This window comes from Terrilactibacillus laevilacticus (genome assembly GCF_006517395.1).
Lineage (GTDB): Bacteria > Bacillota > Bacilli > Bacillales > Sporolactobacillaceae > Terrilactibacillus > Terrilactibacillus laevilacticus.
This window is the reverse complement of record NZ_VDCY01000013.1, coordinates 1-57,671: the sequence shown is the minus strand read 5'-3', so window position 1 is coordinate 57,671 and position 57,671 is coordinate 1. Positions and strand designations below refer to the sequence as shown.

Genomic DNA, 57,671 nt, shown 5'->3' with positions numbered 1-57,671 from the left:
TGATACGTATAAAGCCGTCTCAAACGCTAGGAAAAAAGGTATTGAAGTCATTGGTGTATTTTTGGGAAGTGAGGATTCACAAGATAAAGAAATAGACACGATGAAAAAAATCTACGGTCGAGACTGTTTAATCATTCCTACAATAAAAGATATTCCTTTATACTTAACACCACTATTGAAAAAACTCCTTTTTCAAATAATATAAAAAAACATACGCTGCAACTCTAGATGATATTGCAGCGTATGTTTATTTCTATCCCGCCTGAACGGCTAGTAAAGACCCCCACCTCAAAGTTTTGGGTATTCAAGAAGATAGGGTCAACTGCCCATAAAGGTCCGATTGGTTCAGGCCTACCTTCAGTGGGGGATAACGCAGGCTAAAAACGCGACGGCCAGTCGCAACGCCTGCACTAGCACATCCTGTGCGTCAAAAAACCCATGATGGAAGTTTAACTTTGTTTTATTATTGATCAAATGTATGGCATGATTAAATTTCGGCCGTTTGCTTTTGACGGGTAATGATCCACTTGGTCACATACGTTTGTACGATTAAAAATGCACCGCCAACGATCCAATATAACGGTAAAGCGGCAGGTGAATTGAATGAAAACATAACAATCATAAGTGGTGACATAAAACCCATCATCTTCATTGTTTGTCCTTGTTCCGGTTGAACAGTCATCATTGTTTGTTGAACTCTAAATTGAACGTAATAAATGAGCCCAGCAAGGATGGTCAAAACTAGACTGGGCCCACCTAAACTAAACCAGAGAAACGTATGTGAAGCAATAGCATGTGAACCACGAATGGCAAAATAGAAAGCAGATAAAATTGGCATTTGAATAAGAATAGGCAAACATCCTATTGATAAAGGATTAATGCCATGCTTCTTATACAGGGCCATCATGTCTTGTTGTAATTCTCTCTGTTCTTTAGCGTCTTTTGATTGTTTTATTTTTGCCTGAATTTCTTGCATTTCTGGCTTAACGCGTTCCATCTTTTCACGCATTTCATTTTGGTTGATCATTTGTTTAATCATTAAGGGGGCAAGAACGAGACGAATGATCAATGTTAAAACGATAATAGCGATGCCATAGCTTCCCGAAAATAAAGTTGCTGTGAGATGAATTAAAGATGCAAAGGGTTCAACAATATAGTGGTGAAACCCTGTTCCTACATTCATTTGGCATCCCGACAGTAATAAAATCATGCTTAACAACCCGACAAATATTATTATTTTTTTCATTAGGTCCTCCTCTAATTTTAAATAATTATGATATGAGGAGACCGCAATGGTCGGTTGAATCGTCATTTGGCCTTTCTTTTCGGCGTATGTGTTTAGCTACCCAATGTATAAAGACATTGATCGGCATCACTTGATCTTGAACCGATTTTTTGACTAAATAATTCGTATAAATCCAACGTTCTTTTTTGACAGAATCTGAATTATAGTAATGACTGAGGAAGACGCTTGTAAAATTAATGGATAAAACAATAAACAAGGTTATTGTCGCGATATATATCGTTGAATCATTTAACATGTTTAAAATGATATCCATTCTATTTGCCTCCTCTTCCTCAATTTTAAGTTATAAACAATTATAACACAGTTTTATATAAACTAGTGAAAAAGGGACAAGGCATGATGCCTTGTCCCTTTTTAAAGCGTAAAGGAATTACTTTCCTAAACCAGTTTCTTTTATAACTTTGTCGAGAGCTTCTAAAGCAGCTTCTGCATCAGAACCTTCTGCACTGATTGTAATTTCAGCACCTTGAGTGACGCCGAGAGCCATAACTCCCATAATTGATTTTAAGTTTGCTTTTTTACCATTATAAGCAAGTTCAATATTTGATTCGAATTTGCTCGCTTCACTGACTAAGACAGTAGCTGGGCGTGCGTGAATTCCTGTTTCATCAATTACTGAATATGTTTTTTCCATTTTACTAACTCTCCATTCTCTTTTTGATTTATAAAGTTAATCCAGTACCCATTATAACCTAAATGAATGGGGAATGTGAATAAACCGAACTAAACTTTAAATATTGATTCAATCTTATTTTACATAAAACTTTGACCAATGACTACATTTTATTTCATTGTTATTATTTTTGCCTCATTTCCCTCTATTGAGCCTTTTTTAATTTGGATGATTTGTAAAAAATAGGTATGACATTTAAGCAGTATTTTGGAGAGATATATAAATCAGCATTGATCTCCTTGTTTGTCGGTCCCTTCTTCACTAATGTAATATACGATCCTTTCCAAAAAATAAGCTACCTTTCACCTGCTCGTGACAGGAAAATGGCAGCCTTAAGCTTTCTGGTCTTATGTGAATTTGGACCAGTTTATCATTTGTGAAAATATCTATCCAGTTTAAAAGATTAACCCCGACCTGCTTGGAAAGATGGGTAAAGCGTCATTCCGCCATCAGCAAATAAAGTAATACCTGTTACGTAGCTGGCTTCTTTTGATGCGAGCCAAGCAGCAACATTGGAAATCTCTTCCGGCTCTCCTATCTTACCCATCGGAATCATAGATTCGACATCGGCTTTTACTTTTGGATCTTTGAATTTTTCTGCGTTGATCGGTGTATCAATGGCGCCAGGACCAATGGCATTAACACGAATTCCTTTTGGCGCATACTCCATTGCAAGGGTTTGGGTTAATAATTTAACACCGCCTTTACTTGAAGCATAATGAACAAATAAAGGCCATGGAATTTGTTGGTGTACACTACTCATATTAATGATGGTTCCTTTAATATCATGTTCAACCATATATTTAAGGGCTTCACGGCAACCAAGGAATACACCCGTTAAATTCACATTTATAACCTTGTTCCAATTATCAAGACTCATTTCATGTGATGGTGATGGCATTTCCATACCAGCATTATTGACCATGACATCTATTGTTCCGAATGTATCGACAGCGGCTTTTATAAGTGCAATAACATCTTCTTCTTTGCTGACATCAGCTCGAAATGGAATAGCTTCTCCACCCGCTTGTTTTATTTCATCAACAATTTGATGAGCTTCTTCTTCACCACTTCGGTATGTAACCACGACTTTCATTTTTTCTTGTCCATATCGGGTGGCAATGGCGCGACCAATTCCTTTTGAAGCGCCTGTTACGACAGCTACTTTTCCCTCTAAATCTTTATACATTATTTTATTCACTCCTTAATATAATCAATGTTTAACCTTGTGATCGTGCATATCCAATAAATACCCCGCCTGCAACAACGAGTAAACATCCAATGCAAACAAATATGATTTGTCTAGTTGTTTTTTTCTCACCTAATAAGAAGATTCCTCCCAGTGTGGAAAAGATAATTCCCATTTGAGACAAAGAGAAGCTCGTAGCAACGCCTACACGAGGTGTCGCTATAAGCAAACCAAGATTACCTATTCCCCACATGATACCTGTTAATACGTTTCGTAGTGTATATTTGTTAAATTGATTATGTCGTATGGTTAATAATAATGCTCCTATCACCATCCCCATCGATTGAGGCAAAATGGCTTCCCAACCACCGATGTTGAAATATCTTAGAATAACAATATAAACAACATAACCAATGGTTGAAATAATTAAAGTTGTAATACCTTTAATAAGATTGTTTTGCGCATTATCTTCATCCTTTTCACCAAATGATGTTAGAAATACTCCAACAATAATTAAAATGATCGCTGTAATTCCTAATATTAGCTTTGTCGTCGTAGACCATTCATGAAATAAAAAAACACCGAACAAGGTTGTTCCCACAAGTTGCATTCCTGTGGACATAGGCATTGTTTTTGATACACCTAAAGACTTAAACGCGATAAATTGATTCATTTGTCCTAATGACCAAAATAAGCCTGAAATAAAACCGATGAGCAGAATATGGAAGGATGTATTGGGATGAACAACAAAGAAGGCGATAATTGAAAAAATCAAAGCGCCAAATGTTGTACCTAAAACTTGATTTTGTGCCTTTCCTCCAAGTTTTGATGATACTATTGGTAAGAATCCCCACATAACGGCTGGGATGAGCGCAACTAAAATGTCTAACAACGTGAATCACCTCAAATAAAAATTAATACAGATAAATTCGAATTAAACGATTACCCCCTTTACCTAAAGGTTAGATCTGTATAAGATTAAGTTACCCTAAGATGCTAGATATAAACGTACGGATTTAATAAAGTGAGATTCAATCAGAGAAAATCTTCCCTCATTTTAGGATGCACTTTTTAACACAAAAAAACCTTCATTAGGGTAAACTAACGAAGGTTTTTTGTTTTAAATATTTTGTTTTTACTAAGATAAGTCTTTATCCCGCTTTATTTTCTATTCTGAGTTTATCTGCCACCATAGCGATGAACTCTGAGTTTGTCGGTTTAGCTTTGGACATGGAGACAGTGTAACCGAATAAAGATGATATTGATTCGATATTGCCTCTACTCCAAGCGACTTCTATGGCATGACGGATCGCTCTTTCCACCCTGCTTGACGTTGTTTTGAATTTTTTGGCAATATCCGGATAAAGAACTTTTGTGATTGATCCTAGTAATTCAATATCATTGTATACCATAGAAATGGCTTCTCTTAAATACATATAACCTTTAATATGTGCTGGAACACCAATTTCATGGATGATATTTGTAATACTTGCGTCTAAATTTTGCGCCCTATGTCTTGGTGAAGATGTGACAAAAGAACTTGACGATTGACCTGTTGAATGCGATACATTTTTTCCTGCAACAAGGCGAATATTATTGACAAGGTTCTCCATATCAAAAGGTTTTAAAATGAAATAAGAAGCCCCTAAATCAACTGCTTTTTTCGTGACATCCTCTTGACCAAACGCTGTTAGCATAATGACATTAGGTTTAGGTAAATCATTATTTAATCGAATTTGTTCAAGTACGCCGAGACCATCTAGGTGTGGCATAATTATATCTAAAACAAGAACATCAGGGGATGCTTCACGAATTTTTTGCAGACATTCTTGACCATTAAAGGCTGTAGCTACCACTTCCATATCATCTTGTGCCCTTAGATATTCTTGAATCATTTTTATAAGTTCTTGATTATCGTCAGTCAAACAAACCTTTATTTTCTTCAAATTTCGTTCCTCCTCATATCTTTTCTTCCCACTATATGTTTTCGACACGAAAAAATGTATCCCTTTTTTATCTTTTTTTAATTATCTATACTATTTTTGTGTATTCTCTGTTTTTCAACTTATTTCTTTCAAGTTTTACAATATTCTACACCATAAACTTGTCGAATGTCGAAAAATATTTGGAGGAATTAAAGTTTATATATAGAATGCTGAAGAAAAAAGATAAAATATCAAAAGCCCTGAGATCAACTCACGGCTTTTGATGTTTGATGATGATGTTGTGCTGTAAATTTAATTCCGGCTTCTCGTAACATCCACTCGATATGAACTCCGTATCCCGAAGTTGGATCATTTACAAAAACATGTGTGACAGCTCCAATAATCTTATTATTTTGAATAATTGGGCTACCACTCATTCCTTGAATAATTCCACCCGTTTTTGATAATAATCTGGGATCGGTAATCTTAATAACTAACCCTTTAATAGCAGGAAGTTTTTGCGGAACTGAACTAACAATCTTTATATCAAATGCTTCAACCTTGTTTCCCTTTAGGACAGTAAGAATTTTTGCTGGACCTTCTTTAACTTCATTAGGTAGCGCAAGTGGCAAGCCCTGATCCATTATATGATTGGTTAATCGTTTGTTTAATGTCCCATAGACACCAAATGGTGTATTTTTTGATATATTTCCAATATTTCTTGGTTCATCCGAAAATGATGCGATTTTTTCACCTGGATTCCCATTTTGGCCTTTATCAATAGCATTAACAGTTGATTTAACAATTTGGCCTTTGTCAACAATAATAGGTTGTCTCGTATCCACATCGGAAATAATATGACCTAAGGCCCCGTATTTACCAGATGTCGGTTCATAGAAGGTTAAGGTTCCAATACCAGAGGCAGAATCACGTATATACAAACCTAACCGATATCGATGATCCATTTTATCTTGAACAGGCTTTAATGTTTTAACTAAATGCTTATTTTGTCTAATAACACTTAAGCTTAATTTTTGCTCCCTGTCTAAATTTGAAATAGTATTCTGTACATCAGTTATATTTTTCATTTTTTTCCCATTTATTTTTGTAATAACATCTCCTACACGAATATCAGCTTTTTCTCCAGGCGATTTTTCACCTTTTACACTATCCACTAGGTGATATCCAACTACTAGGACACCTAATGTATTTAATTTTACCCCAATCGATTCTCCACCAGGTATTAGACGTATTTGTGATATATCTTTCGATTTCTCGTTTTCCTGTGCATTAACAATTTCATTATTTTTCTGTGAGAAGTCACCAACCATCGGTAAAACATTCGATTGTTTCTTAATCCTGACCTGATTGGTAGTTGAAACAGTATCTATAGTCATTTGATTATCATGTTTAATCAATTCTTGATCATTAGAATAAAACCATCCAAGGCCAAACATGAAGCCAAGGAGAATAAAACCAGCGATTCGCATAATCCATGTCGACTTGTTCATGATTTCTCTCCTCGCTCCTAACCCACACTTAATTTTTTTCGTTGTGACATTTATTAAGGTTGCCTGAGAAGAGAAGAATTATTACTGATCATTTTTAGCAAAACTTCCCGTGACTAGAGGTTCTTCATCTGGCTTGCGAGAGATAAAAGTTCCTCTGCATGCTGTTTTGTCAACTCTGTCATCTCGACTCCAGAAATCATTCTGCCAATTTCACGGACTTTTTGTTCTTGATCTAATGAATGAACTTGCGTTTTTGTTCTCTTGTTATGAGAAATATCCTTTGAAATATAAAGATGATGATCGGCCATAGCTGCAACTTGTGGTAAGTGGGTGATACAGAACACTTGGGAGGCTTTTGAAAGCTGATATATTTTTTCAGCCATGGCTTGGGCAACGCGGCCACTTACTCCCGTATCCACTTCGTCAAAAATTATAGAAGTGACTCCCATGACCTCTTTAAAATTAGATTTAATGGCAAGCATAACACGGGATAACTCCCCACCTGAAGCGACTTTAGCTAAAGGCTTCAGCGGTTCTCCAGGGTTGGTTGTAATGAGAAACGTGACTTTATCTATACCATCTTTTTGAAAATCAGAAAAATTTTCTAAACGTAACGGCTGTTCAATTAAGACCTCAAAAGTCGCATTTTCCATGTAAAGATCTTTTAGTTCTCGATTAATGGCTTTATTTAACTGATTAGCCGATCGTTTACGGTATTTATTTAATACGTGTCCTTTATCATTTAATTGAAGAAGATGGTCATTAAAATCCTTGGTTAACTCATCCATTTTGTGGTCATGATTAGAAAGATCTTCCCATTCTTGTTTAATTCGGGTATAATAAGCTAAAATTTCGTGAATACTTTGTCCATATTTTCGCTTTAATAAATGAATTTCATTCAGTCTCGCTTCAATTTGATTTAATCGTTCTGGTTGATATTCCATTTGATCAAAATAATCTCTGAGTGATGACGCATTTTCTTCCAAAAGATAATAACTATTTGATACAGCCTCATAAAATCGGTGAAGATCCTGATCGAGTGATTGAATTGTTTCAAGTTGATTCATCGTCTGTCTTAGAGAGTCTAGTGCTTTTTGTTCTCCATTTAATGATTCGTAACTAATTTGAAGAGCTTGAAAAACCTTTTCATAATTCACCAATTTTCTTTTTTCTTCAATTAAGGCTTCCTCTTCACCAATTTGAAGCTTTGCATCATTAATCTCATTGATTTGATATGTTAATAAGTCTAAACGCTGAGCTAATTTTTGTTCATCTTGATTGAATTTCATCATTTCTTTATATATCTCTGAAACATGTTGGTATAGCATTTGATAATCAGATTTAACTTTAGCTAATTTGGATCCACCAAATTGGTCTAACAAAGCCATATGGCGGTCTTGATTTAATAATGATTGATGCTCGTGCTGTCCATGGATATCGATTAATTTATGTCCGATGTCTTTTAAGTTCGAAAGGGTCACAAGTTTTCCATTTACACGACAAATACTTTTACCTTGATTTGATATTTGTCTATTTAAAATAAGCATATGATCATTTGGATCAATACCAAGTTGCTCTAATGTAGATAAAACAACATGATCGGCATCGATTTCGAATAGAGCCTCAATTTCAGCTTTTTTTGTCCCATGACGCACATACTCTGAAGAACCTCTTCCACCAGCTAATAAACCAATTGCGTCAATAATGATCGATTTACCGGCTCCTGTTTCACCCGTAAAAACCGTTAAGCCTTCTTCAAAGGATATGACCAATTTCTCAATGATTGCAAAATTTTCTATATGTAATTCTAATAACATAATGCCCTCCGTTAAATCGAACCTTTGTTCTTATTTTATAATGAATGGACAAAATCGTCAATGTTTTTTCTTTTAAAAACGAACATACGTTTATTTATATATAAAAAAACTTTTCCTATAAAAGGAAAAGTCGTTTAATTAGATATTATTTTTTTAGTTCTTCATGGGCTTGAGTGACGACTTGGTTTATGATCTCTTCCATATTTTCCATTTCCATGAACTGATTAGGGTTCCAAACGAAATGAGATAAAAATTCAATATTGCCATCTCCACCTGTAATAGGTGAGAAACTTACCTGTTCAACACGATATCCTAATGATTCACTAAAAGATAAAATCTCTTTCAAGACAGACTTATGAACTCTGGAATCTCTTACGATCCCTTTCTTTCCTATCTCTTCTTTACCTGCTTCGAATTGTGGCTTTATTAAGACGACAACGTCACTATTTTCTTTTAAAATTGTCGAAAGAGTCGGTAATATTTTCGTCAACGAGATAAATGATACATCGATGGTTGCAAACTCTGGTATACCTTCATCAAAGTCATCCCGAGTGCAATAACGAAAATTTGTCCTTTCCATGACTATAACCCGTTTATCTTGCCTTAGCTTCCAGGCTAGTTGATTATACCCAACATCTAGAGCATACACTTGCTTTGCTCCGTTTTGCAGTGCACAATCCGTAAATCCTCCTGTCGATGCCCCAATATCCAACATGATTTTATCTTTCACTGAAATAGGGAAGATTTTTAACGCTTTTTCTAATTTAAGTCCACCTCGACCGACATATGGAAGGATATTCCCCTTAATATGAAGCTCCGTTTCGCTATCTATTTTACTTCCTGGTTTATCGATTCGTTGATTTTCTGAATAGATCATACCTGCCATGACAGCGCGTTGAGCTTTTTCTCTTGAGTCAAATAATCCTTTTTTTACTAATAAAACATCTACACGTTCTTTCATCGTTACTCCTTTATCCCGCCTTAATGGCTAGTAAAGATCCCTTCCTCAAGATTCTAAGTATTCAAAGAAGATAGATGTGGGATCAACTGCCGTGAAGGTCCGATTGGTTCTGGCTTACCATCAGCGGGGGATGACGCAGGCTTAAAAACGCGACGTCCTGTCGCAACCCCTGACTAGCACATCCTGTGCGTCGAAAAACCCCCACTGATGGAAGTTTCACTTATTAAGCCCTTTGCCTGTGTGTCGGCGAGTGATGTTTTGATAAAAGATGTTTTGCACGCAAATAGATATGTTCTGGTGTCAATCCAATCTCATGTAATAGTTCTTTAACACTACCATGTTCAATAAAACGATCTGGAATTCCCATTCGGTCAACTAAATGACCGTGATTTCCCTGATCATGTAAGTACTCAAGTATACTGCTACCAAAACCACCTTCTAAGGCACATTCTTCTACCGTTAATATAGGCATATTCTTTTCAGATAATTCCTTTAACATATCTCGGTCTAAAGGTTTAATCGACCGAGCATTAATCACCTTAGCGTGGATACCTTCTAATTTTAATTGTTTTGCGGCATCTAATGCATCATGTAGTAGAGGACCGAAGGAAAGAATGGCAAGATCAGTTCCATCTTTAATAACTTCCCATGATCCTATAGGAATCTCTTCTAACGTTTGATCCATTGGAACACCATAACCATTGCCACGTGGATACCGAATCGCTATCGGACCATCATGATACTGCATTGCTGTATATACCATATTTTGACATTCATTCTCATCTTTTCCCATCATAATGACGATGTTTGGTATGCTACGAAGAAAGTTCACATCAAAAACGCCTTGATGTGTTTCACCATCAGCGCCGACTAACCCCGCTCGGTCTACAGCGATTACAACATTTAGATTTTGTCTGCATATATCATGAACAATCTGATCATAGGCACGTTGCATGAATGTCGAATATATCGAAAGTACGGGTTTCATTCCTTGTGTTGCAAGTCCGGCGGCAACAGTTGCTGCATGTTGTTCAGCAATTCCTACATCAAACAAGCGATCTGGAAATTCTTTTGCAAAAGGAACGAGTTTGGATCCAACAACCATCGCTGGAGAGACAACGACAATACGATCATCTTTTCTCGCCAATTTTTGAAGAGTATCACAAACGACGCCACTGTAGGATGGTGCAGACCCTACGGGTTTAATAAAATCACCAGATTCAATTTTATATGGGCCAGTACCGTGCCAAGTGCCAATCAAATCTGACTCTGCAGGTTTATAGCCCTTCCCTTTTTGAGTAAGCACATGAATTAATACAGGACCTTTTCGTTTTTTTGCATAAGACATATTTTCCATTAAAGCATTCATATTATGACCATCAACTGGACCAAGATACGTAATACCCAATTCTTCAAAAAAGAGCCCAGATACGAGTAGATACTTTAATCGATCTTTCATTCGTTCGGCGATCGTTGCAATACGATTGCCGAATGTAGGGATTTTCTTCATTAAATATTCAATATCTTCTTTCGCCCTACGGTACTTTCCTGCTGTTCGTATACGACCAAGCATATTATGAAGAGCTCCTACATTAGGTGCTATCGACATTTCATTATCATTCAGGATGATGATCATATCTTTTTTCTCATGACCAATATGATTTAATGCCTCAAGAGCCATTCCACCCGTTAATGCGCCGTCTCCTATAATAGGAATAATAAAATCATTCTCTTTTTTCAAATCTCTGGCTATGGCCATTCCCATCGCCGCAGATAATGACGTTGAACTATGGCCTGTTTCCCAAACATCATGTTCGCTTTCATTTCTTTTTGGAAATCCACTTAAGCCTTTATATTGCCTTAACGTGTCAAACTGTGAGGCACGACCCGTTAAAATCTTATGTACATAAGATTGATGACCAACATCCCAAATCAATTTATCTTTTGGACTGCTGAAAACTTTGTGTAATGAAAGAGTGAGCTCAACCACACCTAAGTTGGGAGCTAAATGCCCACCTGTAACTGATAATTGTTCTATTAAAAATTGTCGTATTTCTTGAGCAAGCTGCTCTAATTCTGGTATCGTCATATCTTTTAGAAATATAGGATCTTTAATCGACGTTAAATCCATCGAACTCACTCACCTTATTTGGCCTTTTCGCCCTTATTCTTAAGACCATTTTTGTTTTTACGTTTATGTTTCAAGATGGGAATATGTAGACGTTCTTCAATTATATAACATAATATACCCACACGAAAAACAATCTTTGTAGCATGGCTAATCGCATATGTTTTAGCTAAGGCTTTTCCAAAAACAGTAATTCCTGCAACAGCACTTGTGAATAAAACTGATATGGCATTTTGCAGACCACTTCCATCTTCATGTGAAATAAAATGGGATGCCATTTCAATGACAACAATAGCAGAAGCTGTCCCACTTACTATACCCGAAATATCACCAATAACATCATTACAAAATGTTGACACTCGGTCAGCATTTCTTGCGATATAAACAGCATGTTTAGCACCATGTACACGTTCAGATGCCATAGCATGTAAAGGGATTTCATTTGCAGCTGTAGAAGCGACACCTACAATATCAAAAATAATACCAATTAGGACAATACCTAAAACAATAAGTGTACCAACTATAGCATTAACATCACTCAGTAGAATGTTAGATACAATTGTAAAAATAGCCGCTAACACCAGGGTGATAACGGCAATACTTGATGAAAATTTCAACGACTTTTTTATATCAACTTTCATATTTATCCCCTAATTACAAGTGTTCATGTTCAAATAGGTGACTATTATGAAGTAAGCAGATCAAAATGGAAGAGGTCAAAAACAATGCTTCTTATAGTGTAAACGAAAGCTCTTTCTAAATGATAACCGCTTAAAATAAATAGACGACTCTTGAACAAGTCGAATTCCATAACATATTAATATTGGATGGTCATTTAAAAAGTAAACGTTACGGCTTAGGTCCAGTAGGTTTTCCCGTAAGGTTACTCGAGCGTTGCCGTTCAAGCCGTTCCCATTTAAAACCTTACTAACGTTGTCACCAATCGTTAAACTGGATCACCACTTAGTCCGCACTATAATCCTTCTTAAATGTGATTACAACAGTCTAGGAGTTTTCCTCAAACACGCTGAAAGCCATATCCTATCCTCTTTTGCAGAGTCGATTTCATATAACACAGTAGTCAAACTGTCGGCCAAACAAATGTTAAACTACCTAGCTGTTATAATCCCCTCGGCCCCCACTCAAGGCAGGCTACGCTACTATGGACCCACTCAATCATTTGAGGTGAGGGTCATTAGCAGGTTTTCCACATATAAACTATGCGTCTCCACGAACGCAGGGTCATCGCCCACATGCCGTTGCGGATCGCCCTACGTTCTTTACTCCCAGAAACGACCCAAGGCTGGGCGCCCTAAGCCGAAACCAGGAACTTCATCGATGTGCCCTTTGGCGGATTTTTAGCCCCGCCCTCAGATATAGTCGCATGACTAGAATACTGCACCACCCATTTATACAGATATGATTATAACATATCTAAACCTTTGGCTCAATGAATAACGCGATATAGGAACAATTTAGAATTATGTAAAATTTCTATAGAATCCGTACTTCTATCGCTGTATGCTCTACTGGTAATAAAGATACGATTCATTCTTTGACAAGTATATGTATGGATCAATCACTTCAAGAATGATCAACAGGCAGATGTAAGGGAGTAACAGCTTTTTAAGTTCGATTGGTTCAAAAATCAGTGGAGACCCCTAAATCACCACTGATTGAAGTATTACTTTATTGTTTTCTATCTAGAATATAATGAGTCAGTTGTTCCAGACGAGAAGATTTCAGATCTAATGATTCAAGAACAACTAGTGCTTGATCAATATGATCATGTAATGTATCTTTAGCACCTTGTAAGCTTAGAAGTTTTGGATACGTACTCTTATTATTTGCTTCATCACTTCCGACAGGCTTTCCAATATCCTCTTCATTACCTTCAATATCAAGAATGTCATCACGTATTTGAAAGGCAAGGCCAAGATGCTTAGAAAAACGTCTAAGTCCCTTCAATTGTTCATCATTTGCTCCACCAATTAAAGCACCAGATTCTATTGCAAACGTCAATAAACGACCTGTTTTTAAATCGTGGATATGTTTAAGTTGATCTATGGAGAGCTCCCTACCTTCAGCACTTAGATCCTCTTGTTGTCCACCAACCATTCCTTCAGGTCCCGCTGCATGAGCCAATTTTCTTGTAAGCTTGAGCTTCAGGGTGTCGGAAAGCTTTTCCGAATTAGAAACTAAACATTCAAAGGCATAGGTTAACAGTGCATCACCTGCTAAGATAGCGGCGGCCTCACCAAAAACTTTATGGTTGGTTGGTCTTCCACGTCTTAAATCATCATTATCCATAGCTGGCAAGTCATCGTGGATTAAAGAATATGTATGGATCATCTCAAGTGCTATGGCTGTACCCATACCTAAGCTCTCCTCTTCACCTAACGCTTCAATTGTTGAAAGGAGAAGGATTGGACGAAGCCTTTTTCCGCCAGCTGAAATAGAGTAGTTCATTGCCTCTTTTAATTCATCAGGCGCATGAAGTTTCTCAATAGCTTTTGTTAATTGAGTATCTATGGCCAACTTTTTCTCATTTAAAAAAGCCATTAAATTGTCTGTCACAACCCGTCATCCTCCTGGATTGAGAATGTTTTAACTTCTCCATTCTGTTCAATTAATTGATCCATTTTTTGTTCAACTTTTTTCAAACGTTCCTGACATTGTTTAGACAATTCAACCCCTTCTTGAAAAAGATCGATGGCTTTTTCTAAAGGGACATCGTTTTCTTCTAAACGTGTGACAATTGTTTCTAGTTTTGCCATTGCTTCCTCAAAACTCAGAATAGTAGGTGATTCTTGAGCTGCTGTATTCTTTTCATTTATCTCACTCATCTATTTTTCCCTCCTCAATCCCCCAAATTTGACAATCTATTAAGCCATCAGTCAATTTTACCTTCAATGGATCTCCGGGTTGAACATCTTTTACAGATTTTATTAGCTTCCCTTGATCAGTGTAGGATAGCGAGTAACCTCTAGCCATAATCTGCAAAGGACTAAGTGCATGGAGTTGCCCTACAGCATGTTTATATATTGATGTCTTTTCTTGATAACGGAGTTGAATCGCTCGTTGCAAACGGGCTTGCAAAGCATTCGCCATTTTTTTAGATTGATCAGCAACGCTTTTTGGATCATGTTTCAATAATAGCGCATGAATATGTTGACTCAGGTCAACGCATGATTGGTATTTACGCTCTATGGCTTTTGTTAACTGTGATATAGCCATATCCAATTCCTGCTCCTTTTGACGTAAGAGCTGAGAAGGATATTTAAAAGCATAGGCCTTTTTTAAACGATCTAAACGTTCTTCTGCACGATTAACCTTTTGTTTCGCTAAATAATATAATCGATTGGATTGATCCATAATACGTGCTTTTAATTCTTTATAATTAGGTACAGCAAGCTCTGCAGCAGCTGTTGGTGTAGCTGCTCTCAGATCAGCAACAAAGTCACTAATGGTAAAATCCGTCTCATGACCAACAGCCGATATAATCGGCAACTCAGATTCATATATGGCTTGTGCGACGATTTCTTCATTAAATGGCCAAAGATCCTCGATCGATCCTCCGCCTCGACCTACAATGAGGACATCAAGATAAGTCTCTTTATTGGCATTTCTTATAGCTTGAACAATGGACTTTGAAGCTGAGTCACCTTGCACAAGAACTGGAAATAGTGTAATTCTAACTGCAGGAAAGCGTCTTTTTAAAGTTGTATAAATATCACGGACCGCAGCTCCTGTAGGCGAGGTAATAACACCAACTTCATAAGGAACTTGTGGTAAAGCTTTCTTTTGATCTGGTGAAAAAAAACCTTGAGCTTCAAGTTTTTTCTTCAATGCTTCAAAAGCAAGATGAAGTCTTCCAACTCCATCTTGCTGCATGTCCTTAATGTATAACTGGTATTGTCCATAAGGCTCGTATACAGCAATCTCTCCTCTGACAAGAACCTTCATGCCATCTTCAGGTTCAAAAAGCAAGTTTTGGTTATATCCAGCAAACATGACTGACTGAATCCTTGCCCCATTATCCTTCAACGTCATATACATATGACCTCTAGAATGGACTTTAAAGTTAGAAATTTCTCCGCGGAGCCAAACATCTTGCAAGTGCCGATCCGATTCTAACTTTCGTTTTAAATAGCGCGTCAGAGCCGTTATGCTGATGTATCGATCTTCGGACATTCTATTTGCCGCCAATTTCCATTAAGGCCGATTTTATTGTGTTTTCAAGTAACATCGTTCTTGTCATAGGTCCTACACCGCCTGGCACGGGAGTTATGTATCCTGCCACTTCTTTGACACTATCAAAAGTCACATCGCCTACTAGTTTTCCTTTATCATTGCGGTTCATGCCAACATCAATAACAACCGCGCCTTTTTTCACATCATCAGCACCAATGAGATTCTCTCTTCCTACGGCAACTACAAGGATGTCTGCCTGCTTTGTATGCTCTGATAGAGAAGGTGTTTTTGAATGGCAATACGTGACCGTAGCATCTAAATTTAAGAACAGTTGGCCAGCTGGTTTTCCGACGATATTGCTTCTTCCAACAATGACAACGTGTTTTCCAGCAATCTCAATGTTTTCGGATTTCAACATTTCGATAATGCCAAATGGTGTACATGGTAAGAATGTGTCTTGTCCAGTTAGCATTTTCCCTAAATTTAAAGGATGAAACCCGTCGACATCTTTCTCAGGAGCAATGGTTTCAATGACCTTTCTTTCAGATATTTGTTTTGGCAATGGGAGTTGGACAAGAATCCCATGGATCGACTCATTTTGATTTAATTTTTCAATTTCTAAAAGAAGCTCATCTTCAGAAATTGTATCAGGATATCTTAATAATTCTGAATGAATCCCCACTTCTTCGCAGTCACGAATCTTTCCTTTAACATAGGAAATTGAAGCTGGGTGATTTCCGATTAATAAAACCGCAAGCCCAGGGTTAATCCCTTTCCCTTTAAGTTCATCAACTTTAAGTTTCATTTCTTTTCTCTTCGAAGCCGCAATGGCTTTTCCATCAATGAGTTTTACCATTTAAAAATTCTCCCTTCAGTTACTCCATTATAGTTTGATTAATTTTTCTTTAAATCAACCGCTATCTGAGACAAAATACCATTGACAAATTTTCTAGTTTTCTCATCTCCAAAGCGTTTGGCCAATTCGACAGCCTCATTCAAACTTACAGAAGATGGAATGTCGTCTAAATAAAGCAACTCACATGTCCCTAGCCTTAAAATTGTTTTATCAATATTGGCTATACGATCAAATTGCCAGTTTATTAAATGTTTTTTTATCTGTTCATCGATGTGTGGCATATTATGAATGGTTTGATGAACTAGTAGTTCAAATAGAGGATTCGATTGACTTCCCGTTTCCATTTCCTGGACATTACGGATAGCTTCCTCAGCATCGGCCTGACCGACTGTAATTTGGAATAAAGCTTGTACCGCTTTCTCCCTAGCTTGCCTGCGATTCATTAGTTAACTCCCTTCTTGATCCTGCCTTACACCTAAAATGATAGCACAAATAACAGAATCTCCAAATAAAAATCAAAGGGGTTTCCCTTTGATTTTTTTAAGCGATTCAAAAAAGAAGTGAAAGACGGTCTTTTTTAAACGCGCTCTTTTTATTCATTATTCCTATTCATTGTCTTTCTTATTAGTCTCTCCGAATTCAATTCCAACAACATGCACGTGGATAGCTAATACATCTAATCCAGTCATAACGGTTAATGTATCTAAGATGTTCTTTTGAACTTTTTCTGCAACTTCAGGAATTGATACACCGTAGTTCATATGCAGTTGAACATCTAATAAGATACCTTCATCTGTCAATTCAACTTTGACGCCTTTACCGTAATTGCGTCTTGAAATTTTTTCAACAACCCCATTGGCAAATCCACCATGCATGGATGCAACACCAATGACTTCAGTCGCAGCTAGACTTGCAATAACCTCGATGACTTCTGGTGAGATTTCGACATTACCTAAATCTTGCCCAAGTTCATTCATTTCAAATGTTTGATTATCTTCCACTTCAGTCACCTCCATAATTAATTCTTTTCTGTTAATGGATATTTTTCAAGGAATTTCGTATTAAAATCTCCTTGTACGAAAACAGGGTGATTTAACAGTCGCAAATGAAACGGAATCGTTGTAAATATCCCCTCAATAACATACTCATTTAAGGCTCGTTTCATCGTATTAATGGCTTCCTGACGAGTATTACCATACGTAATAATTTTAGCAACCATTGAATCATAGTAAGGTGGGATTACATAGCCTTGGTAAACGGCAGAATCAATACGGACACCTGGTCCACCTGGTGGTAGGTAAGTTTCAACACGTCCGGACGATGGCATAAAGTTTTTATCCGCATTTTCGGCATTAATTCGGCATTCGATAGCATGACCTGTGATTCTGATATCCTCTTGCTTATATGATAAAGGTTTACCTGACGCAACTAAGAGCTGTTCTTTGATTAAATCGACTCCCGTTACATACTCTGTTACTGGATGTTCAACTTGGATACGTGTATTCATTTCCATGAAATAAAAATTTCCGTCTGCTGCATAAATAAATTCAATCGTTCCGGCACCAGAATATTGAACAGCTGCTGCCGCTTTAACCGCCGCACTTCCCATTTCTTGACGTTTATCTTCATCGAGAGCTGGTGACGGACTTTCCTCAACAAGCTTTTGAAGCCTTCGTTGTATCGAACAATCCCTTTCACCTAAATGAATCACGTTACCAAAATTGTCGGCTAGGACTTGTATTTCTACGTGTCTAAAATCTTCGATATATTTTTCGATATAGACTCCTGGGTTTCCGAACGCTTTTTCAGCCTCGGTTTGTGTAATTGCAATCCCTTTTTTCAATTCTTCTTCATCTCTTGCAATCCGAATTCCTTTACCTCCACCACCGGCCGTTGCTTTGATTATAACAGGATAGCCGATGATTCCCGCAACGTTAATAGCTTCTTCCATTGTTTCGATAATACCTTCTGAACCCGGAACAACAGGGACTCCCGCTTTTTTCATAGTACTTCTTGCAACATCTTTAATCCCCATTTTGTTAATTGCCTCAGGTGAAGGACCAACAAATACAATATTGCATTCCCGGCATATTTCAGCGAAATCGGCATTCTCCGCTAGGAAACCATACCCTGGATGGATAGCATCTACACCTGTTGAAGTCGCAACACTCATGATATTAGTAAAATTTAGATAGCTGTCTTTTGCTTGATACGGTCCAATACAATAGGCTTCATCCGCCAGTTGAACGTGCAGGGCATCTTTGTCTGCTTGAGAATAGACTGCGACAGTTTCTATATTAAGTTCTTTTGCAGCACGAATGATTCGGACGGCAATTTCTCCTCGGTTAGCGATCAATAATTTTTTTATCATGATAAAAACCTCTAATCTTCTTTTACCACAAAGAGTGGTTGACCAAATTCAACAAGTTGTCCATTTTCTACAAGGACGTCAACGATTTCACCTTTTACGTCTGCCTCAATTTCATTAAATAGTTTCATGGCTTCTACGATACAAACCACTGTATCTTTGTTAACTTTCGATCCTTTTTGCACAAATGGTTCTGAATCTGGATTAGATGAGGCATAGAAAGTTCCAACCATAGGTGATTCAATTGTATGTAACTTTGCTTGATCTACAGCGTCTTCGACTTGTGAAGTAGAAGTGGTATTTATGGCCTCTTGATTAGGTTGTACGGTAGGTACTGGCTCGAAAGCAGGCACCGATTGAGCTGGTACTTGAACAACTTGAGTGGCACCTTCAATTTGTTTTTTAAGAGAGATTTTTGTGCCTTCTTCTTCATATTCAAATTCATTAATTGAAGATTTATCAATTAACTTTATTAATTCTCGAATATCCTCTACTTTTAACACGATTAGCACTCCTTTTTATCTTGTCCATCTTTTACATCATTATATCATAGGATATAAGATGATTGCCTTTAAGATCATATCACAAGCCCCTATCTTAGGTACAGTCAACTTTAGATAAACAAAATGCATATCTTCATATAATCTCTGAAACAAACTCTTATTTTCTAAGAAAAACCAAAATAAAGACTAGTGATAAGCTCACTAGCCTTTATTTTATCCGATTTTAAAAGAAAAATCTTCTTTATTATCATATTTGAGTTCTGCCAAGTTAATTTATTTTTTGGTTAGTTCATAATCTACTTTGACTAATTTATCAGCTCCAAAATATTCATTGGTTAATTTCATAATGGTATTCGCTTGTTTATTTGAAAGACTTTTTGTTGCAACGACAACTTGTACACTTTCTCCGTCAGCCATGACAACAGCATCTGAATAGCCTTTCGACACAATGACATCTTCGAGTAACTTTTCATTGCTTGCGATCGTTTTTAATGACTCTAATTTGTCATATGCCTTACTAACAGCTTGTGTGGAGCTCTTTTCTGAATTAATCACGCCTTGATATTCTTTTTCAAGTTTTCTTTGTTCATCAGCATGTTTAATTTGGTATTCAGCCATTTTATCTTCTGTTGCCGTTGTTACGATGTCTTTTTTATTTTGTGCTTGATCCTCTTGACTACTTGTATCAAGTGCTGTTGAAGCTGGTTTTCCAGGAGACGTCATATAATAAACCGATAAAACAATAATTAAACTCAACATCGTTAATAACCATACCGTTTGTTTTTTTAACAACATTCATTCTCCTCCTTAACGTTTGGGTAATACTTGTATTTTATAGTTAGGTACGTCAAGCACCGTACTCACAGCTTGCATAATCCAAGATTTCAATGTGGGGTTATTAGCCCCATCTGCCACGACAAGAACACCTCTAACTTCAGGCTGTTCTTTACCGACGATGACAGGTGCCTTTTGGTTGTTATTATCAATAACGACCACTTCGCTATCTTCATTTTTTTCGTTAACTGTTCTTGTCCCGCCATTTCGATCTTGTTCTTCGGTTTGATTCGTCTGGGTTTTGACGTTATCTTGATAGATATTTTTTTCTGTTGAACTAAAAGTAACCATGACAGAAACTTTTGATACGCCTGTTATTTGCTCTAGGATATGAGCCAAGCGTTGATTATAATACGATTCATACTGACTCATGGAGGAGAATTTACTCGTTCCAAGCTTTTCTTTTTCTGACTGAAGTTGATTCGTCGACAAAGACTTCGGCTGAGTAACCGTTGGCAAAGAGTCTTGATGGTCTGTCCCAGAAGACGATGTGAAAAAATGACTGATCAGCATAAATGAAATACCTAAGATACCTAGTAATAATAAAGTTTGCTTATTCAGACGTTTCTTTTGAGAATCATCCGTTTGTTTTTTAAACAATTGATCTTTAATCCACTTTATCAATGTCACTTATTCTCCTCCTTCCTTTTGAATCTGTATCACGTTTTCATCAATGCCCCATTCCTGAGCCAAAAATTGACGTACCTTGTTTAACTCTGCATGTTCTTGACCTTCGATTTTGTTTTCAGACGGGCTATTTGATTTTGAAATATCAACCTGTATAGAATCAACAGGTCTAATCTCATCTTTGGTGTCTTTCATATCATCTCTTGGATCTGCTTGTCCAACAACTACAGCCACTTGGTCAACAGTCAGTGTGTTTTGTGTGTCATCGCTTGTTTTGACCTTTATTTGCTTAATCTCTAAACCATAACGGTCAACTAACGCCTCCTTTACATAATTCTTCATCTTGTTAACCAGCGTGTTATGAATATATGCAGCTTGTTCACTTTCTATTTCACTTTTATTTGTATTTATTAAATTTTTTGTTTGGGACGTGTCATTATTCATGCCAAATTTTGATATAGCTTGATCCATATCTACGTGTAGAATTTTAAGAAGCGGATCGAGGAGGGATACGATAATCACTAAACCGATGACGAGTTTAACATATTTTTGAAAAGCTTTAGCTGGCAGTAGCATGTCAAGGATGATGGCAAAGAAAACAATCAAAATCACATGCGTTAACCAATCAATAAGATAGGACATGCTTCTCCCTCCTTATCTCACCATGAGTGAAAGATTCCCAGAGGCTATAATGATAGTTAAAGCCAGAAAAAACATTAAAGAGACAATGACAAGAGATGCGAGAACATATACCATACTCTTAGCCATAATAGTTAAACTTTCAATAATGGGCCCTCCTCCAAGAGGTTGAATTAAGGCTGCTGCGATATTATAAATAAGGACAAGTGACAAAATTTTAAGTGCTGGGAACGCAATCAGACAAACGAGTAGGATTAAACCTGCTATTCCGATGGTGTTCTTAAGTAAAATCGAAGCTCCGATAACGGTATCTGTCGCCTCAGTAAACATTCGTCCAATAACAGGGATAAAATTTCCCGTAAAAAATTTAGCTGATTTCATTAAAACACCATCAGTAATTGAAGTTGCTGCCCCTTGAACGGACATTACACCTAAAAAAACAGCAAAAAAAACAGCTAACGTTCCGATGGCGATGTTTTTTAATAGCGAAGCCAGTTTAGTTAATTTGTACTGCTCAGTTAACGTACTTACGATTGATACAAGAGCCGATAAGAATAAAATAGGCAGGACAAATTTCGCAATTAACCAACCATTCGTATTAATGAGTAATATGATTAAAGGGTGAAAAAAGGCGACTGATGTAACGCCTCCAGTTGCAGCGGTTAACCCTAATAGCATAGGCATAAGCGCCAATAAAAAATGGCTCATATTTTCAATCGCATCTGAAGCATAATTTATCGCGACCTTAAAACTGTTAAGTAGCAAAATTAATAGCACGAGATAAACAACCCCATAGGCAACTTTTGACACAGATTGATGATCAAATGCGGTCTGCAGTGTTTGAAGTATCATTGAAAAAACTGACAATAAAAGCAAGGTACCAAGTAATTTTCCGTTCACTAACAGTTCATGAAACAAATATTTAATTAAACCGATCATCCAATCATGAAGAACACCTTGTTTGTCCGATGTTATTAGACTTTTAAAGTCAACCTGCTGACTTTCTGGTAAGAAACCATCATATTCTTGTGTAATCTTTTGCCAATAATCCTCTACTTTCGAGAGATCCATATTATTAAATTGTTTATCAACCCAATTTTGCTCAGAAGTTTGGCCATAAGCAACGTCTGGAGAACTAAGTAGCACAATAAACAAGGCTATAAATAGAACTGCAGTCAAATGCCATATTTTATTCGCCTTTTTAGCTAGCATAAGTTTTCCCCTTTCATCATTGCGAAATCAAACCAATTATGGTCTGTATGACCGCCTTCATAATCGGAATAGCTAAAACAAGAATAAGAACTTTTCCAGCAAGCTCAATTTTTGATGCTAAAGCGCCTTCTCCAGCATCCCTTGTAATTTGAGCACCAAACTCCGCAATATAGGCTATTCCAATAATTTTCAAAATGGTTTCCACATAGACGTTGTTTAGATGTGCGGATGACGCAATTTCTATAAGCATGTCCATGACAAGCTTGATTTGATCTATTAAATAAAGAAAAATAAGAGCTCCAACAAAGATGGATAATAAGAAAGCAAAACTTGGCTTCTGCTCTTTTAAAATAAGAACAATAAAAGTCGCAACTAAACCTAAACCCACTATTTGGAGAATATCAATGGTCAAGTCCTCCTTTTCTTGGATCTCGCTTCGAATAAACTCCCATCTCTAAACCATCAGGTTATTTGAGAAGTGAAGGGGATAAAGTGAAACTTCCATCAGTGGGGGGGTTTCGACGCACAGGATGTGCTGGTGCAGGCGTTGCGACAGGACGTCGCGTTTTTAGTCTGCGTCATCCCCACTGATGGTAAGCCTGAACCAATCGGACCTTTACGGGCAGTTGATCCCACACCTATCTTCTTTAAATACTCAGAATCTTGAGGTGGGGGTCTTTTCTAGCCGTTAAGGCGGGATAATAGCTTCTTGATAAAGCCCGATCATGATAAAAGGTACCTTTTATTGAAAGAGAAAAACGTCTCTTATTTTTTCAAAAAGATCATTAATAAGCGTCGCAACCATATACAAAATCACGACAAAACCGATGAGAGTAACCCATTGTGCCCAATCATCTTTTCCCATTTGTTTGAGAACAGTCTGAATCATAGCGACTATAATTCCGATACCTGCTATTTGGAAAATGGTATTAACATCCAGAGACATCTTAGCACCTCCTATTTGAGTCAGAAAGACATCATCCACCTCTCCTAAATAAGCAACAAAACAATGAGGATTCCACTTAAAAATCCAAGACTTTTAGACATTTTTTCATATTTTGTTTGAGCCACGCGAGCTTCTTTCTCTTCACGTTCTAGATGCGCCAGCGTTAATTGAATTTGTTTTGTTTGATTTTCACTATCTTGTTTTCCAAGAGTGGCTCCAAATTGTAATAGGATTTCCTTCTCATTTTTCTTTAGGGCGGTGTTTGGCCAAAATGAGTGGATTGAATTTTCCCATACGGCTTGTAAATTATCTTTTGAATCAACTAAAGCATCCGATAGTGTTTTGAAAAAAATGGATAACGGCTTTGGTAATTGAGTCGCCAGATGTTCTGCTGCTAGTTGTATAGGGGTTAAACCATACACAATCTCGGCTTCTAATGATTGTAAGGCTGAGCGTAATTGCCTTAATTGTTTTGGACGATCACTATATTGCTTGGACACAATGAAACCCATCCACGTCGTTGTTAGTATGATGAGAATGGCACCAATAGGTTTTAACATCTTTAAAACTCCTTGACATGAAGTAGTGATAAGCCGTTTTCGTCACGAATATCCGTGATACGACCCATGCGTGTCTGTTTCTTTTTCGGGAAACTGGTTACTTCAATAAAACGGTCAAATACTTTTTCACGTAATAGTGTTTTCATCATTGGGCGCCTAGAAACCTGTTCATAACCATTGGCATGGATAGTGGCTATCACAGACACTCCCGCATTCATAGCTTCAATCAAAGCTTCACTATCTTCCTTACGCCCTATTTCATCAACGATGAGGACATGAGGGCTCATTGATCGAATCATCATCATCATACCTTCAGCTTTTGGACAGGCATCTAATACATCAACATGAGAACCTAATTGATTTTGAGGAATCCCTCTGATACATCCAGCAATTTCTGATCTTTCGTCAATAATCCCGACTTTTCTCGGAGGGATACTACTTTCTTGACAACCTTCACTTATGATCCGTGCCAGGTCTCTTAATAATGTGGTCTTACCTGTTCGTGGTGACCCAATGATTAATGTGCTTTTCCATCTTTTTTCTTTGTTATTTAGATATGGGATGAGCGGTGTAGCAACACCAATTATTTCCCGAGCAATTCTAATATTAAAAGAACTTACATCTCGAATACGTCTCACATGTCCCTGTTCTGTTATGACTCTTCCTGATAATCCGACTCGATGTCCCCCTTGAATCGTGATGTAACCTCTTTTTAATTCTTCTTCAAGTGTATATAGGGAATAGTTACTTAGTTTTTGAAGCATGTCCTCTGCTTCCTTCTCATTAAAAACGGGAAATTGGCGTGACCCTCTAAGAAAGTAGTTATCTGATGTGACAAGTTCTAATGGTTGTCCAATTCGACAGCGTATTTCTTCAATATGCTGTATCTCTTTTTCTGGCAGTTTCAAAAAAATTTGCTGAATTGATTGTGGTAGTATTCTAAGAACTTCTTTCATAACACCCATCCTTTAATTTCCTAAAATCGGAATGAGTAAGGCATTAGGATTTGTTCGCCTAGTCATCTCAATCAAATATATGCAAGCCTCCCCTTTCTCTATGCATAAAAAAAGACGATCCTCAAATGAAGATCATCTTTTTCTGTATTGTAACAGTCACGTATTTTTACAATTTCGAACTCAAAAGAAACTGTTTTGTCTTGCTTATGATTTAATTTTGATCAAGAAAGTCATTTTTGATTTTCTTTACTCGAATGAGATCAAATCATGGTCAAGGTTATTAGCTTAACGGATGAATAACCTGCTAGTTATGCTCTTGAAACATAGTCTCCAGAACGCGTATCTATGATAAGTTGATCTCCTTGATTAACAAAGAAAGGAACGTTAACAACATAGCCCGTTTCTAGTGTAGCAGGCTTTGAACCACCTGAGGCAGTATCTCCTTTAATTCCTGGTTCAGTTTCAACTACTTCAAGAACGACCGTATTTGGAAGTTCTACACCAAGTGTTTCACCTTGGTATGATTGAATATTGACTTCCATATTTTCTTTTAAAAATTTTAATTGTTCTGTAATTTGAGAAGCATCGAGTTCAATTTGTTCATAGCTTTGGAGATCCATAAAAGCATGAGTATTACCACTTGCATAGAGGTACTGCATTTTACGGTTATCAATGTGGGCACGGCTAACTTTTTCCCCACCACGGAACGTTTTTTCTTGAATAGCACCAGTTCTAAGATTTCTTAATTTAGAGCGAACGAACGCTGCTCCTTTACCGGGTTTAACGTGTTGGAATTCAATAACAGACCAAATTCCACCATCCACTTCAATGGTTAATCCTGTACGAAAATCATTTACTGAAATCATATTTTTCCTCCTACAAAAGCCCGTAACGTCTAATGGACATCTAATGATTATAATTTTCTTTCTACTTGTTCAAAAGTTCTGGGGAGTAAATTGTCTTCTTTTATTAGAGTCAAAGTGCGGTGCTCTAAATGTTTTTATCCTCTTTTTGAACCGTTTTTAGTAGGTAATCAAGCGCATAAATGTAACCCTTAAAGCCCAAACCAACAATTTGACCGATAACGACAGGAGCTGTCACAGATTTATGACGAAAAGCTTCTCTTTGATGGACGTTTGATAGATGCACCTCAACAACAGGTAAGTCAATACTGGAAAGAGCATCGCGAATAGCGATACTGTAATGTGTGAAAGCGGCTGGATTTATGACAATGCCTTGATACTGCTTAGGTGCATCGTGTATCCAGTCTATAATTTTTCCTTCATAATTGGATTGCACACATGTTACATGACAACCTCGTTCTTTCCCAAAAGTCTTTACCTCGTTTACCAAAGAGTCTAATGTTTTATTGCCATAAATCGTAGGTTCACGCTGCCCTAATGCATTCAAATTGGGTCCATTAATGACTAGAAAATGATGCATAATTAAACTCCTTTTGAACGTATGTAGTTTAAGACACTCCATTTGTATTTTAGCATAGCATCATTTATTTGAATAGGCTTTTGAATCTTTACTTGAATCAACTTCAAAAGAAACGGAATAACCTAGAAACAAACCATACAAAATGTATAAGCATAATGTCGTTGTTATCGTATTTTTTCCAAGTTCCCGTACGGTTTCTAAACCCGGTATCCATGGCTGGAATACATAGAAAACGAGGACCCAAAGAAAAAATCCAAAAAGCACACTCATCCAGATCGATTTAATTTTAGCCAAAGTGACCTTATATAAAAGGGCCAAAAATATCGATAGAAGGCAAATAAGCAATATACCGATAAATTCACCTAATAAATGATTCTTCCAATCGCCAAGGGCCCATGGTTTAAGAATCAATGAAGGTCCTACTTTTGAAAAGTTAAGATACTTCTCAACGAAACCAACTAAACCCCAAATGAGCCCAGCAAAAAAACCTATAATAGCAATGCGGCCCAATGATTTACCCTGTTTGTCTTCTTTTCCTGAGGTTTCTGGCATGTCAAACCCTCCCATTTTGTGAGGTTAATTTTCTCAAGCAATAGTATATCCATAAATTGATCATTTCATTTATCATTGGATTTTTTTATCTTGAAGAAACTAAGTTTCCGTAACTAAATCTTGTAACAATCTTTTACTTAAAAGTCCTCATCTTCATGACCTAATATTAACCTCAATCATAAATTTTCTTTATTTTTAACATGAATGAGATACAAATTTGTAAACATATATAATATAATAAGAGTGTGGAAGAAATAAAGCGCTTTCTTTTTCGCATTTTTTATTATTTTACGTATATTAATAAGTATATACGGGAATAATAATTTTGAATTCTAGATAAGGACTTGATTCTATGTAATAAGACAGATTCTGGCCATATTTGTCGGAAATCCATTTAAAAAAGTTGGTTATTCAACCTAGTGGTTTGCTTGCTTTTCTAGTAAAATAGATAGTGAGATAAATTTAAGAATGGTTCAGATTTTCACAATTGAGACGAACCATATATTAAAATATTCCATAACTCACTGTTTATAAAAGAGATGAATCATTAAAAGGTTGGTGTTTTTATGGCAAATAAACAAATTGGCTATGGTGGTCAAGCCGTTATTGAAGGTGTGATGATGGGTGGTAAATACACCACTGTAACCGCTGTCAGACGGCAAGATCGTACAATTGACTTCTTCGAATGTCAAAAAAAGAACGTCCCTTTTCTAAATAAATTAAAAAAAATTCCTGTCTTGCGTGGTATTGTAGCTATTTTAGAATCAAGTTCTCTTGGAACCAAACATCTGAATTTTTCTTCCGAGGCTTTTGAGCAGAAAAATGAAGTTCCTCGAAGTGAAGAGAAGAAAAAATCGTTCGGCTTTGTTCTTGGTATCGCTGTACTAGGGATTTTGTCCTTTCTATTTGCAAAGTTTGTATTTACACTTGTTCCTGCTTTTCTAGCTAGCTTTTTTTCACCAATTGTAACTCATCACACTGGTCAAATTTTATTAGAAGGCTTCTTCAAGATTACCTTATTATTAGGTTATATCTACTTTGTTTCTTTGACTCCCATGATGAAGCGTGTCTTTCAATATCATGGAGCTGAGCATAAGGTCATTAATGCCTTCGAGAACAATTTACCATTATCTGTAGAAAATGTAAAAAGCGCCTCGCGATTACATTATCGATGTGGTTCTAGTTTCATCCTATTTTCTGCATTTATCAGTGTCGCTCTTTATTTCTTTGTCCCAACGGATCCTTTATGGTTGCGTCTCTTGTCACGGATAGCGCTTATTCCCCTCGATTTAGGTATTGCGTATGAAATCTTACGTTTGACAAACCGAGTAAGGGGTATTCATTTCTTAAAATGGCTTGGTTATCCAGGTTTATGGTTACAGTTACTGACCACTAAAGAACCTGATACAGATCAAATAGAAGTCGCCATCCAAGCATTTGAAGAAATGTTAAAACGTGAAGCAATGATAGAAGGAGCCAATTCTATGGTTAAAAACCATGTTGTATAAAAACTTGGAGGTGAGTTGTCGTGAAATCACTCATGTATCCCCTCATATTCTGGTTCATCATTGGCCTCGCAACAATTGGATTACTTGTGAATTTGATTTACCATCCTATGGCATTATTGAGTCAGCTCTTAATCATAGTTTTAGTTGTTTTTCTAGGTATGATTCTTATCAAACGTCTAATGGGTATAGGTACCAATAAAACAGAATATACGGCTTATCGAAAAGCAGTAAAGCAATCAAAGAAAAAACAGCGCCGTCGTTCAAAGAACCATTTTATGCAAAGCAAGTCTCGCCTGCAGCATAATTTTAGAGTCATTTCTTCAGATACCCATTTAAAAAGAAATTTAAATTTAACCAAAGCTAAAGACCACGGACACTTAACCGTTATTAATGGAAAAAAACACAAAAAGAGAAAACGGATGCTTTTTTAAAAAAACTTGCCTATGGCAAGTTTTTTTCGTACAGCTCCTTTACACTTAAGATACGCCTTGCATCCTTGTTTAATATTATTGACTGATTTTTTTAATATGTCCATTTTTTTAGAAATTTGAGCGCTTGTTTTTTCCCTAAATTAAATAATTCATCTCTATCTTTATTTGTTAAATCAAAATCTGCCGTTTTGATATGATTAACAGGGATAAAAATAATATTAGATGCCGCAAATTTTGATATGTATTTTGCATCATGTGCTCTTTGCATCGTTTGGAATAATCCTTGCAGAAGATCCACGCCATTTTTTATTTTTCTAGCTGGTAATAGATCTGGTTTTTGACTGAGTTGTAAACCGAGAAAAGGTCGAGCTGGTTTCTCATTTCCTTGATCGAATAACCAAACTGGAAAATTACTTAGCATCCCCCCATCAATGATTAAACACCTCTCAGCATTTTGATTAAATAGGGAAATGGGTTCAAATAGGAATGGGAGACTACAACTCATACGTACGGCTCTTGCCACGGAAAACATTCTAGAATCTACTCCATATTGATGGAGATCGTCTGGTAAAATCACCATTTTACCTTGAGTGATATCAGAAACGATGACTCTAAGTGACCCTTTTTCTAAATCTCCAAATGTTCGAATACCTTTCTTAAGTAAAAGCTGAGTTATCCACTCTTCAAAATTCGAACCGCTATATAGTCCCATTTGCCAATAAAGTCTGAGCCACTTAACAAATGAAAAACGAAAGATTGGCACTTTACGATCCAGCAATGTTTCCGTATTTAATTCTTTCATGAGATCTTTGATTTCCGTTATGGTATACCCAGCGGATAAAAGGGCAGCCACAATAGAACCCGCACTCGTTCCAGCTATACTTTTATAGCGGTAGCCAGCTTGATCAAGAACATCCAGCGCACCGACAAAAGCAAAAGCTTTTACGCCGCCACCGGAAAAAACAATATCAATATCCATAATCACCACCCCTCCCTCTTTAATAGTAGTAAGAAGCTTATAAGAATAGACCAAAAAAGCCCAAGAAATGAATCTCATCTCTTGGGCTTTACACTAAGGTATAGGCTGAATTACCCCATTCGTACGTGTTCAAAAGGGTGACAAATGAAAAGGGTTACTGGCTAAGTACAGTACACTGGCATCCTGCTAGAACGCCAGTACTAGCCCATCCTGGGCGTCGGAGGCAAAGAGCAGCGCTGTTCCTTAGGACCGGCATTCCATATGACGTGGTAGCTTCAGGCTCCAGCGTGAGCAGTTTTAACCAGAGATCCTCTTGTATCCGCTACATGAGGACCGGAAAAACGAGCGGGCGCCGAGATTCGCAAGTTATCATTTGGTGACTTTTTGAACAACCTCTATTAATTGTTTATGTTTTCATTTTTTTTTCGTAGTCCATCTAACTCAGCCAAACGATTCTTATCTTCATCGAAATATTGAACTAGATCGCCAATTCGATCAATGGCATTCCAACTTAAATGATGCTCTATCCCCTCTACATCAACGTAAATCTTTTCTTCACTTACACCAATCACTCTTAAGAACTTTTCTAATAATTCATGCCGATAAACTAGACGCTCCCCTAAGACTTTTCCCTTTGGTGTCAAGATGAATCCACGATATTTCTCATAAATAAGATATTGGTCTTTATCAAGCTTTTGTACCATTTTGGTTACTGATGAGGGGTGTACCTCAAGTGCCTCAGCAATATCTGAAACTCTGGCATAACCTTTATCTTGTATAAGTAAATAAATACGTTCGATGTAGTCCTCCATACTTGGTGTAGGTGACATGCAGTCTCCCCCTATACTTCTCCGTTTTGTTCTATTTGGATATTACACTATATTGAACTAAAAGACAAGTAAATTTCCAATTTAATCCAATTAGAGCCCTTTTGATAACTATTTAAAAATAAACTAAAAAAAGTTATAATGTGACTAGAGACATATATAAAGGAGAAATTTAAATGAAATTCGATTGGACCATCCTGCTAGTCGCAATACTTGCATTTATTATCTATACGGTGACTCGCACACTTATGCAGCGCAGATATTTAAAAACACTTAATGAAGATTCATTTCGCTCTGGCTACCGAAAAGCACAATTAATTGATGTTAGAGAACCAAATGAATTTGATAATGGTCATATATTAGGTGCCCGAAACATCCCACTGACTCAACTTAAAATGCGTAAAACAGAAATAAGGAAAGATAAACCCGTTTATCTCTATTGTGCGAATGGATTTAGAAGTGCTAGAGCTGCAGCCGTTCTAAGAAAAATGGGTGTGAAAGAACTTTACCAGCTTAAGGGCGGGTTCAAAAAATGGACTGGCAAAGTAAAACACAAATAAAGGAAAGATCATAAAACAGACAGATATCTTAAGATGTCTGTTTTATTTTTTAGGTAAAAATGATGAGGCCTGTGCTGCTTAAGTTTTAATAGAAAAATATATCGTTATCCATTATATTCCATATAAAAATAGAGACATCCATGGACGTCTCTATTTTTATATTTATGTTTAATATTCTTCTGTAGCGGCCTATTCCCCCTTTAGAAGGATATGGCGAAACTTGCTTTAAACTTATTTTGCATTATACCTCAAAACAGGGGTCCGTGCTGCCCTTGTTTCATCAAGTCGACGAATAATGGTATTATGTGGCGCGTCTTGAACGATTTCTGGTGTTTCCTCTACTTCTTTAGCTATTTGAATAAGGGCGTCTGCAAATTCATCAAGGGTTTCTTTTGATTCTGTTTCCGTAGGTTCAATCATCATCGATTCATCTACAATCATAGGGAAATAAATGGTTGGTGGATGGTAACCATAATCAAGCAATCTCTTTGCTATATCAAGTGTTCTAACACCGAGTTTCTTTTGTCTTCTTCCTGATAAAACGAATTCATGTTTACAATATTGATTAAAGGCAACATCATAATATGGTGCTAAACGTTTCATTAAATAATTCGCGTTCAAAACGGCATTTTTTGACACTTGGGCTAGCCCTTCAGGACCCATCGTACGGATATAACTATAGGCACGAACATTTATTCCAAAGTTTCCATAGTAAGGTTTTACGCGGCCAATTGATTCGGGACGATCGTAATCAAAGGTGTATTGGTCATCCTTTTTCACTAAAACCGGTTTTGGTAAAAATCTAGCTAACTCTGCTTTTACGCCAACAGGTCCGGATCCAGGACCACCACCTCCATGTGGACCAGTGAATGTTTTATGAAGATTTAAGTGAACAACATCAAAGCCCATATCTCCAGGTCTTGTTATACCCATGATTGCATTCATGTTCGCTCCATCGTAGTAAACGCGTCCGCCAGCTTCATGTATAATTTCGGCTATTTCTGAAATGTGCTCTTCAAATAACCCTAACGTGTTTGGATTCGTTAACATCAAGGCTGCCGTTGTATCATCCACCACGCGTCTTAAATCGTCTAAATCCACTAAACCTTTTTCATTAGATTTAACGGTCACTGCTTCAAAACCAGCGACAGAAGCAGAGGCTGGATTTGTCCCGTGGGCTGAGTCAGGAATGATCACCTTTGTACGTTTAAAATCACCATTTGCCTCATGAAAGGCCCGTATAATCATTAGTCCTGTCCATTCACCATGAGCACCTGCTGCTGGTTGTAAAGTCACTTCATCCATACCCGTTATTTCTGCAAGATTGGTCTGCAAACGGTACAGCATTTCCATAGCCCCTTGAACCGTCGACTCATCTTGATAAGGGTGGATATGACTGAAACCATCAAGTCGTGCTAAAACTTCATTAACTTTTGGATTATATTTCATTGTACAAGAGCCGAGTGGATAAAAGCCCGAATCAACGCCAAAATTCCGTTTTGAAAGGGCCGTATAATGACGAACGATTTGTAATTCGGACACTTCTGGAAGTTCCGGCTCCTTGTTTCGAATATAGTCAGAATCAAGAAATTCGGTTAGATTGACGCTCGGAACATCACATTCAGGAAGACTATAGCCAATCCGTCCTTCTTTAGAACATTCAAAGATGAGTGCTTGCTCTTTATTATTCATGAATCAGTCCTCCTAAAATGGATGCAAATTGATCAATTTGCGTTTTTGTCCGTTGTTCTGTCACCGCAATTAGCATATGGTTTTTCTTTGTTTCATCCTCTCGTCCAAGATCGTAACCACCAATAAATCCGTGTTCAAGAAGTTTTTGATTAATCTCTTTAACGGGTTGTTTGACATCTACAACAAATTCATTGAAGAAGGAGCCATTCGTAAGCACCGTAACACCCTCTTTTTGCAATTGAGCTTTAGCGTAGTGAGCTTTCTGGATGTTTTGGTTGGCAATATCACGAATCCCTTTTCTACCAAGGGCTGTCATGGCTACAGAAGATGCAAGGGCATTTAAAGCTTGGTTTGAACAGATATTTGAAGTCGCTTTGTCCCGTCTAATGTGTTGTTCACGAGCTTGGAGCGTCAACACATACCCACGTTTTCCATCTTCGTCGACTGTCTCACCTACTAAGCGACCTGGGGTTTTTCGCATTAATTTTTTTGTTGTTGCAAAATAGCCACAATGAGGCCCACCAAAAGCTTGCGAGATACCAAGCGGTTGACAATCGCCTACGACAATATCAGCACCAAATTCACCAGGAGGTGTTAATAAACCTAATGAGAGCGGATTACATGAAACAACGAAGTGTGCCTTTTTAGCTTGCCGTGTTAAAGTTTCAATTTCTTTCAATGGTTCGATTTGACCAAAGAAATTTGGGTATTGTACAATGACTGCGGCTGTATCTTGATCAATTGCCTCTTTTAATTGCTCTAGATCCGTCGTGCCATCCTTTAATGGAATCTCGACAACCTCAAGGTGTTGACCTTTGGCGTAAGTTTGTAAAACAAGACGGCTTTCTGGGTGAACAGCGCTAGAAACAATGATCTTTTGTTTACGGGCGGAAGAACAACTTAGAAGAGCTGCTTCTGCCAAAGCTGTTGGTCCATCATACATGGATGAATTAGCCACATCCATCGCTGTTAACTCACTAATCATTGTTTGAAATTCAAAAATAGCTTGCAGTTCACCTTGTGAAATTTCTGGTTGATACGGGGTATAAGCCGTGTAAAATTCCGATCTTGAAATTATACTATCCACAACGGAAGGAATATAATGGTCATATACACCCGCACCTAAAAAAGAAGGTGTATCTTTGAGATTAGTGTTCTTTTTAGCTAATCTAGACATTTCCTGTAATAGTTCAGGTTCAGATAAAGCTTTTTCAACATTTAATGTTCCTTTAAAACGAACTTTCTCTGGTACATCAGAGAACAGTGTCTCTTCGGATGTAATACCAATTTCCTTAAGCATTTCCTTTCGATCCTGTTCAGTCATTGGCAAGTAACGAAATGTGGCCATGAATATCCCCCTTATTTGCTTCCCTTTTTATAAAATGGTGCCTTAATCACTATGGCTAAACGTTTTTTCCCGCGAATATCGATTTCAACTTGTTGATCCAATCTTGCAAATTCTGATTTTATGAGAGCAAGGCCTAGATTTTTCTTTAACGTTGGTGATTGAGTGCCGGTTGTCACTTCTCCCACCTGCTCTTCATCGACAAAGACTGCATAATGTGAACGCGGAATCCCTTTGTCGATCATTTCAATTCCGACAAGTTTACGTTCTGGCCCTTCATCTTTTTGTTTTTTAAGACTTTCTTGACCGATAAATGGCACTGATTTATTTACTTTTACAGCAAAACCAATACCAGCTTCAATTGGGGATATGGTTCGGCTTAATTCTTGCCCATAAAGAGCGAGTTTCCCTTCGAATCGAAGGGTATCTCGTGCACCTAAACCACATGGCACCAAGCCTGCTTCCTGACCAATGTCTAGTAATTTTTTCCAAATTACTTCTGCTTGATCCGATGGACAATAAATTTCAAAGCCATCTTCCGCAGTATAACCCGTCCTGGAAACTAACGACGGAACACCGTTAACGAGAATATTATCTTTAAAAGTAAAACCTTTCATTTGATTAAGAGGTTCAGAAGTCACTTGTTGTAAAATCGATTCTGCAAGGGGTCCTTGCAAAGCAAGTTGCGCTATTTCAGATGAACAATTGGTTAGTTTAACATCTCTGTCTTCATTGACATGCTCCCTAAGCCATTTAAAGTCTTTATCGGTGTTAGATGCATTAACAACAAGTAGAAATTCGCTTTCTCCTTTTTTGTAGACAAGTAAATCATCAACTGTGCCGCCATCTTCATAGCACATGGCCGTATACAAGGCTTCTCCTACGTTTATATTTGAAAGATCATTTGTCATCATATATTGTAAATAGGCTTCTGAATCTTTTCCTGTTACTAGGACTTCACCCATATGTGAAACATCAAAGAGCCCAGCCTTTGTACGAACGGCTTCATGCTCATGTTTAATACTTGAGAATTGAACGGGTAGATCCCAGCCCCCGAAATCGATTAACTTTGCCCCTGTTTGTTTATAAGTCTCATAGAGTGGTGTTCTTTTTCCCCCAACCATATCCTCGCTCCTTTTCAATATTCCAACTTTGTAGAAAATTGACTGTCTTCTGCGTGGCAGACTTTTCAGACTATTGTTCTTGCCATTTATTGTATTATAAACGTCAAAAAAGGACAGAGAGACACCTTTACCGTGTCCCCCTGTCCTTATACCTGAAAGTTTGCCAATTCTTTAAAGTAAATAAAAAGATTTGGTATCCCCTTTGGTGGCTTCAAAATAAAGCTCTCTCCAGAGGTGCGTCTAATAAGAGTCTTTTTGCCTGAGAGATTCACAACTTTAGTTGCTTGCTCCTTCGGCGCTGCAATATCTACAGTCTCTCCCCTTATTATCATTCGCCTAAACATTTAGTTGTATCATGTTTCATGATTTCAAGATTTTAAGCCTCTTGTAATACGAGAAATAACTTTTGTTCATACTAACATATATATCCTATCATCACCTGATTGTTACTGGCAACATTTTTTCTAAAAAAATGACAAATTATTAACTTTTTCTTTTTTATCTTACTAGCTTTATCCTCTAATGGTTGTATAAGCCAAAATAAGTGCATTTGGAGGGAAACACTCGATGGATCCTGAAATCATTTTTGATCACTCTTGGCAAGACGAATTTATTTCCCGAATAGACTCAGATGGACCTTGGGCAAATTGGGAAGTTTATAAACTTGCTTTTCATGCAGAAGAAGAAAAACGTATTCCAACCTTTGAAGGATTAATGGCACCAGAACATTTGCCTCATGTCTCTTTTTTACCCCATCAAATAGAAACAGCTCAGACTGTCATTGAAAAGATGCATGGCAAAGCGATCCTCGCTGATGAAGTTGGATTAGGTAAAACAATCGAAGCAGGTTTAATCATAAAAGAATACATGATTCGTGGATTAGCGAAAAAAATCCTTATTCTAGTTCCTGCTTCCCTAGTCTTGCAATGGGCAACCGAATTAAATAGTAAATTTTATATTCCTGCGGTTCCTCAAAGAAAATCGTATGTTTGGGAACAATGTGATGTGGTTATTTCATCCATTGATACAGCGAAACGCGAACCTCATCGTAGTCTTATTTTAAAGCAAGATTATGATTTTATTATTATTGATGAAGCCCATAAATTAAAAAATTCTAAAACAAAAAACTATGAATTTGTCCAATCTTTAAAAAAGAAGTTTTGTCTTTTACTTACAGCAACACCAATACAAAATCGATTAAGTGAAATTTTTTATCTCGTTTCATTACTTAAGCCAGGCTATCTTGGAAATGCTGAAACCTTCACAAAGAACTATCGCAGCGGAAAAACAAAAGTAAAAAATGAAGAAAAACTCAAAGCATTAGTGAACCAAGTCATGGTTCGAAATCGACGGGAAGATACTGGATTAAATTGGCCAAAACGAGTGATTGAATCCATTGAAATTCCTTTATCAGATCAAGAGCGTGACCTATATGACTCACTCATCACACTAAGAAACAAGCTTAATATTAAAGGATTCTCATTAATTACCTTGCAACGAGAAGCATGCTCAAGTCGAGAGGCCGTTTATGTGACCTTAAATCATATGAGAAAAAAATTTGATAACCCGGCATTTAATGAAATTATAGACCCTTTGTTTGATAAAATTAATGCAATTGAAGGTCAGTCAAAAGCAAATAAAGCACTTGATTTAATAAAAAAAATTAATGATAAAGTGATTATTTTCACAGAGTATCGAGCAACACAGCTTTATCTTCAATGGTTTTTACAGCAGCATGGGGTTTCATCTGTCCCGTTTCGAGGCGGATTTAAACGAAGTAAGAAGGATTGGATGCGTACACTTTTCCAAAACAATGCCCAAGTGCTCATAGCCACTGAAGCAGGTGGAGAAGGTCTCAATCTTCAGTTTTGTAACCATATCATCAATTACGATCTTCCTTGGAATCCGATGCGGATTGAACAACGAATCGGCCGTATTCACCGTTTAGGTCAAAAAAATGATGTGCATATATATAATTTTGCGACAAAAGGAACGATTGAAGACCATATTTTAAAACTTTTATATAACAAGATCCACCTCTTTGAAAATGTGATCGGTGAATTGGATGACATTCTCACGCGATTAAATCTACGTGACCTAGATAAACAAGTACTGACTATTTTTGAAGAGTCCGAATCGGCAGGAGAAATCCAGATCAAATTAGACAATATATCTAGTGTGATTAATTCAGAAAAAGATTTATTGAAAGAAGAGATGCAAAATGAAGCAAGCGGCGATTCATGACTATTTATATCATTATTTTAAGTCAAACAACTGTGATATTCTGGAAAATCACCATTCCCAATTAAAAGTTAAACTAACTGTTGATTTAGATAAATTATTAATGAATCGCCCTTTTTATTGGCATTATATTGAAAAAATAAATCAGAAACCTGAAACAGCCATTTTGACTTTCAAAACGGATCCAAATGACGAGGGTGAAGGGGAGTTTATCCATTTTGGATCACCACGATTACATCAAATTTTTCAATCTGCACAACAATTAGCGCCTTTTATTCGTCTTTTTCATAGCGTACCGACTTTAGAAAAAAAGTCTATTGCTCTTAAACCATGGTTAGGGCTTAACATCAAAATAAGCTACCAATGCGACGTGAAGAAAGACCGTATTCTTTCTCTTGGATTGCAACTCATAAATGGTGCATTGATTGATCAATTTCAATCTTTGCTTGAAAATCTACCCTTAACTCCGAAAATACCAGATTATTGTTATACTTTGCAGCCACTCATACGCCCTCTTAGTGGTGTGAGACGGATAGAATCTTACTTAGTTAAAATGTTGAACAGTGAAACTCATGATTGGGCAAATGACGCCATTCGACGTTGGAAACATGATCTAAATTTATTAGACCAATTTTATGATGAAGAAGAAAAGCCAGAGACGTATCATTCAGAAAAAGAAGCTCTCAAAGCTCAGTATGAACCAAAAATTCATGTCCAATTGATTAATGGTGGTCTATTTTATTTACATGATTCTGCCTTTAGCAAATAATCCAATCATCACGATCTCACTTAAATTTGATGAGATCGTGATTTTTTGATATGGACTTTGTTATTGAATAATATTGTTAATGACGATTTTTGACTCATTCGTGTATAGTGTCATTAAATACGCCTTTTAGCCATGCTGAGGGGCTCTCCATGCCCACAAATGATTTATTCTAGTTGTGCCAAATGAGTTTAAAATTAACATGGAAATTAAATGTAGTCGATATTCGGAAGATTTATTTTTTAAAAAAGAAGGACTCATCATTCTTTTGTAGAATATAGATATTAAATTATTGAAAGAGGGTGACTTATTGAGTGAAATAAGTGAAATTGAATTAAAAAGTCAGCAGATCCTTAAACATGCCATTGAGACCGAAGCTTCCGATATCCACTTCCTTCCACGTAAACATGATGTTTTAATTGAACTCCGAATTCATGGCTATCTATATGAATTAGACATGATTCCCATTGAACAGTCAGAGAGGATGATCTCACATTTTAAATTTCTTGCAGGTATGGATATTGGTGAAAAACGTCGACCCCAAAGTGGTGCCATGATTTCTAATGTTTCCCACCAAGAAGTCAACTTACGATTATCCACTTTACCAACGCCTTATCAAGAAAGTCTCGTCATTCGCTTGCAACCCCAGAAACAATCCATTCGAATTTCCGATCTCTCTATTTTTCAAGAATCTACAAATCAACTATCTTCATTATTGAAGTATGAAAGTGGACTCATACTCGTATCTGGTCCAACAGGTTCAGGCAAGACAACGACCTTGTATACTCTCCTTCAAGCAGCAAAGAAGCGTTACAATGCTAGAATCATTACACTTGAAGACCCTATTGAACGACCAAATGATGCTTTTGTACAAATGCAAATCAATGAAAAAGCTAATTTCTCATATGCTGATGGTTTTAGGGCCCTCCTTCGGCATGATCCAGATATCCTGATGATAGGAGAAATTCGAGATATCGAAACAGCTAAGATTGCCGTAAGAGCCGCATTAACAGGTCACCTCGTTCTTAGCACAGTTCATGCCTTCGATGCACCCGGAACTGTGCAGCGATTGACAGAGCTTGGTATTCCGATTTTTGACCTAAAAGAAACTCTAGTAGGAGTGATTTCTCAGCGCTTAGTAAGAATACAATGTCCTACTTGCGGATCTTCATGTACAAAGCAATGTCCTCATCGTCATCAACCAAAACAAACAGGAATTTTCGAAATTTTAGTTGGGATTTCTCTTCACGACACGTTAATACATGGTTCTCGTCAACATTCTCGTTCATATAAAACCATTGAAGATTTTATTCTTCAAGGGATAGCCGCTGGTTACATTCCTCAAGAAATGCCGAAAGGACAAATTAGGCGCTATGTTCAACCGTAAATGGGGAAGAAAATCTCAAGCCACATTTCTCATTCGAACAGGTGAGTCTCTCCGTCAAGGTTATTCACTTCAAGAAGCTATAGAATTACAATCTTTTCATCAAAATAAAGTCATTCAAGATAAAATAAACTATATGCTCCACTTGCTTTCCGGGGGACAAACACTAACACATGTATTAACTTTGATGGATTTCCCTAATGAATGCTGCATCACCCTCTATTTTTCAGAACAAAGTGGACAGTTAGCTCATGGATTTTTAGAGAGTGGTCAATTAATGATGAAGCGGGAAGAGCATCGTTCCAAATTGCGAAAACTTCTTCGTTATCCTTTATTTTTAATCTGGATGTTCATTGTCATGATTTTTATAATAAGTACCTTCTTAGTCCCAAATTTTATTAAGCTCTATCATTCCATGAATCTTGAACTTCCATTAATCACTAGAATCGTGTTGTCTCTTAATCACCATGTACCAACGATAGGAGTTTATATTTTGATCACCATCTTATGTGGGATCATCTGCTTTTTCTATTTTAAAAAAATCTCGATTATCAAAAAAATTAGCATGATGAGTCAAATTCCCCTTTTGTCTCGTTATATCAAGCTTTATTTCACCCGAGCTTTCGCTTTCCATCTTGGCAGTCTCCTCAGATCAGGTTTATCCATCAATCAAGCATTAGATACCATGACAAAACAAAATATGACGGCCTTTTCTTATCAAGAAGCTTTGCACGTCAGACAGTCGATCATCAAGGGGGAAAAACTTGATCATATTCTTGCTAAACACCCGTATTATTTACGTGAATTTATTGAAGTCATCAGGCATGGTCAAAATAATGGCAGATTGGGTCAATCCTTAATGCATTATAGTGATACTCTTCTTAATAAATTAGAAGAACTCACTCAGGCATGGCTCGCCATTGTTCAACCCGCAACTCTCGTTTTCATTGGAATCCTCTTGCTTTCCTTATTTAGCTCCATCCTGATTCCTATCTTTCACATTATGAATGGGTTATAACAATAAAAAAACATGACACTCTCATTCTAAATTAGTAGGATGAGACGTCATGTTTTACTTTTATCTTAAAATGAATTGGCTTTGAAATTTCCTTGATCCACACAAAGTGATTTTATTTGGCTAATTGTGAAAGGTAATGTCTCTCATTCATTTAGTAAGAAATCCCCCACCCTTTACCTCAACCTTATCCTTGTTAAGATCGGTCATTAATACAAGTATATCGTTTCATCTTTGCCAATCACTAAAAAAAAAACGAGCACTAACTCTTTTTAAGTGAGTACTCGTTTAAGATCATTCTTAGTTACAAGGCTTCTTCTTGTTTAACACTTTTGCTAACATTTTTTGTTGTCTTAAATGTGAGGTAAACAACAGTTAACAAATGGAAGACGACAAAAATACCAAGTAATACAAACGTTGCTGGCCACATGCTGCCTCCTAATGAAATGACTTCTCGGTAACCATTGATGGAATATGTCATTGGCAGATACGGATAAATCGCTTGGAAAAATCCATTCGATAATTGAATTGGAAACGTTCCCGCTGAACCTCCAAGTTGCAAGACAAGTAAAATCATCGCGATAAACCGTCCGACATTTCCACATGTTATCGAGAAGAACATAATGAGTGACATAAAGCTAAGCGAAATAATAAACGCTAAAAGGAAAAGCTTCGGTATGCTTAATGGATCAAGTCCGACTCCCCATACCATAATGGCAACTAAGATCATGGATTGGACAAGTGAAGCAAAAGTAAGAACAGAAAACTTACTGAGCCACCATGCAAATCCTGATGTTGGTTTCATACTTGGTTCACTAATTGGGAACATGACGCCAAAGACGAGTGCGCCTACAAAAAGAGCAACAGACATCATATATGGTGCTAAGCCTTGTCCATAGTTCTCAACCTTTGATAATTCTAGATTTTTTAATTGAGTTGGATTAGCGAACATTTTATACGTATCTTGATCTGTGTTTGTATCGTTAATCTCATTAGCCCCATCTCCAAGTTGACTAGAGAGGTCTTTTGCTCCATTTTGCAAGTCGCCAAGACCATTTGTTATTTTATTTGAACCGTCAGATAACTGAGTTGAGCCTTGATGTAATTGGCTGGATCCATCTGCCAACTTATTCACACCAATCGCAAGTTCAGAAGCGCCATTTTTCATCGTAGGTAGCTTACCGACAAGGTGCCCTAAGCCATTTGCTAATTGCGATGATCCGCTTGTTAATTGACCCGATTTACTATCAAGTTCTTTTGATCCTGAAACAAGCTGATTTGATCCATTTACAAGCTGACCTAACCCTTGATTTAATTGGTTGCTACCTGTCGCTAATTGATTCACACCATTCACAAGTAATGGCGCTTTTTCGTTTAACTGATTAACACCATTTACAAGCTGCAAGCTTCCTGTCTCGGCACCGGCTAATCCTGAGGTTAGACTTTCAGCTCCGGGAATAATTTGTTGATTAAGTACAGATTGAATTGGTGTATAACCATTTAGAGCTTGATTAGCCTTTGGTATAGCAAGATTTGCTCCGTCATTTAGTGCTTTTACAGCATCAGGTAGTTGAGTTAAGCTTTCAGAAGCCGTTTGCAATTGCTTAAGCTGCGACGATAAATCTGTTAAATGATCACTCATGGTTTTAATGAGTACCGCTTGCTCGGAAGTTCCTTCTTTCAAGCCATTTTGCACAGCACCTAATATCTCTTTTTGCCCGTCAGGTGTGAGATGTTTAAACGCTTCTGTATTCTTAACGTCATTAACTGTTTTTGTAGCCGTATCATTAGAATGCGTGGCTAATTCTTGAAGAGCTCCTGCAATACCTGTCATATCAGCTTGAATGGACTTCATCGAACCTGAAAGACGTCCATTTGTTGATGATACATTCTGATTTAACGAATTTAACCCATCTTTTATCTGTGATAATCCGTTTGATAATTGGTTCATATTATCCTGAGATGGGAGACTTGATGATAGCTTCTTCAACCCAGCTTCTAACTGCTGGCTACCTGTATTTAAACGTTTTATTCCCTCGTTTAAATCACTTTGTCCTTGCGCCAATTTAGGTATTCCTGAAACTGGATCTGTTAACCCGCTTGCTTGGCTATTAAGTTGATTTAAACCTGTGTTTAATTGGTTAGATCCTGCCTGTGCATCTAAGAGACCTGAGTGCAGGGCCATTGATCCATTATTTAATTGACCGACACCTGCTGTATACTGCTGAATGCCTTTATTTAAATCAGAGGCTCCCCGATCTAATGCTTGACTACCAGTAAACAGCTGGCTTACTCCGACACTCAATTGTTTAGCCCCGTTACTAGCTGACTTAGCTCCATTCTCGAATGTAAGTGTACTACTTACTAATGTCTTAAGATTATCGGAAAGACTCTGACTGCCCTTGGTTAATTTTTTAGCGCCATGATCTAAATCTCCAGCCCCGTCAGATGCTTTCTCCATTCCATCTCCAATATCTTTTAGCTGGTCAAAGACACTTTGGGCATATTCTTGTGTCACATTTTCCGCAATTTCACGATTAATATCTTTTGCTGCAGAATCTGTGACTTTGCCAGCAATATAGTTTTGACCAGGATTCGTATAATAGTTTAATTTCATCTTGTGAGGATTTTTATCTAAGACAGTAGAGGCATCTTGTGAAAAGTTTTTCGGAATTTCAATAACCATATAGAACTTGCCATCGTCGAGCCCTTTCATCGCTTTGGTTTTTGTCGTAAATTTCCAATCAAGAGCATCATTTTTTTTGAGTTTATCGACAAGTTCTTGACCAATCTTTAAGTTCTTGCCCTTATAAGTTGCCGTTTGATCTTCATTAACAACCGCGACAGGTAATTTATCCGTTTTGCCATAGGGATCCCACATGGCTTTTAGGAAAACCCCCGCATAGAGAATGGGAATAATTAAGAGGGCAGAGATAATGATCATGGTCCACGTATTGTGAAAAATTTTCTTCCACTCTGTTGTCAACATCTTCATACTTGTTTCTTCTCACTTCTTTCATAAAAAATTAATCATTATCTTCATCAGATTTTTGATTCCAGTCTTTCACCTGTATCTCATTCGTATCAATGGTCTCTTGTAAAAACTTCTCAACTGTAATGTCTGAAAGTTTCGCACGAAAGGCTTCTTGAGCTTCATTCACGATGTTTTCAAACTTTAAAAACCCTTTTTCAGCGACCTCAATATCACCAAATGCTTTCCTAACCAATCCCGTCGATTGAAAAATAGGTTCATTTCCTTCAATGGCATCGACGAGATCAATAATTGGGATGCACGCAGGTGTTTTTGCCAAAACAAATCCGCCATTGACTCCGGGAACTGATTTAATTAATCCTCTAACAACTAGCTTTCGCATGATTTTTTTAAGATAAGAAGGAGAGACGCCTAGCCTTTCACTAATGACATCGCTTGTTACTGGTATGTCTGCTGCTTGAGTGGAAAGCATGACGATAATGCAGGCGGCTTGTTCAACGCCAGAAGTCAACTTCAATTGTCTCCCTCCTTTCATTGTGGATAGTGGATATCTTTTATCTACAAAAGAGATTTTACTCTTTTCCTTTTATTATTTCAAGCAAAACTTCTTCTAATCCGTATTGCAGGTTTTTTAATAATAAGTTAGCTCAATATACTATTTCATAAAGTTAAAGAATAAAAGTCTAGGTAGACACCCAACAGTTTAAAGTATTTTTCGCCGAATATATTATAGTCGCGATCATTAAACAAAATAATGAGTTTTTTAAAAAAATAAAAAAATTAGCATACCACCGTTAAATAAAATTAACTAGTAGACAGACTGTTTCTTCTACCATAGACTAAATAATATCGACTAGATTAGGTAGGAAGGTGTTTTTAAGATATGCAACATAATCCAACTGGAAAAGAGCGTATTGGATTAGTTTTTCTTCTCAGCATGCTTGGGATATTAGGATCTCTCAATATTGATATGTATTTACCGAGTTTTCCGGATATTGCGAGTAGCTTGGGAACTCGTGCTTCATTTGTTCAACTGAGTTTAACTGCTTGTTTGATTGGTTTTGCGATTGGGCAAATCATCGTTGGTCCGATTAGTGATTCACAGGGACGAAAGAAGCCCATGCTCATCTCCATTTTCTTATTTACACTAGCTTCACTTTTCTGTGCTCTTTCGCCAAATATCACATCTTTAATAGTCGCTCGATTTTTACAAGGATTAACGGCTTCAGCGGGACTTGTCTTATCCCGTGCAATTGTTCGTGACGTGTTTAGCGGCAAGGCACTTACGGAATTCTTTGCCTTATTAATGATTATAAATGCAGCTGCTCCGATGATTGCTCCAATGACTGGAGGAGCCATCCTCCTTTTACCATTTGGAAACTGGCATACTATTTTTTTCTTTCTAAGTGTCGTTGGGCTTATTATTATTTTTATTGCCGCTATTTGGTTAAAGGAAACATTACCAATCGAGAAAAGATTACCAAGTTCGATTGGACATTCTATTCGGACGATGGGCCGTTTATTGAAGGATCGTTCTTTTATAGGTTACGTACTGATTGTCGGATTCATACATGGAGGGAGTTTTGCTTATGTATCCGGAACGCCTTTTGTATACCAAGGCATCTACCATGTTTCACCGCAAGTCTATAGTGTTTTATTTGGTATTAATGGTCTGGCCATTATTTTAGGGAGCTTTATTATCGGACGTTTTAGCGGAGTTATTCATGTAAAACGTTTGCTCAAAATCGCTGTTATAATGGCTGTAAGTGCTACGGCAATCCTTCTCATTATGACCATCATCAATGGCCCACTCGCTTCTCTCGTCATATTAATTTTCATTTATATGACTACAATGGGAATGATCACAACGAGTACGTTTACGTTGGCAATGGAAAACCAAGCCAACCAAGCTGGGAGTGCAAGTGCTTTATTAGGCATGTTTCCGTTATTGATTGGGGCCATTGTTTCTCCTTTCGTTGGAATTGATGAGTCAACCGCTGTCCCAATGGGAGCGATCTTATTTATTACCTCTTTTATTGGATCGGTGGCTTTCTTTAAACTAACCGAGAAAGGAGTCCAAAATGAACAAATGGCAGGTTAAATGTGAGGGCCTTTTGCCCTTCACATTTATCTGAAGTTGACTTCATCACTTAGGTTTGATTGACATCTCTTTTAAAAAAAGGACCCTACTGATTACTGAAAAAAAACGATTAAAATAGCACCGACAATCATTAAAAAGGTACATATCCAAAATACCTTAGTAAATCTTTCATCGTTTCTAGCTAACAAGTAACTAAAAAAAGCGGTCATAATAGGGCCTGTTGCAATTAAAGCAGAAACATAAGCCACCAATAAATACTTCACCGCAATGAAATAGGTAATGATAGCAAGTCCCCAGAACAACGTTGCAAGCACTAAATTTTTATCTAATGATTGGAGATGTTTATGATAAGTAGCTATTAATTTACCTTCTTTTAATAAAAAAAGAACCAAAGTGATCCACGCTGCCATACTTGAAATTCCAGTTGCTAAGATCACATCCGGTCCTCTTTGCATGGACATTGCTCTTATTATGTCTGCACTAGCAAATAAGAATGCAACAAGAACCCCTAATGCTATCCCTTTATGCCAACTCGTAAACGTACTAGTTTCCCCTAGAGACTTTACTTCGCTATCTGATGCTCTTTCTTGCCACCCTAAAGTCCATATCGCACATAAAATAATCAAAATACCAATCAGGGCAATGGCAGTCGGCCTTTGATCCATGAAAATAAAGGCTAAAATAACCGTGAAAGCAGGAGCGGAATTTTTTATCATGCTTGCGCGGGACGGACCTATATAACGAATCGTGTTAAAAAGCCCCCATCTTGCGAAGAAGGAATGGATAATGCCTACCAAGGCATATAGCAGGATCGTCTTAACATCAGGCCAAGGAGTCCCCTGCATTATTTTTATCATGAGACTCAGTGGAAAGAAAAAAATAGCCAACAAACCAATATTTAACGCCATGGCCTCTAATCCGGTGAACTTTTTATCCGTTTTTCGATTATATACATTACCCAAGGAGAATAGAACCGCATTCAATAGTGAGAAAATAACCCCCATCAAAAATACCTCCTCATGATAAGTGCGCCTTCTAAGCGATTGTTTATTATATGCGCGAATGGGATTAATTCCACTAAGATGATGTATCCATTAAGTCAAATCTGCTTGGAAGAAGAAGGGTATTTGAACCACTTATAAAAAATAAGTTAGAGAAAAGTAAAACTGCCATCAACGTTGTATATTAACAACCCTGATGGCAGTTTTTAAAAAACTTTATTTAATTAAAGCTTCATGACTGACATTCTAATTGATAGTCCTTAGCCAATTTTCTAAATGCCTCAAGTGAGCGTTTGACCTTTTCTGTTGGTATACAGTACGCCATTCTGAAGTAACCAGGGCATCCAAAATTGTCAGCTGGTACTAACAATAAGTCATACTTCAAAGCTCTTTTACAAAAAGCTACGGCATCCTCTTCTAATGCTTTCGGAAACAGATAAAAAGTTCCACCTGGCTTTGCACAGGTAAATCCAAGACTTGTGAGTTCCTTATATAATATATTCATATTTGTTTCATAGACGGATAAATCGGCTGTCATATCTATGACTTCAGCCACGGCCAACTGAATAATTGACGGTGGACAATTGTGACCGATTCCCCTTGATATTTGCCCGCACATATTAACGATCAGTTCCGCATCTTTACACTCTGGATTTACAGCAATATAGCCTATTCTCTCACCAGCAAGAGATAAGGATTTACTAAAGGAATAACATGTTATCGTATTAGGATAATATTTGGCAACAAAAGGGGCATCAACATTTTCAAAAACAATTTCTCGATATGGTTCATCGGAGATAAGGAAGATCTCATGTCCAAATTCACGTTCTTTTTCTTGTAAAAACGATGCCAACTTTTTGATTGTTTCAGTAGAGTATATAGCACCTGATGGATTGTTAGGCGTATTGATTAGTACAGCCATGACTTTTGGTGTTAACATTTTTTCGAATTCCGCAAAATTAATTTGAAAATCATCCGTTTTCGCTGGGACAACTTTTAAAGTCGCTCCTGTTTTATTGACGTAGGGCGTATATTCCGGAAAAAATGGAGCGAAGGTGACGACCTCATCTCCTTTTGTCGTCACTGCTCGGAGTGCATGGGCAAGAGCTCCAGCTGCTCCAGATGCCATAAAAATATGCTCTTTTTTATAATTCATGTCAAAACGTCTACTTAATGATTGAGCAATCTTTTCCCTCACGGATTCAATACCAAGGCTCGGACTGTATCCATGAATGGATCCTGGCTCCCTGCTTGTCGCAAGTTCCACTAATTTATTTGTAAATTCCTGAGGAACGGGAACCGACGGGTTACCTAGACTATAATCAAATACATTTTCATACCCGATCTCTTTCGCTCTTTCTGAGCCATACTCTGCTATTTCTCTTATGATTGATTTTTGTCCTAACATTTTTTTGTATTCTTCTGCAATCATGTTTCATCTTCCTTTCTTATGTCATCCGTTAACAATATTTTTAGGTCTTTCTCCTTGTTCAACTCGTTTAATGTTTTCCCATACAAACCGGTGCATCTGGACAAAGGCTTGTTCAGTGACTCCGCCAATATGAGGTGAAAAAGTGATCTTATTTTCTATCTCTGCAGGTAACTGCAATAGAAGGTTATTAGGACGAACCGGTTCAGGCGAAATCGTATCCAGACCTGCTCCTGATATAAGTCCTTCTTTTAAAGCAACGATTAAATCAGGTTGATTAACCACTTCTCCGCGCGCTGTGTTAATGAGAATAGCAGATTTTTTCATCATACGAAAACGATTTAAATCCATAAAATGCTTCGTTTGATCATTAGACGGTAAATGAAGACTAATGATATCACATTCCTTTAAAATGTCTTCCAAAGGCAAGTAATCAACACAAAGTTTTGTTTCTAATTCTTTAGGAAGTGGATTTCTGCTATAGTAACTTACCTTGCTTTCAAATCCCTTTAGACGTTTGGCCGTTTCTTGTCCAATAGCCCCCATGCCAATGATGCCAACATGGCAATTCCAAAGTTCTCTAATCCCTTCAAGACTCCAATTGCTCTTGGCTTCGATCTGTCTTGCGTCCCGCACCATTCTATCGCCTTTCACTGTCCGTCGTAAAACAGCTAGCATGAGTAAAATCGCTTGTTCTGCAACAGCCTTGCTATTGGCTGCTGCATTATTGCAAACAAATACACCTTTTTTAGTAGCGGCTTCAACATCGATCCAATCGAAACCAACGCCTTCAGAATGAATCATTTTTAGATTGGGCATCGCATCAATTAATTCTTTCTTAACTGGCTGCATGGCATCAACAAAAATAACGTCAGCATCGCCCCCCATTTTCAACAATCTTTGTGTATCTGTCTCAAATTCCGCAAAGACAAGTTCCCAATCTTTAGGAATGAATGAGAAATCAGAAAATCTTTCAATTCGTTTTTTTAATGTCATAATTAATACTTTCATACATGTTTCCTTTCTCTAACTATACCGAATTAATCATTTAACGCTAAAAAGAATCAATCGTTTGACTATGGAAAGTCTCATCAACATTCTAAATGAGAACAGGAGAACCGCGTCGTATGTAATTTCATAAGATCACATTTGCTCTATGTATGAACTTCATCAAAATTCATTTAATTTATTATACCATTTCTTAACTCATATAAAATACTTAACTTTTGATTAATGTTGGAGGTACTTCTTACACGAGGAAAATTCAATAAAAAAACTAATAAATGAACCTCTATCCCAAATACCAGTAAATTTCTTCACATTTTTTGTCATAAAAAAAAGGATCAGACCTTTCGATGTCGAATTTACATATTAACCTCGATTTAATAATCCTTCGTGAAGGAGGTGTTTGTTCTTTGTCCTTCGTTTTATCTTCATTGATTTATCTTCATTGATTTTCTTAACACAGTTTATTTCTTATTTCTCAGATTACCCTTATTTTTTATTATCCCTCACCTATATCCCACAATAAAGGAGTCCTTCACATGTTTAAAATCATCCGCAAACTAGTTCTCACCTCACAACGTGGTTTTACTTTAATTGAAATGATGATTGTCCTTATGATCATATCTATCCTCTTACTCATTGCGGTACCCAATATGACGAAATCCCATGATATTGTTGGAAAGAAAAGCTGTGAGACGACTGTGAAACTGGTCCAAAGTCAAGTGGCGGCCTATCAAATGGACAAGGGTGTGCTGCCTAGTTCAATACAAGATCTCGTAGATGGAGGGTATATCGATAGCGCGCAATGTCCAGATGGAAAAACCCTAGTCTTAGGTACTGATGGTAAAGTTAGTGTATCGGAATAAATTTTCGAGCCACGGGTTTACCCTAATTGAAACGCTCATTGCTGTCTCGATCATCTGCCTCATCGTGCCCCTTGCCTTTCAACAATATGGATCTCTTTCAGATCACAAAACTCTTCGCTACTTTATTGACCAAACCAATGACCTCTTTCATCAAGCACAATACATCGCCGTCACAGAAAAGAAAACGACAATGGTCTCTTTTTATGAATCCGCTCACACCCTAGAACTTTCGTTCGATAATAAAGTCAAAAAGAAGATCACATACGATCCTCGCATTCAACTGATCATGGCTTCACACAATGGTAGGTATATCATTGGGAGAAATGGTCACTTTAGCAATGCGGGAACATTGTACATTAAATTGGGTGATACACAGTATAAATTTGTTGTATTAATTGGACAAGGGAGATTTTATTTTGAGAAATTGTAAAGGACTTTTTCTAAGTGAGACCATGATCGGCCTATTCATTCTTTCAATTGCCATGTTCACCGCCTTCCCAGTTTTATATCATGTCAATGTAGAAAAGCAAAACTTACATTTAGAAAATTTAGCGAGACAAATTTTACAAAATCAAATGACACGTTGGTCTATTAATCCCATCATTCAGGATCAACAAATTTCAAAAAATAATGTTGTCTTTTCTATTGAAGCTAAAAATAGAACGAGTTTTCATACCCTTTGTGTTTCATGGAAAAATAAACGATCACAACTTAAGCAAGTTTGTGGAGATGTTTCCCCATGAAAAATCGAATGGGGTATACACTTCTTTCGCTAATGTTATCTTTAGCTATATTTGTAACTATAACATTACTTATTTCCTCGATCATGCTTACACTTGCCAAAAATAATCGTCAAAACTTGGATATGCAAAAGGAAAAGAATATCTTCTTTCAACAAACCCTTTCAGAGGTGCAACGTGCATCCTCCATTTCCTGTACTGAGAAAAAATTATCTTTAACCTCTCAAGATGGTGAAGACATTACATTCCAACAGTCTGGACACATATTATATAGACAAGTATTTGAAAAAGGTTATGATATTGCTCTCCAAAATGTACAAGATGCTCGATTTTCATGTACGGAAAAAACAATTTCTATTTCTGTAACTGATACAGATGGTGAAACAAATGAATGGTGGATGAGGAGTTATGTGGATCAAACCAATTAGAACAAAAATGAATGAAGATGGTTTTGTTTTACCCCTATGTGTTATCATTAGTTTTCTTATCATCGCCTTTGCCCTTCATGCGGTCATTCTCTTACAAAATGAGCAAGAGTTTAAGAAAGAGAGTGATCTATCCCTCCGATTTAATGAAGTCACACAACTTGGATTATTCGATATTAAAAAAAATCTTGCTAAAAACGAGTTGCCTACATCAGGGTCTTTCATATATGATGATGGCATAGTCAATTTTCAAATGACAAAGTCAACTGATAATGAACTAGAAGTTTTTGTGACCGTGTCCATTGATGGACATGAACAAAAAAACAAATTTTATTATGACACAGAAAAAGGCGGCATTACAAAATGGATAGACGGCATATAGAAAAACCCTTGATCTATTTAACTGGGTTTATGGGAGCAGGGAAGACAACAATTGGGGCGAAACTTGGATCAAATTGTCATCTACCTGTTGTAGATACGGATCAGTTCATTGTTCAAACATACAAACAAACGATTTCTGAAATGTTTCAATTACATGGTGAGCCCTATTTTCGTAAAGCGGAAGAAAGTATTTTAACCAATCTCTCGAAAAGAACAGCCCCAACGATTGTAACAACAGGTGGTGGTATTATCATGAGTAAGCAAAACCGCCAAAAAATGAAACAATCCGGAATTATTATTTATTTACACTGTGATTTCAATGTTATTATGCAAAGACTACAACAAGATCATTCACGTCCACTCTTGCAGCAACATAATAGAAAATCTTTTTCTGAGCTTTTTTTAACGAGACTTAAGCATTATTTAGAATGCGATTACGTTATTGATACAACATACAAATCCGTATCGACCATCGTTAAAGAAATTTGTTTTATTTTGAATAGAACAGCCCTTATTGGAAATCCTAATATTATAGAGTCAGAAAGTTAACTATACTTAAGACGTTAGAAGTAATTGTCCTAAAAAATTATTCCATCTGTATGGATCTTTCTGAAACGTCATCTTCTTAAAGGGTGATCATATTGAAATCCGATGAGTACGTTCGATTCTTAACAGAACAATTTGTACAACATATGGAAAAACCCAAATCTGTACGAAAATCAATAAAAGAAGAAAAAAAACAATACAAAGCCTCGAAAAGAGAACAATGGTTTGGCTTATTGCCATTTGCCTTCTCACATTACGTCAAAGGTGCAAAAAAGAAATTATCGAAAAAAACGAAGTAAAAAACGAACCCTGCATAGGAGTCTATGTAGGGTTCGTTTTATTTTATTCTATATATGTGAATTTTATTTTGAACGACCTTTTAAAGAAAGCAAAAACGTTTACCTTATTTATTTAATCACTTGATAAACACGATAACTTAATATATCCCGGTACTTATCCATCATCTCAAGATGATGAATCCAAATTTCTAACGTTTCTTGGTCTAAGTCTGATGTAAATTTTAATGGCACGTCATAATTCAGCCTTTGACCCGATTTAAAAAAATCCTCTTCTTTATAACCGGTGACCACAGAGAAGTTTTCCTTGTAAAAATACTCACACCATTCTCTCTCTGTTAGTACTTGACTTACTCCATATAGAGATTTAATATCTTCAATTTCTATTGGGTTAAGTTTTTGTTCTGTAGTCATCTCAATAGCTGTGATTGAACCCTGCGGGGATAAAACACGATAATACTCTTTCAATGCTTTTGGAATATGTGTAAAAGCAGTGACCGACTCTGAGAAAATTCGATGAAATGAACCATCCGAAAAAGGAAGGGCTTCAGCGTTCGCTTGCATAACTTGATAAGGGTCTCCAAGTTGTTTGGCACGCGCTTTTGCTTGTTCTATCATTTTAGGATGCAAATCAATGGCTGTTAAGTCACATGTTGTTTTATCAACAAGATAAGCAGACGTTTCGCCTGTACCACATCCAACGTCAAGGACTTTTTCACCCATAGAAATCGGAAATTTTATTAATATCGCTTCGGTTAAGGCTCTTCCACCTGGATGCGCATTTCCAATACCCATCTTAGCTAGAAAATCCAAATACCTTGTTTTCTCCTCCAAATGCAACACCCCTGACAAGCAGGTTCAAAAGGATGTCTTTTTGAACTGCCTCAATAATCTCTCATTTATAACGTATGAATTGAGATTAAGGAATGTTACAAAAAACAGAGATAGACATTTTATGTAAATATTTGAGCTAGATGGCCATTAACGCCCGCTACGCCAACCGAAAAGTCATCTCACCACTTACTTCCTTGAAGGTGGGATATTTCTTTTCGGAAATCTTGTCAACTTTAAGTTAAAAAAGGATTCGTGTTTTTTTCTTTTTCAATTGTTGTTGTCGTGCCGTGGCCGGGAGCAACGATCGTTTCACCTGGCAAAGTAAATAATCTATCCTTTATACTAGCTAATAACTGTTCTTGGTTACCACCAAATAAATCCGTTCTTCCTATACTTCCATTAAACAAGGCATCTCCAGAAAAAATGATGTGATCCTCGCTAAAATAATAAGAAACGCTACCAGGAGAATGCCCTGGTGTTTCAAACACTTCACATTCAAATGGACCGATACTTAAATGCTGCTCTTGATGAATAATATGCTCTACTGGAGAGATTCGCATGGGTTCTATTATTGGGAATCTTGATGAACCATTTTTATCTGGGTCTGTCGTCCAATCTTGTTCAGCCTTATGTAGATAACTTGGTATATGCCATGTATTTCGAACATCGTCTAATGCTCCAATATGATCAAAATGAGCGTGGGTCAATAGGACAGCAATAGGTTTTAAATTATATCGTGTTATATATTGATCAATAATAGAAAATGAATCACTAGGATCAATAATAATGGCTTTGCGAGTCGTTTCGTCTTCTAAAATATAACAATTGGTTTGGATAGGCCCTAAAGGTTTCATTGTCCATTTCATTAATTTTTCTCCTTAGTCGCATGTTTTCCTTTAATCATAACTAAAAAACACCTTTTAAATCAAATATAATAAAGTGAAACTCAATCAGTGAGGATTTTCTTCATCCCGAACTGATTGTAAGCCTGAACCAATCGGGCTTTTACGGGCAGTTATCCCCCACCTAGAAATCGATTACACTTATTACCTTGAGGTGGGGGTCTTAATGCCCGTTAATGCGGGATAAAAACTGGGTTATTAAAAGGTGAACAGAATTTTTCTGGTCACCTATAAATATGATCGAGGATAGTTATATAAAGTATGATTATAAATATAAATGGGCTAAGAAAACCCCTAAAGATTTCTGATAAATTTCGTGAAATTGAGTCAGCGGTAGTGGGTTTTCACCTTTACCTAGCTCTAATGTAAAACCCGGCTTATGAAATTCTTGCTCAAACCAATCTTTATATCCCGCATAACTCTCAACATATCGTTCGGCCTCATAACCGCTAACTCTCGAAAATTCATTTACGATATATTCTGTTTCAGGGGGCTCTTGGCCATTAAATCCCCAATAAATCACTTCTCCTTGGGTATGAATCGCCATCACCCGATCAAAATTTTTTTGTTTAGTTAAATCTGCAAGCGCAATAGCTTCAGGTTCACTTAATGGTTTTTCTCCACCATAGTCTCTAGGACCAGGTTCACTTTCTCCTTCTCTACGTTCCTCTTCCCACATCGCTGGAAATTGGTCATTCAAATCAATACCACGAATATTCGCTTTCCATATCGAAAAGTCTCGGCTACCGTGATTTAAATCTATGACTTGTCTTGCGTCTTCAACATCTGCGCCATGAATCGCTAAATCAACGCCATCTGGATTGACCATTGGTACAACAGATAATGTCACTTGATCATAAAAAGGGGCCATTGTTAAACCTCTAATCGTTCTCCGATGAGTTAAGGCTCCTAAATAATCATTCAAAAAGGTCATAATGACGGAAGACGTAATCCATTCATTCGCATGCATCGCTGCATTGATATGAACTTTTTTGGGTCCGTTTCCCACGTTAAGTTCTTTAATTGGCTTCCCGAGCACACTATGTCCAATCGTTTCTTGCCTTATGAATGGATAGATGGCTGTTAGTCTTCTTATGTCTTTATTTAATGTATTAAAATCATAAGGCTTATCACTTTGTATAAAACTTTTCGAGACCTTAATTGGAATAAAAAGGGTGCTTTTTTCATTAATTTGATCCGCATCCCTTGAACCATTTAAGAGAAAAAGCGAATCAAGAGGTAAATGACGCTTTGTAGCAATTGACCATAGGGATTCACCATTCTCCAAGCTAATTTCTTTTTTTATATAACCTGGAATTTCAAGTTTTTGGCCCGGTTCTACCGATTCTTTCATATTATTACTATCTAAGACGAGCTGCAAGGGCACATCAAACAGTTGACTATAGTACCAAAGGGTATCTCCTTCTCTAACAGTTACTTTCACGGACTCCCCTCCTCAGATTTCATTTATATGCTAGTTTATGAGATATAAGTCTCTAATTATGAAAAAGTCTGACATACTTGAGGAGAAAAATCCTTTATAGTACGTGTTCAAAAAGGTGACAAACGAAAAGGGTTACTGGCTAAGTACGCTGGCCTCCTGCAAGAAACGCCAGTTACTTGCCCGTCTTGGGCGTCGGAAGGCTAAGAGATGCGCAGTTCCTTAGGACCGGCGTTCCACATGATGTGGTAGCTTCAGGCACCAGCGTGAGCAATTTTAGCCAGCGTTCCTCTTATATCCACTACATGAGGAACGGAAAAACAAGCGGGCGCCGAGTTCAAACTTATCATTTAGTGACTTTTTGAACAACCTCTAATATTACAATTTGTTTTTTGCAAGCCAAGCGGCACCTAGAATCCCAGCATCATTTCCAAGCGTTGCAATCACAATATCTGTTGCTTGGGAAACCCGCGAGAGGGCATATTGTTTAAAGTAACGTTTCACAGGTTCGAGTAAAGTCTCTCCTGCACGGGAAACACCGCCACCAATAACAATTTTTTCTGGGTTATTGATCATTGAAATATTGGCTAAGGCAAAGCCTAAATAATAGGATGCTGTTTCAACAATGCGCATGGATAAGGCATCTTTTTCTTTGGCACAATTAAAGATATCAGCCGCCGAAATATCACCATTTTCCTCAAACATGGTTTGAAGTAATCCAAGACCCGGATTCTCATTAAGAGCTTCGAGAGCTAGACGACGAATGCCAGTTGCTGAAGAAACCGTCTCTAAACAACCTGTTTTTCCACAATTACATGGAGAACCACCTTCTGGTATCACCGTAACATGTCCAATCTCACCAGCCATACCCGTGATTCCATGGACGACTTCTCCACCAGTAATAACACCGCCACCAACACCTGTACCAAGTGTAACACATAATAAATCTTTTGAACCTTTACCAGCACCTAGCCACATTTCACCGATAGCGGCAATATTGGCATCATTATCTATGATCACAGGAAAACCTGTTTCATTTTCTAACTCCTCTTTTAACGCATAGTCTTTCCAACCAATGTTTACCGCTTGATAAATAAATCCGGTCGACATTTCAATAAAACCAGGAGCTCCTAATCCAATGCCTCTTACTTGATCTAATGTATGACCGTTCTCTTTCAACTTAGTATGAATGCTGTAACTAATATCTTTTGCAATATGTTTACCATTTTCACTTGTATTAGTGGGAATTTCCCATTTATCAACAAAGAGCCCATCATCTGTTACAAAAGCCAGCTTGATGGTTGTACCTCCTATATCGACTCCCACATTCCACATATCCATAATTAACACCTCAACAATAATTAGTAACCGCTTACTATAATTTCATTAATACTTATAATATTTATGATTCAAAAAAGTTAGACTGTATTTCAAAGCGGAATAAAAGCACATCAACCTTATCTTACACTATTCTCGTAATAGATGTCATATACTTTTGTTCTATTAGTGCGTTCAAAAAGGTGACAAATTAGAAGCAAGAAGGTCAAGGCGGCGCCGTTTTGAGGACCGGAATGTAGGTTTTTGCTACATGAGGACCGGAAAAACAAGCGGGCGACCGAGATTCGTAGCTTATCATTTGG

Annotated in this window: 60 protein-coding genes and 1 riboswitch (1 of these 61 running past the window's edge); of the genes, 16 read left to right on the top strand and 44 right to left on the bottom strand. The window is 37.1% G+C overall.

The features are described from left to right. Window positions 1-205: the 3' end of a vWA domain-containing protein gene (locus tag FG390_RS12790; RefSeq protein ID WP_141191428.1), read on the top strand. The gene continues 1,688 nt to the left of window position 1, outside the view; 205 of the gene's 1,893 nt are visible here — the last part of the coding sequence; its start codon lies off the left edge, out of view; the stop codon is at window positions 203-205. 282 nt (window positions 206-487) lie between these two features. Here the strand turns inward: FG390_RS12790 and yidC are convergent, their stop codons facing one another. The 30 genes from yidC to FG390_RS12640 all read right to left on the bottom strand — a co-directional run bounded on the left by yidC (window position 488) and on the right by FG390_RS12640 (window position 27,200). Beyond that, on the bottom strand, window positions 488-1,246 hold the full coding sequence (gene yidC, locus FG390_RS12785) for a membrane protein insertase YidC (RefSeq protein WP_141191427.1): 759 nt from the start codon (window positions 1,244-1,246) through the stop codon (window positions 488-490). Between the two features lie 25 nt (window positions 1,247-1,271). After that, window positions 1,272-1,559, bottom strand: a complete 288-nt coding sequence (locus FG390_RS12780; RefSeq protein WP_141191426.1) for a hypothetical protein — start codon at window positions 1,557-1,559, stop codon at window positions 1,272-1,274. Between the two features lie 117 nt (window positions 1,560-1,676). Further along, the gene (locus FG390_RS12775) at window positions 1,677-1,940 is read right to left on the bottom strand and encodes a phosphocarrier protein HPr (RefSeq protein WP_141191425.1); all 264 of its coding nucleotides are present in this window, start codon (window positions 1,938-1,940) and stop codon (window positions 1,677-1,679) included. Between the two features lie 442 nt (window positions 1,941-2,382). Then, a complete protein-coding gene (locus FG390_RS12770; protein ID WP_141191424.1) occupies window positions 2,383-3,168 on the bottom strand; it encodes a glucose 1-dehydrogenase in 786 nt (261 codons plus the stop codon). Between the two features lie 31 nt (window positions 3,169-3,199). Then, window positions 3,200-4,060: a GRP family sugar transporter gene (locus tag FG390_RS12765; RefSeq protein WP_141191423.1), complete on the bottom strand. Its 861-nt coding sequence runs from the start codon at window positions 4,058-4,060 to the stop codon at window positions 3,200-3,202. Window positions 4,061-4,319: 259 nt separating this feature from the next. Next, the gene (gene spo0A, locus FG390_RS12760) at window positions 4,320-5,114 is read right to left on the bottom strand and encodes a sporulation transcription factor Spo0A (protein ID WP_141191422.1); all 795 of its coding nucleotides are present in this window, start codon (window positions 5,112-5,114) and stop codon (window positions 4,320-4,322) included. A gap of 245 nt (window positions 5,115-5,359) precedes the next feature. Then, window positions 5,360-6,604, bottom strand: coding sequence for a SpoIVB peptidase (gene spoIVB / locus FG390_RS12755; protein WP_141191421.1), 1,245 nt, complete (start codon window positions 6,602-6,604; stop codon window positions 5,360-5,362). 113 nt (window positions 6,605-6,717) lie between these two features. Further along, window positions 6,718-8,421, bottom strand: coding sequence for a DNA repair protein RecN (gene recN, locus FG390_RS12750; protein ID WP_141191420.1), 1,704 nt, complete (start codon window positions 8,419-8,421; stop codon window positions 6,718-6,720). 145 nt (window positions 8,422-8,566) lie between these two features. Further along, window positions 8,567-9,382 carry a TlyA family RNA methyltransferase gene (locus FG390_RS12745; RefSeq protein ID WP_141191419.1) on the bottom strand — a complete coding sequence of 272 codons (816 nt, stop codon included), beginning with the start codon at window positions 9,380-9,382 and terminating at the stop codon, window positions 8,567-8,569. 223 nt (window positions 9,383-9,605) lie between these two features. Further along, a complete protein-coding gene (gene dxs, locus FG390_RS12740) occupies window positions 9,606-11,513 on the bottom strand; it encodes a 1-deoxy-D-xylulose-5-phosphate synthase (RefSeq protein ID WP_141191418.1) in 1,908 nt (635 codons plus the stop codon). Window positions 11,514-11,527: 14 nt separating this feature from the next. Then, a complete protein-coding gene (locus tag FG390_RS12735) occupies window positions 11,528-12,151 on the bottom strand; it encodes a hypothetical protein (RefSeq protein WP_141191417.1) in 624 nt (207 codons plus the stop codon). A 1,048-nt stretch (window positions 12,152-13,199) separates the two neighbouring features. Continuing rightward, window positions 13,200-14,087: a polyprenyl synthetase family protein gene (locus FG390_RS12730; protein ID WP_309147207.1), complete on the bottom strand. Its 888-nt coding sequence runs from the start codon at window positions 14,085-14,087 to the stop codon at window positions 13,200-13,202. Next, complete coding sequence (xseB, locus tag FG390_RS12725; RefSeq protein WP_141191416.1) at window positions 14,084-14,356, bottom strand: exodeoxyribonuclease VII small subunit; 273 nt, start codon at window positions 14,354-14,356, stop codon at window positions 14,084-14,086. Before xseB ends, FG390_RS12730 begins: the two co-directional genes overlap by 4 nt. After that, a complete protein-coding gene (gene xseA, locus FG390_RS12720) occupies window positions 14,349-15,704 on the bottom strand; it encodes an exodeoxyribonuclease VII large subunit (RefSeq protein ID WP_141191415.1) in 1,356 nt (451 codons plus the stop codon). Before xseA ends, xseB begins: the two co-directional genes overlap by 8 nt. Before the next feature lies 1 nt (window position 15,705). Next, a complete protein-coding gene (gene folD / locus FG390_RS12715) occupies window positions 15,706-16,560 on the bottom strand; it encodes a bifunctional methylenetetrahydrofolate dehydrogenase/methenyltetrahydrofolate cyclohydrolase FolD (protein ID WP_141191414.1) in 855 nt (284 codons plus the stop codon). Window positions 16,561-16,598: 38 nt separating this feature from the next. Continuing rightward, window positions 16,599-17,003 (bottom strand): transcription antitermination factor NusB, encoded by a 405-nt coding sequence (gene nusB / locus FG390_RS12710; RefSeq protein WP_141191413.1) that lies wholly within the window; start codon window positions 17,001-17,003, stop codon window positions 16,599-16,601. A 162-nt stretch (window positions 17,004-17,165) separates the two neighbouring features. Next, window positions 17,166-17,561: an Asp23/Gls24 family envelope stress response protein gene (locus FG390_RS12705; protein ID WP_373681553.1), complete on the bottom strand. Its 396-nt coding sequence runs from the start codon at window positions 17,559-17,561 to the stop codon at window positions 17,166-17,168. 17 nt (window positions 17,562-17,578) lie between these two features. Continuing rightward, window positions 17,579-18,931: an acetyl-CoA carboxylase biotin carboxylase subunit gene (accC, locus tag FG390_RS12700; RefSeq protein ID WP_141191411.1), complete on the bottom strand. Its 1,353-nt coding sequence runs from the start codon at window positions 18,929-18,931 to the stop codon at window positions 17,579-17,581. Window positions 18,932-18,942: 11 nt separating this feature from the next. Next, window positions 18,943-19,431 carry an acetyl-CoA carboxylase biotin carboxyl carrier protein gene (gene accB, locus FG390_RS12695; protein WP_141191410.1) on the bottom strand — a complete coding sequence of 163 codons (489 nt, stop codon included), beginning with the start codon at window positions 19,429-19,431 and terminating at the stop codon, window positions 18,943-18,945. 273 nt (window positions 19,432-19,704) lie between these two features. Then, entirely contained in the window at window positions 19,705-20,226 is a 522-nt protein-coding gene (locus tag FG390_RS12690) for a SpoIIIAH-like family protein (protein WP_246092778.1), read from the bottom strand. A 12-nt stretch (window positions 20,227-20,238) separates the two neighbouring features. Then, a complete protein-coding gene (spoIIIAG, locus tag FG390_RS12685) occupies window positions 20,239-20,895 on the bottom strand; it encodes a stage III sporulation protein AG (protein WP_141191409.1) in 657 nt (218 codons plus the stop codon). Beyond that, the gene (gene spoIIIAF / locus FG390_RS12680; RefSeq protein WP_141191408.1) at window positions 20,896-21,534 is read right to left on the bottom strand and encodes a stage III sporulation protein AF; all 639 of its coding nucleotides are present in this window, start codon (window positions 21,532-21,534) and stop codon (window positions 20,896-20,898) included. A 12-nt stretch (window positions 21,535-21,546) separates the two neighbouring features. Further along, on the bottom strand, window positions 21,547-22,743 hold the full coding sequence (gene spoIIIAE, locus FG390_RS12675; protein WP_141191407.1) for a stage III sporulation protein AE: 1,197 nt from the start codon (window positions 22,741-22,743) through the stop codon (window positions 21,547-21,549). A 16-nt stretch (window positions 22,744-22,759) separates the two neighbouring features. Continuing rightward, on the bottom strand, window positions 22,760-23,155 hold the full coding sequence (spoIIIAD, locus tag FG390_RS12670) for a stage III sporulation protein AD (RefSeq protein WP_141191406.1): 396 nt from the start codon (window positions 23,153-23,155) through the stop codon (window positions 22,760-22,762). A gap of 330 nt (window positions 23,156-23,485) precedes the next feature. Beyond that, entirely contained in the window at window positions 23,486-23,689 is a 204-nt protein-coding gene (spoIIIAC, locus tag FG390_RS12665) for a stage III sporulation protein AC (protein WP_141191405.1), read from the bottom strand. A 44-nt stretch (window positions 23,690-23,733) separates the two neighbouring features. After that, window positions 23,734-24,249 (bottom strand): stage III sporulation protein SpoIIIAB, encoded by a 516-nt coding sequence (spoIIIAB, locus tag FG390_RS12660; protein ID WP_141191404.1) that lies wholly within the window; start codon window positions 24,247-24,249, stop codon window positions 23,734-23,736. A 2-nt stretch (window positions 24,250-24,251) separates the two neighbouring features. Next, the gene (spoIIIAA, locus tag FG390_RS12655; RefSeq protein WP_141191403.1) at window positions 24,252-25,205 is read right to left on the bottom strand and encodes a stage III sporulation protein AA; all 954 of its coding nucleotides are present in this window, start codon (window positions 25,203-25,205) and stop codon (window positions 24,252-24,254) included. Window positions 25,206-25,513: 308 nt separating this feature from the next. Then, on the bottom strand, window positions 25,514-26,071 hold the full coding sequence (gene efp, locus FG390_RS12650) for an elongation factor P (RefSeq protein ID WP_141191402.1): 558 nt from the start codon (window positions 26,069-26,071) through the stop codon (window positions 25,514-25,516). Between the two features lie 124 nt (window positions 26,072-26,195). Next, window positions 26,196-26,648, bottom strand: a complete 453-nt coding sequence (gene aroQ / locus FG390_RS12645) for a type II 3-dehydroquinate dehydratase (RefSeq protein ID WP_141191401.1) — start codon at window positions 26,646-26,648, stop codon at window positions 26,196-26,198. Between the two features lie 60 nt (window positions 26,649-26,708). Further along, window positions 26,709-27,200 (bottom strand): YqhR family membrane protein, encoded by a 492-nt coding sequence (locus FG390_RS12640; RefSeq protein ID WP_141191400.1) that lies wholly within the window; start codon window positions 27,198-27,200, stop codon window positions 26,709-26,711. A gap of 566 nt (window positions 27,201-27,766) precedes the next feature. Here FG390_RS12640 and FG390_RS12635 point away from each other — a divergent pair. Together FG390_RS12635 and FG390_RS12630 are read left to right on the top strand one after the other, a co-directional pair. Further along, complete coding sequence (locus tag FG390_RS12635; RefSeq protein WP_141191399.1) at window positions 27,767-28,708, top strand: DUF1385 domain-containing protein; 942 nt, start codon at window positions 27,767-27,769, stop codon at window positions 28,706-28,708. A 20-nt stretch (window positions 28,709-28,728) separates the two neighbouring features. Further along, a complete protein-coding gene (locus tag FG390_RS12630) occupies window positions 28,729-29,139 on the top strand; it encodes an SA1362 family protein (protein WP_141191398.1) in 411 nt (136 codons plus the stop codon). Between the two features lie 91 nt (window positions 29,140-29,230). On the opposite strand, the gene FG390_RS12625 is transcribed toward FG390_RS12630, so the two are convergent. Both FG390_RS12625 and mntR read right to left on the bottom strand, forming a co-directional pair. Next, on the bottom strand, window positions 29,231-30,118 hold the full coding sequence (locus tag FG390_RS12625) for a patatin-like phospholipase family protein (protein ID WP_141191397.1): 888 nt from the start codon (window positions 30,116-30,118) through the stop codon (window positions 29,231-29,233). 398 nt (window positions 30,119-30,516) lie between these two features. Continuing rightward, window positions 30,517-30,948: a transcriptional regulator MntR gene (gene mntR / locus FG390_RS12620; protein WP_141191396.1), complete on the bottom strand. Its 432-nt coding sequence runs from the start codon at window positions 30,946-30,948 to the stop codon at window positions 30,517-30,519. A gap of 173 nt (window positions 30,949-31,121) precedes the next feature. Between mntR and FG390_RS12615 the strand changes: the two genes are divergently transcribed. Beyond that, entirely contained in the window at window positions 31,122-31,505 is a 384-nt protein-coding gene (locus FG390_RS12615; protein WP_141191395.1) for a rhodanese-like domain-containing protein, read from the top strand. A 231-nt stretch (window positions 31,506-31,736) separates the two neighbouring features. Here the strand turns inward: FG390_RS12615 and gcvPB are convergent, their stop codons facing one another. From gcvPB to gcvT, 3 genes are read right to left on the bottom strand one after another with little or no spacing between them, the layout of a single operon-like run. Continuing rightward, window positions 31,737-33,197, bottom strand: a complete 1,461-nt coding sequence (gcvPB, locus tag FG390_RS12610) for an aminomethyl-transferring glycine dehydrogenase subunit GcvPB (RefSeq protein ID WP_141191394.1) — start codon at window positions 33,195-33,197, stop codon at window positions 31,737-31,739. Next, window positions 33,190-34,545, bottom strand: coding sequence for an aminomethyl-transferring glycine dehydrogenase subunit GcvPA (gcvPA, locus tag FG390_RS12605; RefSeq protein WP_141191393.1), 1,356 nt, complete (start codon window positions 34,543-34,545; stop codon window positions 33,190-33,192). The genes gcvPB and gcvPA overlap by 8 nt, the downstream gene beginning before the upstream one ends. 11 nt (window positions 34,546-34,556) lie before the next feature. Beyond that, window positions 34,557-35,666 carry a glycine cleavage system aminomethyltransferase GcvT gene (gene gcvT, locus FG390_RS12600; RefSeq protein ID WP_141191392.1) on the bottom strand — a complete coding sequence of 370 codons (1,110 nt, stop codon included), beginning with the start codon at window positions 35,664-35,666 and terminating at the stop codon, window positions 34,557-34,559. Window positions 35,667-35,903: 237 nt separating this feature from the next. Next, window positions 35,904-35,998, bottom strand: a riboswitch (glycine riboswitch). A gap of 235 nt (window positions 35,999-36,233) precedes the next feature. On the opposite strand from gcvT, the gene FG390_RS12595 reads away from it, so the two are divergent. The 4 genes from FG390_RS12595 to comGB all read left to right on the top strand — a co-directional run bounded on the left by FG390_RS12595 (window position 36,234) and on the right by comGB (window position 41,075). After that, on the top strand, window positions 36,234-37,910 hold the full coding sequence (locus tag FG390_RS12595) for a DEAD/DEAH box helicase (RefSeq protein ID WP_141191391.1): 1,677 nt from the start codon (window positions 36,234-36,236) through the stop codon (window positions 37,908-37,910). Then, on the top strand, window positions 37,888-38,676 hold the full coding sequence (locus FG390_RS12590) for a YqhG family protein (RefSeq protein ID WP_141191390.1): 789 nt from the start codon (window positions 37,888-37,890) through the stop codon (window positions 38,674-38,676). The genes FG390_RS12595 and FG390_RS12590 overlap by 23 nt, the downstream gene beginning before the upstream one ends. 316 nt (window positions 38,677-38,992) lie before the next feature. Continuing rightward, window positions 38,993-40,060, top strand: coding sequence for a competence type IV pilus ATPase ComGA (comGA, locus tag FG390_RS12585; protein WP_141191436.1), 1,068 nt, complete (start codon window positions 38,993-38,995; stop codon window positions 40,058-40,060). Further along, window positions 40,047-41,075 carry a competence type IV pilus assembly protein ComGB gene (gene comGB, locus FG390_RS12580; protein ID WP_141191389.1) on the top strand — a complete coding sequence of 343 codons (1,029 nt, stop codon included), beginning with the start codon at window positions 40,047-40,049 and terminating at the stop codon, window positions 41,073-41,075. The genes comGA and comGB overlap by 14 nt, the downstream gene beginning before the upstream one ends. Before the next feature lie 301 nt (window positions 41,076-41,376). Here the strand turns inward: comGB and FG390_RS12575 are convergent, their stop codons facing one another. Together FG390_RS12575 and FG390_RS12570 are read right to left on the bottom strand one after the other, a co-directional pair. Continuing rightward, window positions 41,377-44,067: a YhgE/Pip domain-containing protein gene (locus FG390_RS12575; RefSeq protein ID WP_141191388.1), complete on the bottom strand. Its 2,691-nt coding sequence runs from the start codon at window positions 44,065-44,067 to the stop codon at window positions 41,377-41,379. A gap of 31 nt (window positions 44,068-44,098) precedes the next feature. Further along, entirely contained in the window at window positions 44,099-44,581 is a 483-nt protein-coding gene (locus tag FG390_RS12570; protein WP_181406493.1) for an RrF2 family transcriptional regulator, read from the bottom strand. A 366-nt stretch (window positions 44,582-44,947) separates the two neighbouring features. Here FG390_RS12570 and FG390_RS12565 point away from each other — a divergent pair, with 366 nt between their 5' ends. After that, window positions 44,948-46,165 (top strand): Bcr/CflA family efflux MFS transporter, encoded by a 1,218-nt coding sequence (locus FG390_RS12565; RefSeq protein WP_141191386.1) that lies wholly within the window; start codon window positions 44,948-44,950, stop codon window positions 46,163-46,165. A 92-nt stretch (window positions 46,166-46,257) separates the two neighbouring features. Here FG390_RS12565 and FG390_RS12560 read toward each other — a convergent pair whose 3' ends face one another. The 3 genes from FG390_RS12560 to FG390_RS12550 form a co-directional block, all read right to left on the bottom strand. Further along, the gene (locus tag FG390_RS12560) at window positions 46,258-47,169 is read right to left on the bottom strand and encodes an EamA family transporter (RefSeq protein WP_141191385.1); all 912 of its coding nucleotides are present in this window, start codon (window positions 47,167-47,169) and stop codon (window positions 46,258-46,260) included. Between the two features lie 229 nt (window positions 47,170-47,398). After that, window positions 47,399-48,598: a pyridoxal phosphate-dependent aminotransferase gene (locus FG390_RS12555; RefSeq protein ID WP_141191384.1), complete on the bottom strand. Its 1,200-nt coding sequence runs from the start codon at window positions 48,596-48,598 to the stop codon at window positions 47,399-47,401. A 21-nt stretch (window positions 48,599-48,619) separates the two neighbouring features. After that, a complete protein-coding gene (locus FG390_RS12550; protein ID WP_141191383.1) occupies window positions 48,620-49,606 on the bottom strand; it encodes a 2-hydroxyacid dehydrogenase in 987 nt (328 codons plus the stop codon). A gap of 533 nt (window positions 49,607-50,139) precedes the next feature. Between FG390_RS12550 and comGC the strand changes: the two genes are divergently transcribed. The 7 genes from comGC to FG390_RS12515 all read left to right on the top strand — a co-directional run bounded on the left by comGC (window position 50,140) and on the right by FG390_RS12515 (window position 52,857). Then, window positions 50,140-50,466, top strand: coding sequence for a competence type IV pilus major pilin ComGC (comGC, locus tag FG390_RS12545; protein WP_141191382.1), 327 nt, complete (start codon window positions 50,140-50,142; stop codon window positions 50,464-50,466). Next, window positions 50,453-50,896: a type II secretion system protein gene (locus tag FG390_RS12540; RefSeq protein ID WP_181406492.1), complete on the top strand. Its 444-nt coding sequence runs from the start codon at window positions 50,453-50,455 to the stop codon at window positions 50,894-50,896. The genes comGC and FG390_RS12540 overlap by 14 nt, the downstream gene beginning before the upstream one ends. After that, window positions 50,883-51,209 carry a hypothetical protein gene (locus FG390_RS12535; protein WP_141191380.1) on the top strand — a complete coding sequence of 109 codons (327 nt, stop codon included), beginning with the start codon at window positions 50,883-50,885 and terminating at the stop codon, window positions 51,207-51,209. Before FG390_RS12540 ends, FG390_RS12535 begins: the two co-directional genes overlap by 14 nt. Next, the gene (gene comGF / locus FG390_RS12530; protein WP_141191379.1) at window positions 51,206-51,634 is read left to right on the top strand and encodes a competence type IV pilus minor pilin ComGF; all 429 of its coding nucleotides are present in this window, start codon (window positions 51,206-51,208) and stop codon (window positions 51,632-51,634) included. Before FG390_RS12535 ends, comGF begins: the two co-directional genes overlap by 4 nt. Further along, on the top strand, window positions 51,615-52,013 hold the full coding sequence (gene comGG / locus FG390_RS12525) for a competence type IV pilus minor pilin ComGG (RefSeq protein ID WP_141191378.1): 399 nt from the start codon (window positions 51,615-51,617) through the stop codon (window positions 52,011-52,013). The genes comGF and comGG overlap by 20 nt, the downstream gene beginning before the upstream one ends. Next, window positions 51,995-52,561, top strand: a complete 567-nt coding sequence (locus FG390_RS12520) for a shikimate kinase (RefSeq protein ID WP_141191377.1) — start codon at window positions 51,995-51,997, stop codon at window positions 52,559-52,561. Before comGG ends, FG390_RS12520 begins: the two co-directional genes overlap by 19 nt. A 92-nt stretch (window positions 52,562-52,653) precedes the next feature. Next, window positions 52,654-52,857, top strand: a complete 204-nt coding sequence (locus FG390_RS12515) for a YqzE family protein (RefSeq protein WP_141191376.1) — start codon at window positions 52,654-52,656, stop codon at window positions 52,855-52,857. Between the two features lie 108 nt (window positions 52,858-52,965). Here FG390_RS12515 and FG390_RS12510 read toward each other — a convergent pair whose 3' ends face one another. The 4 genes from FG390_RS12510 to FG390_RS12495 form a co-directional block, all read right to left on the bottom strand. Then, complete coding sequence (locus tag FG390_RS12510; protein ID WP_141191375.1) at window positions 52,966-53,688, bottom strand: class I SAM-dependent methyltransferase; 723 nt, start codon at window positions 53,686-53,688, stop codon at window positions 52,966-52,968. 233 nt (window positions 53,689-53,921) lie between these two features. Continuing rightward, on the bottom strand, window positions 53,922-54,554 hold the full coding sequence (locus FG390_RS12505; protein WP_141191374.1) for an MBL fold metallo-hydrolase: 633 nt from the start codon (window positions 54,552-54,554) through the stop codon (window positions 53,922-53,924). Window positions 54,555-54,855: 301 nt separating this feature from the next. Beyond that, window positions 54,856-56,034: a M14 family metallopeptidase gene (locus FG390_RS12500; protein ID WP_141191373.1), complete on the bottom strand. Its 1,179-nt coding sequence runs from the start codon at window positions 56,032-56,034 to the stop codon at window positions 54,856-54,858. Window positions 56,035-56,409: 375 nt separating this feature from the next. Continuing rightward, window positions 56,410-57,375 (bottom strand): ROK family glucokinase, encoded by a 966-nt coding sequence (locus FG390_RS12495; protein WP_141191435.1) that lies wholly within the window; start codon window positions 57,373-57,375, stop codon window positions 56,410-56,412. Between the last annotated feature and the right edge of the window lie 296 nt (window positions 57,376-57,671).

Coding starts and splice junctions, on each gene's coding strand:
- yidC (WP_141191427.1), bottom strand. CDS start 1,246: ATGAAAAAAATAATAATATTTGTCGGGTTGTTAAGCATGATTTTATTA.
- FG390_RS12780 (WP_141191426.1), bottom strand. CDS start 1,559: ATGGATATCATTTTAAACATGTTAAATGATTCAACGATATATATCGCG.
- FG390_RS12775 (WP_141191425.1), bottom strand. CDS start 1,940: ATGGAAAAAACATATTCAGTAATTGATGAAACAGGAATTCACGCACGC.
- FG390_RS12770 (WP_141191424.1), bottom strand. CDS start 3,168: ATGTATAAAGATTTAGAGGGAAAAGTAGCTGTCGTAACAGGCGCTTCA.
- spoIVB (WP_141191421.1), bottom strand. CDS start 6,604: ATGAACAAGTCGACATGGATTATGCGAATCGCTGGTTTTATTCTCCTT.
- recN (WP_141191420.1), bottom strand. CDS start 8,421: ATGTTATTAGAATTACATATAGAAAATTTTGCAATCATTGAGAAATTG.
- FG390_RS12745 (WP_141191419.1), bottom strand. CDS start 9,382: ATGAAAGAACGTGTAGATGTTTTATTAGTAAAAAAAGGATTATTTGAC.
- dxs (WP_141191418.1), bottom strand. CDS start 11,513: ATGGATTTAACGTCGATTAAAGATCCTATATTTCTAAAAGATATGACG.
- FG390_RS12735 (WP_141191417.1), bottom strand. CDS start 12,151: ATGAAAGTTGATATAAAAAAGTCGTTGAAATTTTCATCAAGTATTGCC.
- xseB (WP_141191416.1), bottom strand. CDS start 14,356: ATGAGTGAGATAAATGAAAAGAATACAGCAGCTCAAGAATCACCTACT.
- xseA (WP_141191415.1), bottom strand. CDS start 15,704: ATGTCCGAAGATCGATACATCAGCATAACGGCTCTGACGCGCTATTTA.
- folD (WP_141191414.1), bottom strand. CDS start 16,560: ATGGTAAAACTCATTGATGGAAAAGCCATTGCGGCTTCGAAGAGAAAA.
- nusB (WP_141191413.1), bottom strand. CDS start 17,003: ATGAATCGCAGGCAAGCTAGGGAGAAAGCGGTACAAGCTTTATTCCAA.
- accC (WP_141191411.1), bottom strand. CDS start 18,931: ATGATAAAAAAATTATTGATCGCTAACCGAGGAGAAATTGCCGTCCGA.
- FG390_RS12690 (WP_246092778.1), bottom strand. CDS start 20,226: ATGTTGTTAAAAAAACAAACGGTATGGTTATTAACGATGTTGAGTTTA.
- spoIIIAF (WP_141191408.1), bottom strand. CDS start 21,534: ATGTCCTATCTTATTGATTGGTTAACGCATGTGATTTTGATTGTTTTC.
- spoIIIAE (WP_141191407.1), bottom strand. CDS start 22,743: ATGCTAGCTAAAAAGGCGAATAAAATATGGCATTTGACTGCAGTTCTA.
- spoIIIAC (WP_141191405.1), bottom strand. CDS start 23,689: ATGTCTCTGGATGTTAATACCATTTTCCAAATAGCAGGTATCGGAATT.
- spoIIIAB (WP_141191404.1), bottom strand. CDS start 24,249: ATGTTAAAACCTATTGGTGCCATTCTCATCATACTAACAACGACGTGG.
- spoIIIAA (WP_141191403.1), bottom strand. CDS start 25,205: ATGAAAGAAGTTCTTAGAATACTACCACAATCAATTCAGCAAATTTTT.
- efp (WP_141191402.1), bottom strand. CDS start 26,071: ATGATTTCAGTAAATGATTTTCGTACAGGATTAACCATTGAAGTGGAT.
- aroQ (WP_141191401.1), bottom strand. CDS start 26,648: ATGCATCATTTTCTAGTCATTAATGGACCCAATTTGAATGCATTAGGG.
- FG390_RS12640 (WP_141191400.1), bottom strand. CDS start 27,200: ATGCCAGAAACCTCAGGAAAAGAAGACAAACAGGGTAAATCATTGGGC.
- FG390_RS12635 (WP_141191399.1), top strand. CDS start 27,767: ATGGCAAATAAACAAATTGGCTATGGTGGTCAAGCCGTTATTGAAGGT.
- FG390_RS12625 (WP_141191397.1), bottom strand. CDS start 30,118: ATGGATATTGATATTGTTTTTTCCGGTGGCGGCGTAAAAGCTTTTGCT.
- mntR (WP_141191396.1), bottom strand. CDS start 30,948: ATGTCACCTACACCAAGTATGGAGGACTACATCGAACGTATTTATTTA.
- FG390_RS12615 (WP_141191395.1), top strand. CDS start 31,122: ATGAAATTCGATTGGACCATCCTGCTAGTCGCAATACTTGCATTTATT.
- gcvPB (WP_141191394.1), bottom strand. CDS start 33,197: ATGAATAATAAAGAGCAAGCACTCATCTTTGAATGTTCTAAAGAAGGA.
- gcvPA (WP_141191393.1), bottom strand. CDS start 34,545: ATGGCCACATTTCGTTACTTGCCAATGACTGAACAGGATCGAAAGGAA.
- gcvT (WP_141191392.1), bottom strand. CDS start 35,666: ATGGTTGGGGGAAAAAGAACACCACTCTATGAGACTTATAAACAAACA.
- FG390_RS12595 (WP_141191391.1), top strand. CDS start 36,234: ATGGATCCTGAAATCATTTTTGATCACTCTTGGCAAGACGAATTTATT.
- FG390_RS12590 (WP_141191390.1), top strand. CDS start 37,888: ATGAAGCAAGCGGCGATTCATGACTATTTATATCATTATTTTAAGTCA.
- comGB (WP_141191389.1), top strand. CDS start 40,047: ATGTTCAACCGTAAATGGGGAAGAAAATCTCAAGCCACATTTCTCATT.
- FG390_RS12575 (WP_141191388.1), bottom strand. CDS start 44,067: ATGAAGATGTTGACAACAGAGTGGAAGAAAATTTTTCACAATACGTGG.
- FG390_RS12565 (WP_141191386.1), top strand. CDS start 44,948: ATGCAACATAATCCAACTGGAAAAGAGCGTATTGGATTAGTTTTTCTT.
- FG390_RS12560 (WP_141191385.1), bottom strand. CDS start 47,169: ATGGGGGTTATTTTCTCACTATTGAATGCGGTTCTATTCTCCTTGGGT.
- FG390_RS12555 (WP_141191384.1), bottom strand. CDS start 48,598: ATGATTGCAGAAGAATACAAAAAAATGTTAGGACAAAAATCAATCATA.
- FG390_RS12550 (WP_141191383.1), bottom strand. CDS start 49,606: ATGAAAGTATTAATTATGACATTAAAAAAACGAATTGAAAGATTTTCT.
- comGC (WP_141191382.1), top strand. CDS start 50,140: ATGTTTAAAATCATCCGCAAACTAGTTCTCACCTCACAACGTGGTTTT.
- comGF (WP_141191379.1), top strand. CDS start 51,206: ATGAAAAATCGAATGGGGTATACACTTCTTTCGCTAATGTTATCTTTA.
- comGG (WP_141191378.1), top strand. CDS start 51,615: ATGTGGATCAAACCAATTAGAACAAAAATGAATGAAGATGGTTTTGTT.
- FG390_RS12520 (WP_141191377.1), top strand. CDS start 51,995: ATGGATAGACGGCATATAGAAAAACCCTTGATCTATTTAACTGGGTTT.
- FG390_RS12505 (WP_141191374.1), bottom strand. CDS start 54,554: ATGAAATGGACAATGAAACCTTTAGGGCCTATCCAAACCAATTGTTAT.